The organism is Halococcus sediminicola, from assembly GCF_000755245.1.
In the GTDB taxonomy this organism is placed as follows: Archaea; Halobacteriota; Halobacteria; order Halobacteriales; family Halococcaceae; genus Halococcus; species Halococcus sediminicola.
The window spans coordinates 1-56,649 of sequence record NZ_BBMP01000007.1; the positions used below are offsets into that span (position 1 = coordinate 1).

The window sequence follows — 56,649 nt, forward strand, 5'->3', positions numbered from 1 at the left end:
ATCCAACTCCTCGACTTCATTGCCTCAAACCAGTACCGAACAATCCCGACGCCGTGTGTCGTTTTCAATAGAGCAGTTTGATGTCCTTCTGTATGAGATGGCTATTCATCTGCGTTCAGAGCCACATGTTCAAGCAGGCACCGCTATGAGTAGGTGTGATGCCATCGCTGGACGTCGTCACGGTCGGTAGTGCCCTCGTCGACTATGTCTACACGCTTTCAAACTTGCCGGAACCTGACGGCGGAGCGTTCGTCCGCGAATCCACCACAACTGTCGGTGGCGTTGCAGCGAACGTCAGCTCCGGACTCGCCGCACTCGACCGTGACGTCGGGACCGTCGCACGTCTCGGGAAGGATGCCGGCAAGGACATCAAAACCACGTTGCGAACGCGTGGTCTGGACGTCACCCGGGTTCGCTCCGGTCCGGAGGAGTCCTCGTATACGTTGATCTTGCGAGGTCCTGGTGGAGAGAGGATGGTCGTCGCTGGCGGACAGAGCGTGCCACAACTCCGACTCGATGCTACTGATAGGAACTATCTTGCTAACGCGAACGTTGTTTTCAGCAGTGCTTATGCCTCCGACGCGGTCGTCGCCGAGCTCGTGGCGGCGCGTGAACGTGGCGAGATTTCGAAATTCGTGTTCGATCTTGCCGGCCCTCTCTCGGAACTCGATGGACGCGGCACCACACCGGAAACGATCGATCGAGTCCTCTCGGTGGCTGACCTATTCGTGGTCGGTGAAGTGGCTGCTCGTTCGTATTTCGGTGGAGGTGTCGAGGATGCCATCGCCGCTCTCAGACGACATCCCATCCCGTGTGCAGCCGTCACTCGCGGAAACGAGGGAGCAGTTCTCCTCGCAGGTGATACAGCAATCGACGTTCCAGCAATTTCGGTCCCAGTTGAGGACACGACGGGCGCGGGCGATGCATTCACCGCGGGGCTCACTCACGCATGGATACTTGGCACGGCTTCACCAGCGGACGCAGGACGGTTCGCTGCTGGCGTCGCTGCGCTCAACTGTACTGCCGAGGGTGCTTGTGGCCGTCTTCCGTCCGAACCTAACGTTCGAGCGCTTCTTGACGAACGCTAGGGGACGGACGCGACGAGGCGCTCGACCGCTGCTTCGTCGACGGGAGCGGTCGTTTCGGCGTCGCGTTTCAGCGTCGTGCCAACGATCGCGCCATCGGCGACGGAAAGTAGGTCGGGTGCCGTTTCTGGAGTGATCCCGCTTCCGATCAGAACAGGGACGTCGAACCCGTGGTCGTCACGGCACTCGACCACTCGGTCGAGAACGGTCGTATCGACGGCTGCACCGGTTCCCGTCCCGCTGACGACGACGCCATCGGCACCGCCACGTTCGATGAGGTCGCCGAAGGTTTCTTCGAGAGTGCGTTCAGCCAGCGTAGCGGAGTGTTTCACGTCGATGTCGGCGATAACGGCAACGTCGGCGTCGAGTTGCTCGCGCAACCGCAGCGTCTCGTGAGCCATTCCCTCGATAATCCCCTGATCGGTGAGACGAGCACCTGTGTGTACGTTCACGCGGACGAACGCGCCACCTGTCGCAGCGGCGATACCGAGCGCGCTTTGCACGTCGTTTCTGAGAATGTTCACGCCGAACGGAATTGACACCTGATCGCGGAGCGTTTCGGTGAGTGCGGCGATATCAGCGACGACGTGTCGCGGCACACGGTCTGGATAGAATGGTGTGTCTCCGAAGTTTTCGAGCATGATGCCGTCGACGCCGCCTTCTTCGAGTGCGGTAGCATCTTGAGAGAGGCGATCACGGATCGCGTTTCGATCCCCACCGTAATCGGGTGCGCCTGGAAGTGGGGGCAAGTGAACCATTCCAATAATCGGTGTTTCGGTACTGAAGACGTCCATGTGCACACCATGCCCGGCTAGTGGTTTAATCCTACAGATACTGTTGTGCTGCCCAGAGCAATGATCTGGTGCATTTCAATCGATATTTGATTGTCGTTTATGCATAGTACAGATCGAAGGCAGTCGGGTGAAGGTGTATTCGTAATTGGAGAGCAAAGGACAAGTAAAGTCGCCAGATGATTATAAATTGACAAACATAATAAACGCCATATCGGTGAAGAAGAAACGGTTCGTGATTTGAGATCAGCCAGAATGTGAAACTGAGGGAATATCAGAATCTATAATCACGAAAACGTCTCAAAATCGACTATCTTATCACGACTCGTTATTATAGAGGCGGTATAGGAACGATTCGTTATGACCAATGAGATTCTGATAACCGGCGGTGATGGATCCGTGGGAGAGGTACTCGCGGATCAGCTCACAAGTGACTCGGTCACAGTCGTGTTCCTCGATGAGCATGAGCGTGCGGTTGAACGTGCAGCAGAGGCGGGTGCTGACGCCCGAATGAGCGATCCGAGCGAGGCGGCCATACTCGACCGTGAGGATATCGAAGAGATGGGTACTGCTATCGTTGCCTCGCAGAAGGACAGCCACAACTTGCTGGTCGCACAACTTCTCCGGCTCCGACGGATCGAGCGCGTTATCGCACTCGTGAATGATCCCCGGAATGTCGAGGCGTTCGCTGCAGCCGGCATTGAACCGGTATCCGCCTCAGCCGCCCTAGCTGGTGCACTCAACCGACAGCGCCGTGTCGTCAAATATACCGAGCGCTCATCAGGGCAAGAGGCAACAAATGCGGCAAAGCGACGCCAGGAGCGCGAGGAATTGACCGACGGTCCGGAACGCGAACGGGTCCGTTTGGACGGAGCGGGGGGTGACACGTAGTGCCCAAGGAACTCGAACGCGACCTCGGGCTGGTTTCGGTTTTGGCCATTAGCATCGGCGCGATGATTGGGAGTGGTATCTTCATCCTGCCCGCGGTCGCCGTCGGGTACGCGGGACCAGCGGTCGTGCTCGCCTACATCCTTGCCGGATTAGTCGTTCTCCCGGCGGCACTCTCGAAATCCGAAATGGCGACGGCAATGCCCGAGTCGGGCGGCACCTACGTCTTTATCGAGCGCGGCATGGGACCGCTCTTAGGAACGGTCGCTGGTATCGGCACATGGTTTTCACTGTCATTTAAAGGGGGATTGGCGCTGGTGGGTGGAGTGCCGTACCTCCTCTATCTGTTTGACGTCTCTTCGGCGATTACAACGCCGCTAGCCCTCTCCCTCGCCGTAATTCTCGTTCTCGTCAATCTGCTTGGGGCCAAGCAGACAGGGCGCGTACAAGTCGTCATCGTTGCTATCATGCTCGCTGCGCTTGGTTGGTTTGCAGTTGGTGGGGTTCCATCGGTGCAGGCGGCAAACTACGCGGGCTTTTTCGAGGGTGGTGTCGGCGGGATTCTCGCGGCCACTGGACTCGTGTTCGTTTCGTATGCGGGCGTGACGAAGGTGGCCAGCGTCGCTGAGGAGATCGAAAACCCCAGTCGGAACATTCCCCTCGGCATTCTCGGCTCACTCGGGTTCACCACGGCGCTGTATGCGCTCATCGTGGTCGTCATGCTCGGCGTCACCGACACGTCGGCGATTGCCGCCTCCGAGGCACCGATGGCGGTCGCCGCAGAGGCTGCTCTTGGTTCGGCAGGCGTTCTCGTGGTAGTGATGGCGGCACTGCTCGCGCTGGTGAGTACTGCCAACGCGGGCATCCTTTCATCCTCGCGGTATCCGTTTGCGATGAGCCGGGATGGTCTCGTTCCCGAATCGCTCGGGGAGATCAGTGAGCGTTTCAACACGCCGAGCACGTCGATCACGCTCACTGGCGTTGTGTTGCTCGTTCTCATCGCGTTCGTCCCGCTCGAAAGCATCGCTAAACTGGCGAGTGCGTTCCAGATTCTCGTGTTCATCCTCATCAACGTCGCCGTGGTCGCGTTCCGTCGCGGAGCGATGGAATACGAGCCGACATTCGAGTCGCCGCTGTACCCGTGGATGCAGGGGTTCGGTGTCATCGGTGGGCTCGTCTTGCTCACTCAGATGGGGACTATTCCGCTTGTCGGGGCTGTCCTCATTACAGCCGGCAGCGTCGCGTGGTATTTCTGGTACGCCCGCGGTCGTGTTGAGCGCGAGGGAGCAGCTATGGATGCGGTTCGCCGCAAGGTCGGTAGACAGGCTATCGAGCGCACCCGCGACGCTGTCGCCCCAACCGAGGGATATGAGGCGCTCGTGGCGGTTCCAGAAGATATGGACCCTTCACACGAAGGAATGCTCGTGGACGTCGCGGCGGACCTCGCAGCACCCCAGTATGGTGCGGTATCGGTCATACGGTTCGACGAGGTAGCTGACCAAGTGCCGCTTGAAGCTGCCGCTGAGCAATCTTCCACTGATATCGAATTCGAAGAGCGAGCCGACACTCTTGCGATCGACCTCGATATTCCGGTGCATGTCGGCGAGGTCGTGAGTCACGACACTCGCCACGCGCTGGCGAATTACGTCGAAGAGTGCGATGTGGACATGCTCGTGATGGAACAGCAGCCGTCGCGGCTCCGCGAGCGAGTGTTCGATTCGGATATCGAGTGGGTCCTCACTCACACCGACTGTGACGCTGTCATCGTCAATAACAGCGAGACGAAACGCGAGAAAATTGAGACTGTGGCCGTGCTGACCGATCAGGGGCCCTATGATCCCGCGAAGATCGCCGTCGCCGACGCAGTGGCGGCGGCCCACGACGCGGCGATTACATTAGAGTATACACGCGATAAGTCCGTCTCCGAGGAACAGCGCCGGACCCTTGCTGATTACCATGAGGAGGTCGCGGCGCTCTGTTCGGTTCCGATCAGAACGGCGCTCGTCCGCTCGGATGGTGGTGTGAGCGGTGTTGAGAATGACGATACCGATATTCTGGTCGTCGGTACTGATGGACAGTCACTCGCCGAGAGTGCCGACTGTCCCGTGCTCGTCGTGCGACCACGTGAGGAGACCTCACCTAGACGACTCGAACGGGCACTCGAACGCTGGCTGCTGTAGAGCGAACGGTAAATGCCTTTCCGAACGCAATTCTCGTATTAGAGTATGCCATCAAACGAACTTGACGAACTGGACCGGTATGTCATCTATCGATTGCAGAAAGATATTCGGGGGACGTCAGCGGCTACCATCGCCAATGACTACGGTGTTTCGCCGAGTACAGTCCGCAAACGCATCAGCCGTCTCGAAGACGAAGGTATCATTCGTGGATCCCATCTCGATATCGATTACGAGCAAGCGGGATACCAGCTGTTCACCATCATTTTCTGCACTGCTCCGATTCCCGAACGCGAACAGCTCGCCCAAGAGGCATTAACGGTCCCTGGTGTGGTATCTGTTCGGGAGCTAATGACCGGCGAAGAAAATATCCATGTTGTTGCGGTCGGACGTGATGGAGACGATCTTAGCCGTATTGGTCGTGATCTTGCGGCACTCGGTCTTGAGATAGTGGAAGAAGAACTCGTTCACAACGAGTATTCTTGTCCACTCCATTGGTTCGACAAGCAGAGCGATTGAGCCATAGGGATTAGCAGAAAGTGTTGATACTTTCGCGAAGCGTACGAGCAGTATGATGGAGCGGATGTGAATGCAGTAAGTCCTCTCGCCGATAGTAGAGACAGCCGACGAAGACCTCTGTCCCCGAGCCGGGGATGAGGATCTGAAGAGAGAATGGTATTCAGTGACGACTTCAGATTTATTGACCGCCTCCTTAACGAAGGGTAAAACAGCCTGAATCGATCACACTACGAGTGAGTATTCATTGTTCAACTCTGTGTCCGATCAGTATTCAAACGGAGAGGAACACTCTAATCCGAGTACACGCATGAATGCCGATGGATGGGTAAACGTATTCACAGTATCGATAGTTTGCGCGCTATTGCCGTATTCTTCGTTGTCATTGCCCATGTCCAGCCTTTTGCTGGATTCTGATCACACGGGAACTACATCTATTTCGTCTTAGATCCGATCGGACAGTTCGATGTGCCTTTCTTTTTCGTGACCTCAGGATATTTCCTCAAATCCAAACTGGATTCCGGTAGTGCTGGATCGACGATTCGAAGCTCCTTTCAGAAATTGAGTTCGCTGTATCTGTTCGGGATTGGTCTCTACATCTTATCAGTAGCGCTCACGACCGGTATTGCACTCCTCTCAGGGCGAAAGCCGGCGGCGAGCCTTAGCGGCTTGTTCAGGAACCTCTCTCCAGTTGGAGTGGTGTACTATGGTGATGCAATTGCATCTCCGTTTTGGTTTCTCACAGCGTTGTTCTTTGCTATCTGTTTGGTCTCGTTGTTCGTTGCCCTTGGGAAGACTCGCTATCTGCTTCCGGTGGCTGCAACGGCACACGTCGTCGGTTTGCTCGGTCAGAACTATCCAATGATCGTTGAACTCTCGATTCCGACTCGTGATGCGCTCTTTTTCGGGTTTTTCTACGTTGCTCTCGGTTTCTGGATCAGATCAACCCAGTGGACACCAAGTACGAATCGTCGTCGAATGTACCTTGGAGTCGTTATTGTCGCAACGATTGGACAGGTTTCTGAACAGTATGCCGTCAACTACCTCTTTCGGGGTCTCACGATTAGTCAGGAAACATATACTACCGAATACACGATCGCAACGGTCATTCTCGTTTTTGCCTTGTTTGCGTACGCTCTGTCAAATCCTGATTGGGGAAGAGGGACGATTGCTCCGCGATTGGGAACGCTCGCTGTCGGGGTCTATCTAGTCCATTTCCCAGTGTTTCAGATTCTGAAGGCATTGAACGGACTTTTGGTGACCATGAGCGGATTCAATCTGATGTCGACCGGTGTGTGGCAGGTTCTTGTAACACCAGTTGTCTATGTTCTTTCGTTGGTCGTGTATGTTTTTGTGGGGAAAATAGGGCGAGATCGGCGGTAGCCACGTTCCGCGACTTGATCGCATCCGCGCTCGGCGTCAGGATACTCCATAAGGTGCGCCCGCGCAATCTAGTGCTGTGGTTACTGTGTCCACATAGTTTTCAGACTCTTTCTGGAAGCATATTGAATATACTCACGAAGCCGTCTCAGCTGGGGAAACATCGAATCGCTTCTCGAATTGCTGGACTGCTTCATCGGTTCCTACAATCACGAGCCGTTCATCACCCGTAAACTCCTGGTGAGGATCAATAGTGCTGGAAAACCCGGAAGCGTCGGTGACAGCGATTACCCGACAGCCAGTCGTCTCATAGATCTCCGATTCGGCAAGTGTCGATCCAACAAATGGATCCGCAGAAACACGGATAAGACGGATCTGACTCGCCGGTGCGAGCACGTCCTCGCCGCGAAGTTCTTTCGCGATCATCCTCACACTTACCCGAGGAATCGAGAGGACGTAGTCGGCTCCGGCACTCAATGCTTTGCCCGTTGCATCCGTATCGCTCACCCGAACCAGTATCTCGATATCCGAATTCAAGGATCGTGCGACGACTGTGGTCAGCAACGATGCCGAGTCATCGGGGAGTCCAACGATAATCGCACCTGCGCTTTCGATACCAGCTTTGTGCAGTATCTCTTTTGACCCCGCATCGCCGATGACATCGACCGACTCACGGTCTTCGATGTCAATCGTCACGCTGTCGATTCCCGAGTCGGTGATGATCGACTGTGCAGCTTCACCGCCTTCACCCAAACCGGCGACAACAACCCGCTCGTGTTGACGGAGCGACCGTGCGGGTCTGGTAAAATCGCTCACTTCCTCTAGGGCACTGTGCCCGCCTGCTACCAACAGAACCGTATTCGGACGGATGATCGCATCGGGAGACGGTGGTAACTGTAATTCTCCGTCGATCCACGCGCCGACAATGTTCGCCCCCGTCCGTTCTCTGATGTTCGAGTTCCGGATCCGTCTTCCATCCAACTGACTCCCCGGATGAACTGTTATCTCAGTCACCTCGATGTCGCCTCCTAGGTCGATTGTGTCCGTCAGTTGGGAACTGAACGAAGAGACTGCCTTTTCGGCGAGTCTGTGACCCAACACTTTGCGTGGCGAAAGAACAGTATCTGCACCTGCCTCTAATAGCACGTCACGCACATCGTTGTCGTCAGTGAGGACGATTGTCTCAATGTCCGTGCTGAGGGACCGTACCGTAAGGATCGTATTGACGTTTGCATCGCCTGCATCAGCGACGACCGTCCGTGCAGTACTGATACTGGCCCGTTCGAATGCTTCCGCATCTTGTGGAGAGCCATGGATGGCCGAATACCCCTCGTCGGAGAGGTTTCTAGCATTTTCTTCGGAAGACGAGATCAGTACGTACTCAACGTCTAGCTCTCGGAGCTCATCGAGAAGCACGGCGGAGTCGCGACGATATTCACAGATAATAACGTGATCTTCTTTGGGCGTGAGTCGATCATCAAGGTTGACATCAGATTCGCTGAATAGTGGTATGATGATGAGACGAAGGGTGAAGAAACCGATTGCAATACCCGAGATTTGGGCCAATATTACGAATAGGTACATCAAAGGATGGCTCCACAGGTCTGAGTCCTGACCGTAGCCGGTTGTCGTCATCGTCTGAACAATGTATTCAAACGATGCGAAAATCGACTGATTTACGCCTTCTAGCCGTGCCAGCGCAAGATTATACACGACTGTATACACGAGGACTAAGACCCCAAGTCCGGCGAGATAGTAGGCAACGCGCCGATTTCTCCGAGAGAATTCGATTTTTGATACCGTCCAGGGGAAGGAGACCATTATGGGCTGGTATCGATTTGCAGGTATCCCGAAAAAAGGTTTGTACTCGTCGTTCTCGGCAGTACTGAATATCTAGAGAGTCACTGGCGATTGTTTAGAAGAGTGTCAATACGATTTGTTTGCCAATATTGTTTGTTTCTGTATATATTTTGCTGATCAGCTTCTTCGAAAACGTTGGTCATCTGGTCAGCGAACTCGCCGGCTTCGATATGCGAGTAGTGCTCGCGAACGACTTCCTCGGCCTCGACCCGGCTTGAGCGCGCGAGACACTCGACTAATCAGAACGAACAGAGCGTGAAGCTGCCTTCTTCACCCGGCAGACCATCGTCGCCTTCATAACGCATTACCAAACCGACGGCGGGCATCAAGTGCTCCATCACGGCGTCGATAGTGGACTGAAGCCGGTCAGCGGGAGCAGGCCTCTTGCTGTCTGTGTTGCTCCAATCCACGGACTCATGACATCCCAAATCAAACTCTTATCGAAGAGACAATGGATATGACCACCAGTAGTGAGAGCATTCGTGGGAATTGATGCGAAGGAGAAGATATCTGCGAACACTCGGCGGATTTCCGTTGGTTGCTGCCGGGGCTGCGGGATGTCTCTCCGGTGGCATGAACGGACCTGCAGAACGAGCGCTCACAGCCCAGGAAATTGGTGAAATGTGGACATATTCTGAAGGAGGATCGCCGACGATTGCCGAAAGTGGTACCATTGTTGCGAATTATCACGCCAGCGATCCGTATCCACAGTCGGTCCAGCTCCGCCTGTGGCCCTGTGAGGGTGAAACACTCGAAGCGCTCGGTGGGACTTGTTCGTTAGGGAATCTTCCAACACAAAAGCGGGCCAACGAGAGTGTCGAGACGATGAATCACTCTCTTGGTGAAACTGCTTTCCTGTGGTGGACGGACGTCGCTACCGATATCGAGGTCGTCACCGCAAACCACGTCTTCCGTCTCACGCACACGCCAACCGGCGAGGCGAACACTAATTCCCTCCAGGAGATACCGTCCCGCGACGCTCGAATCGAGACAGTCACCAATATCGCCCGACGACAATCGGAAAAACTCGCCCGTGTCACCTCAGCTATCACGCCAAAACGCACGTAACAGGTCTTGCTGCGGTCAGCAGCAAGACTGAGACCGGGACCGCCCGCTCGGCGAGTGGCAACACCATCGCGTTGGTGGCGTTCCGCCGCCGACTGCGAGAGGTTCGATGCTCCCGGTGCCGAACCGTCCTCCTCAGCAGTTGCTCGGTACTGATTTCTCCACCCAATTCATGTCTCAGAGGTAGTCAACTGGCGAGCCTTGTGAGGTACTGAGTATGTCTTCGGTCAGCCTACCCAAGAGCGTGGTCTAAACTTAGAGCACGGTCAGGGTCGCTGAGGGCTACTTGGTCAGCGATGCCCTGGCGTTCTGTGATTTCTTCGACTGTGTCGCGGAGTTTCCTATCGGCAGTTATCAGTGTGACAGTATCGTTCTGGGAGAGTTCACAGACGAGCGCGGGGATATACTGATCAGCTTTGACCTCATGCTCCGGTAACGAATCGTCAGCAATACGCCGTCGTGCTTCGTCAATCACGTCACTATACGCTTCGAATTTTGGTTGACGAAGCACGAGATACCCCTCGTCGATGAGCTCTTGGATTGTCTGAGCTGCGTTTCGATGATTTTGGGGAGCGTTGTCGGCATCAAGAACGTCGTCGACGAGTTCTTGTTTGACCGACCGAGGGAGGACGAGTTTCGTTCCCGCTTCGACGGCGGTGTAAACGCGTTCGGGAAACGCTCGTCCGTGCATGATGATGGCGTTCGCATCGAGGACGACAACACTCATCGGTCGAAGAGATCGAGCTCGGCAGCAAGGCGAAGGAAATCAGCATGTACCATATCGAGGGTAGCGCTGGCTTCGCGGTAGGTAAGATCGCCAGTCTCGACGCGCTCCCAAATCTCGACAATCTCTTCGATGACTCCATCGTCGTATTCAGCAAGCATGTAGTCGATCGTTTCGGATTCGGCTGTGACAGCCATGGAGATCGCTTCCAACGAAAGATGAATATCGAAATCAACAGGTGAGTAGACCGCGGGCTTGCCCTGCTCTCGGTGGAGCAATCCTGCTGTGGCGAGATCGCGGCAGTATTCGTGTGCAGTCGTGTGAGGAAAGCCGAATTCGTCTTTGAGATCGGTCACGGAGAACGGCCCGTGTTCGGCAGCATAGCCGAGAATTTCGAGTTTGCGGTCGTTGGCCAACTGTTCGACGACGGTGTGAAGCCGTTTCCGGGAGAGGGGAGTGTCACCAGTAGCGCTCATACGGTTTTCACGTATATACTTATTCTCTGAATGAGGTAAGGCTTTCGTCAGTAGGCAAGCGTTTCGAGGGAGTTGAGCATGGTCGTTTCTCGACCTCGGCGAGAGGAGGACACTGGCACTATGCACCTGGCTCTGTCAGTAATCGCCGATATCGTTAGCTTTGGGTGGTAGTCGTCGAGTACGCTGTCGGGGTGTACTGCATTTTGGTTTCGGCTAAGAGAGGATATGTTTTGGCCGGATAATATCTCTGCTCGACAGACTGTGTTCGTGTTCATTAATGAACTCGTGGTTAGAGAGCTAAGCACGAATAAATGGGTAGTCGCATACCAATCATACACGATTTCACACATTCGATGAAGAAGTCACCACGCTTTTTTAAGTGCTGGGAAGGCGTGTAGGAGAACGGGATTCTAACCGAACTGGCCGCAGTTACTCTCATTGTCCCACATTGAAACAGTCAAGTATTGATTTATGACATCGTCGGCAGCAGATCTCCCGATCTATAAGTAGATCTTGGCGGATTTCAGCACTATGATGTCATGTTATCGCCTCTCGCAATTGTAAGTGAGGTGAAAAAGCCATAATAGGCAATCACACCTGCCAACATGCACAGATAGTATGCCCATTGTGGGCCATCGAGTACGTTGAACAAAATTGAAACCATCGTCACCCAACTGCAGGCGAACACTAGATCGATGAGCATGTCAGATTTGTGTTCGTCAATGTGTTCTTGGAGATTCATTGATAGTATCTCGAAGTACGTCTCTTACACAGTCCACGGCTTGTAAAGGCGCGCGATCTGCTGCAATTGCTCGTATTACCCTTCCTGTTCTCTTGAGTTTCGAATGGTACGGTTCCTCCTCTGTGTCTATGTGACACAAGCTGTACTTGTGATGCGCCGAGCAGCAATTGATGGTTAACGGTGGTTGGTAGTGACGCTCTTGATGAGGGAGCAACTCCTAGCACTGTCGAAGGACTGATCGGCGCTAAGGTAGACGATCTTCCGAATGAGTATCGGCTCTGTAAGTTCGATATGACTCTTAGCTGCCGACTTTTCAGGTGAAGGGAGACATCAGTCGTTAGTTGATGTGAGAATCTCACTGTTTCTCACCACCGTCTGTAGCAACCTCTTCCGCACTCTCCATTCGGCTCATTGGCTCAGGACTGTGACATTGGCGAACCATACGTTTGACTTTTTGTGGCGGATCGTCGGTGACTAGTGAGATCGCGATGATGACGGTCATCACGACCGGTACGCCGATCAGTGCCGTCGATGTCGCGGGCAGCACCGCGTTGAGTGCTGGCAGGAGAGATCCCTCACCACCGATAACCTCCGAAGCATAGTCGTTGATGATGGTTACGATAGAGATTGCCAGCCCAACAAGCATCCCAGCGAGAGCGCCCTCCCGAGTGGTGCGCTCCCACCAGAGACCGAGGAAGAACACAGGAAACATCACAACACCAGCGATAGCGAACGCCACAGCGACGAGGGAGGCGATAACACCAACGTCGGCAATTGCTGTCGCCGCTACCAAAATCCCGAGTCCGAGTATCGTCAACCGGCCCACGATGAGCTGCTCGCGTTCGGATGCCTCGGGTTTGTAGAGGTTCGTGTAGATGTCGTGTGCGGCAGCCGAAGACCCGGAAATGAACAGCCCTGAAACCGTCGCTAACGCCGCTGCGACTGCCCCGGCAGCGACGAGACCGACGAGCCATTCTGGAAGGTTGGCGAGTTGTGCCGTGAGAACGACCACGACATCACCCTGAGCCGATGTGAAGGGGAACGACAGTGCTTCACTCTGGTCAAACAGCAACGTACCGAACGCGGCGTACGTGGCGGTGCCCCAGTACAGCAAACAGATGAAAAACAGTCCCCAGACGCAGGACCACCGAGCCGTCCGCTCGTTGTCGACTGTGTAGAAGCGGACCAGCACGTGTGGCAGCCCGCAAGTACCAACGATCAGGGTGAAACACAGTGCCACCCACTCGTAGTAACCGGCGTTGGCGAAGGGGGCTGTGAATTCGCGAGCGATCTCCTCTGCGACAAGTGTCGCTTCATTGCCGAATTCGAGGTATGGGAGTACGGTTGAATAGCCTTGTGTCCAGCCGACTGCGTATAGTCCACCAAGGAATGCGATGATGAGGATAACGTACTGCAGCGCCATGTTCTTGGTTGTACCCAACATCCCTGAGAGAGCAACGTAGCCGATAGTGACGCCCATGAGAAGGATCACTCCCTGTGTGTAGCTCGTACCGAAGAGATACATCGACATCAGGCCCATGCCGCGTCCCTGACTGACAGCATACACATATGCGATGAACAGCGTTGTCACTGCCGCAATGGCGCGGCCAGTGTCGGAATAAAACCGATCTGCAACGAAATCCGGCGCTGTGTACTTACCGAACCGACGGAACTGCGAGGCGAGGAAGATGAGGAGGATGAAATAACCTGCTGTCCAGCCGACGAGATACGCTAGGCCGAAGTAGCCAAGTGTGGCAATGGTTGCTGCGACGCCGAGATATGACGCTGCCGACATCCAGTTGGCACCGATTGCCATTCCGTTCTCAATGTTCCCGATCGACCGACCAGCGACCCAGAGGTTGTCAGTATCGGCCACGCGGAAGAAAAAGCCGATTGCAAGGAAAGCTACCAACATTCCTATGGTTGTGAGCGCCGGAATGAGTTTGAAGCCGATGTCGAGCCCTTCAGGCACGATTTGTAACAGGACATCCGTACTCATGCGTTCTCACCGCCATCAGTTGCTGTCGCCGAGTCGGACTCCGTTCTCGTCTTTCCGTGCTCGATTCCGTATTTCTCATCGAGCTTGTCGCGTCGGTAGGCATACACCGCCGACAGGACGAGCGCGCCGAATGGCGCGGCGATACCCGTCAGGAGAATATGTAACTGGAAACCAAGGACAATTGTCTCGGTCATCAGGTCAGGAAAGACGAGTGCAGCCGTCACCGGTCCAAAAACGGCGACCGTCCAAGCGAGAAACGTCACCCAGATCAATCTCAGATGGTCTTGCATGAACGCAGTATCTGGTTTGAAGATATTCACCTCTGCATCGAGGTAATTAGTGGAATGACGGCTCGTCGTCATTCTGCCATCTGTTTCCGTTGTTCCCGAATCGTTCGGCGTCTGTGTGCGGTCGTCAGTCATTGTATTACCATTGTTGCTGTGTTTGTTTGTGTTTCCAGCCACCGCTGTACGGGGTCACTCATCTGGCGTCGTGACTTCGAAACCGACATTACGAATCGGCTCCCCCGACTTGCCGCTGGATCTCGTTGACGATCTCTGGGTTGCGGAGCGTGTTCGTACTGCCCACCTTCTCCCTGTTGGCGATATCCTCCAATAATCGGCGCATAATCTTTCCTGAACGGGTCTTCGGGAGTTCAGGGGTGAAGACAACTTCTTCAGGACGCGCAATGGGGCCAATTCCATCTTCCACACCGGCGATGATTGCATCCTGCATCTCATTATCGCCCGCGTAGCCATCCTCGGTGATGACGTAGGCGTAGACGGTCTCGCCTTTCACCTCATGGTCACCGCCAACGACTGCGGCCTCGGCAACACCCTCAACGCCGACGATGGTGCTCTCTATTTCCATCGTCCCGAGGCGATGACCGGAGACGTTGACAACGTCGTCCACCCGCCCGAGGATAGTGAGGTAGCCGTCGTCATCGATTTTCGCGCCATCTTCTGGGAAATAGACCCAGTCGTCGGAATCGCCGGAGTCGGTATCGGAGTACTCCGCCCAATATTCCTCGATGAAACGCTCGTCGTTTTGATACAGCGTTCGCAACATGCCGGGCCACGGCCTCTGGATGGTGAGATGGCCTGCTCGTCCAGCTGCAATTTCTTCGCCCTCGGTATCGACGATTTGGCTATCGACGCCCGGCAACGGCGGCCCGGCGGAGCCGGGCTTCATGTTGTCGACGCCCGGTAATGTTGTCACCATCATTCCGCCGGTTTCGGTCTGCCACCACGTATCGACGACCGGACACGATTCGTCGCCAATATGTCTGTAGTACCACTTCCACGCTCGCGGGTTGATCGGTTCTCCGACGGTGCCGAGTAACCGGAGACTCGATAAGTCGTGGCGAGCAGGGTACTCCTTGCCCCACTTCATGAACGACCGGATCGCCGTTGGTGCGGTGTAGAGCTGAGTGACGTCGTATTCGTCGACGATTTCCCACAGCCGGTCTTTCTCGGGATAATCTGGCGTTCCCTCATACATGACAGTGGTCGTGCCGAGCGCGAGCGGCCCGTAGACGATGTAGGAGTGGCCGGTAATCCAGCCGATATCGGCCGAACACCAGTAGGTGTCCTCGGGCTTGATGTCAAGAACAGCGTGAGTCGTCCACGCAACCCACGAGAGATAGCCACCAGTGGTGTGTTTGACGCCTTTCGGCTCGCCAGTCGTCCCCGAGGTGTACATCAGGAACAACATGTCTTCGGCGTCGCGGGCGACCGGTTCGACCTCGCTTTCGGCATGGTCCGCGATTAGGGTGTCGTAGTCGTGATCCGCCCCCCGCATCGAGTGGTCGTACTCGTCGCCGAGACGATCGACGACGATGCTCGTCACATCATGATCGATCTGGGCGATCCCCTCGTCGGCTTTCGGCTTGTGTTCGAGGGTCTCACCCCGTCGATAGTAGCCGTCGCAGGTCACCAGCATCTGAGAATCGGCGCTGTTCATCCGGGTCGCCAGAGCATTGGCTGAAAATCCGGCGAAAACGACCGAATGGGGGGCACCAAGGCGGGCGCACGCGAGCATGGCAATCGGTAGCTCCGGCACCATTGGCATGTAGAGGGTGACGATATCGCCCGCTTCGACACCGTGCTCGCGGAGGGCCGCCGCGAACTCGCTGACCTCGCGATGAAGGTCACGGTAGGTGTATGTGCGGGTTTCGCCAATCTCACCGACCCACTCGATGGCGGTCTCGTCGCCGCGCTCGTCGAGATGACAGTCGAGGCAGTTCTCCGATGCGTTGAGCTCGCCACCGGTGAACCACTCGTAAAAGGGCGGGTTCGAGTCATCGAGGACCTGTTCGTACTCCGTGGACCAATCGAGAAGGGCCGCGGCGTTTTCCCAGCACGCTGGCCAGTTGTCCGCGAACTCGTCGTAGATCGACGGATCGGACACGTTTGCCTGTTCGACGAACGATCCCGGTGGCTCGAACTCCTCTTGCTCGGCCAGCCGGGCTTCCAGTTCGACATCTTGCTCCGACATGGGCGAGTTTCTCTCCCGATGGATCTATCATAAATAAGCCTGCTAATTATTCCAACAGGCTTGTTTTCACCCCATATCCCGGCAATTCGATGGTTTCGGGGCCGCTATCGCATTTTTGATCATCGAAGCAAGTGTTGTCATTTCTCACGTATACTGTTCCCGCGGACCGAGACGGCACTAAACAGTTAGGTAGAATACGTCTGCCCTACGGATTGCACTACCTGATCTCGTCAAAGAACGACTGGAGTAGCTTCTTCTGGGCAATACGAAGGTGATGGTGGAGGGTCGGCGACGAGACGTTCAGCGAGTCGGCCAGTTCCTCAGCCGTGGAGTCACGCGGCCACTCAAAGTAACCTCCAAAGTAGGCTGATCGCAGCGCCGCCGTCTGTCGTTCGGTGAGTTCGTCGGCCAGTGTCTCCCGAAACTGAACATCAGTCGTGGTCTCAGGTTCGGTTTCCCGTTTCGCCGTCAGGTGGGCAGTCGGAAACGCGTCGGTCACGGTTTCAACAATGCTTCGAATGTTTGCGTCGGTCGAGACCTCCCCGACCAGCTGTCCACCGTGTGAATTGACTTCGTAGGATTGAATCTGGCCACCAGCGGTTGCGAGCACCTGGATTGGGGAATTCCGGAGCGTGAGTTCGAGCAGAACTCCCGTATTGTCATCGCCGACAAATCGGATGTCCTCTACGCTATCGGTAATGGCCGCACGTTCGAAGACTGCGTCCGGCGTGACCGCTCGGGCAGTAACATAACAGAGCACCCCCTCGTCGGCAGGGACAATACCAACGAGTTCGAATTCACAGTCGAGTGCGGCCGCAGTTTCGGGCAGGAAGGGTGTCTCGTGTCCGATATCGAAGGTCAATTCGGTCGCTGTATTAGCCAGCAGCAGCTGTTGATGTTCGATCACGGCGAGCGCGTGGCCGACCTGTGCACCGAGCACGCCGAGCAAGTCACGTTCAATAGCGTTGGCGTCCCCTCGGAGCGTTCTGATCCCAACCAGACCGCGGGTTGTCTCACCAACGAGCGGAACGACGAGTAGCGTAGTGTCCCCGACATCCGTGGCTTGGACCATCTTCTTCTCGGTTACGGCGGCAATGAGATCGGTCTGATCGGCAAGCGTTTGCTCAATATTGTCGATCGCCACGCCGGTATGTGCCTGAATCGTGAAGTCGTCGTTGATCCTCTCCACGATCCATGCGAAGCGATACCCATCCGTATCGGCCAGTTGGCCACAAACCATCTCGTAGATATCCTCTGTACTATCGGCGACCGCGAGTGCCTCCCCTACATCAGCGGCAACCTGCACTGTTCGCCGGAGCCAGCCGGGCAGACCCTCGGCTGTCATTGTCCTCTCCTCCGAGAGGGCCGCTACGAGCTCCTCTCGATCCGGGGATGGAAGATATGGTTCCAGCGCAGCCACCCGATCGTAGGCGGTCACTGCAAGGACGATCCGTGTATCAACACCGTCGTGTAGCAGTTGGTAGGCGTGGGCGGCCCGAAGGTCCCGACTCGATATTTCCCGAAATCGGCTGTCACCGGTCGCGTCAGCGGCTCGCGTGCCATTCTCGCGAACCAACATCTGGACACGACGCTCCGAGATATTTACGAGTGTGTCGGTGCCGTTGACCGACTGGGTGTACTTCTGAACCGCATGAGCCACTGCTGCCGGAACGAACGCCTCGCGATCTCCGACGTCCAGCAACCGGGCGGTGCCGACCTGTTGGATATCATTGGGATTGACGGCGACCACTTCACTCGGTTGTAGTCCGACTTCTCCACATAGTCGGACAATGAGGTCGCCGCGGTGGGTCTGGGTTGCCCGACGGAGGCGCTCGTAACCACCTGCACACAAAAACTGGGCTATCCCGTCCATCCTATTTCGGTTCTATTCAGAGCAACGAAATAGATGCTGCGGTCGCTACGCCAGATTATTGGTGTTGCTGTCGTAGTGTTCACTCAAACATCCAGAATCGTTTCGGAACTGTCTACTTGTCCGAAACTCTATCCCCGTCCGAATCCAGTTCGCCGACGACTTCGGGGTTGCGCAGCGCGCTGATATCGCCGTAGTCCTCATCGTTGGCAACCGATTCCAATAACCGACGCATGATCTTCCCCGAGCGTGTCTTCGGAAGTTCAGGCGTGAAGATGACTCGCTCGGGACTGGCTACTGGCCCGATCGTCTTCTCAACGGCGGCGATCACCGCCTCATGGAGTGCATCATCGCCAGCGTGCTGTGCCACCGGGCTGACGTAGGCATATATTGACGTCTCCCGTGTCGAGTGATCGACGCCGACGACCGCCGCCTCGGCGACATCCTCGACACTGACGACGACACTTTCGATTTCCGCGACCCCGATTCGCTGATTGGCAATGGTAATGGCATCGTCCGTCCGACCAAGGACGCGGATATAGCCGTCACCGTCGACAATTGCCTCGTCGCCCGCCAGATAACACCATTCGTCGCCTGCAGCGGCGCTAGCCCCCCAATCAGTCGCTTCCGCAAGCTCCCGGGGCATCCCCGGCCATGGCGTCCGAACTGCGAGCACACCCGTCTCGCCGGCTGGCAGTTCATTGCCAGCTGGACCAACGACGGTGGCGTCGATCCCCGGCAACGGCGGCCCGGCGGAGCCGGGTTTCATCCTGTCGACACCGGGCAGCGTCGAGACGAGGATGGCTCCCGTCTCGGTCTGCCACCACGTATCAACGATTGGGCATGATTCGTCACCTACGTGTTCGTAGTACCACCCCCACGCGCGCGGATCGATGGGTTTTCCGACAGTGCCGAGTAGTCGGAGACTCGAGAGGTCATGGCGAGCAGGGTACTCCTGGCCCCACTTCATGAACGATCGAATCACAGTCGGTGCAGTGTAGAGCACATCGACAGCGTTGTGTTCGATGATCGAGAAAATCCGATCTTTCTGAAGATGATCGGCGGTTCCCTCATAGAGCATGGTTGTCGTGCCAAGCGCGAGCGGCCCGTAGACGATATAGGAGTGGCCAGTAATCCAGCCGATATCGGTCGAACACCAGTATGTGTCCGTAGGATCGATATCAAGCACGTTACGCGCGGTCCACGCAACGTGAGCAAGATAGCCACCGGTGGTGTGCGCGACGGATTTCGGCTCCCCAGTTGTCCCGGAGGTGTAGATCAAAAATAAAGTCTCCATTGAGTCGCGGGCGACCGGTTCGACCTCACACCCGGCGTTGGCAGCAAGCAGCTGATTGTAATCGTACTGGTTGGTTCCGAGTTGGGTGTCACCGAGTCGCTCGACGACAACAGTGGCCTCGAGGTCATGATCGATGGTCAATCGAGCGTTGTCCGCACGGCGCTTCTGGTTGACCGCGTCACCGCGTCGGTAGTATCCGTCACAAGTTACAAGGAAGCTCGAATCGGCACGCTCCATTCGCGTCGCCAGTGCATCAGCGGAAAAGCCCGCAGAAACGACGTTATGCGGTGCACCGAGGCGTGCACAGGCAAGCATTCCCACAACCAGTTCGGGGACCACCGGCAGATAGAGAGTGACGACGTCGTCCGCCTCGACACCGCGCTCGCGGAGGGCCGCCGCGAACTCGTTGACCTCGCGATGAAGGTCGAGGTAGGTATAGGTGCGCGTCTCGCCAAGCTGTCCCTCCCACCGGATCGCAAGGTGATTTTTCCGTTCATCGAGATGGCGGTCGAGACACTCGTGACTAGCGTTGAGCTTTCCACCATCAAACCATTTGAACGGTGGTGTCTCGTCGTCAAGAACTGCCTCATACGATTTGAACCAATCGAGAAGGTCGCCGGCGGCGTCCCACGCATCGGGCCACTCGTTGCTGAAGCACTCACGAGGATCACTTGTGAGGGTAGCCTGTTTGCGGAACGCAGGTGGCGGGTCAATCGCGTCGTCGACGTCCATTGATCCGATTGTCGGGCGACCCATGACTAAAGTTATGGGTCTTCCCCATTAACGCGTCCGACACCGTACTGTTCCGGGTGAGTGGTTGATACTTAGCGCACTGTCTAGTTGAGAGCCTCCTCATCGCACGTGACCCCTGGCCATTCGCACAGTCGCTGCACAGCGGCCTGGTCGTTCAGTAGATCCTGCGTAGCGAGCAGTCTGACTTCAGCCACCTCACAAGAGCTCTCATCAAGCATTGCACGAGTCGCATCCCGCGAAATCGCGTGGTATTCGCCAGTCAATTCACTGCGATCGAGATAGTACTCGGATTCGTCCGGTGGTCCCTCAACAGTCATATCCATCGGCTCGATCTCACTAGACTGGAGCCCCATCAGCCCATCAACCAACATCTCTTTCAGATTCTCCTCTCCGATGGCGTCTACCGTAGTCTGGAGCGCCTCAAGGTCCTCTCGTGTTTCATCGGGAGGCTCATCATTGTCTGTCATCAGTTGAACAATCTTGGAGGTGTTATTCAGAGGTGATCCCGCTTTCGTCAGCGAACTTCACCACGGAGACAGGGCAATCTTTGGTTTCGATGGTACATACACCAACGGAGTTAATTCGTTGGGGTCCATACCAACGGTAGGGGATGACTGATGATGGGACACCAGAAGTGGCATACGAGAAGCGGAAGGTGGTACAGCCGGGAACGCTTGTCCGATACAAGTTTATCTATCCGGCAAACGCTGAGCGATACCCACCCGGAGTGTGCTATGCGCTCCACTACGGTGTCACCGACCCGGCCCACCCGTCCTCCGAAGTTGAGTGGCCGGTCGGTCCCGAACAGGGTACGATGCTCCGCTACGACAACGACCACGGAGATGGAACGCATCATCGGCATGTCGACGGCGACCTCGATCCCGACTACGAGTTTCCCGGCTCGTTGGCGGCGATCTACGAGCGATTCTTCGAGGAAACAGGAATTGAGCCGTTCGGACCATCGCCAGAGGAGTACGACATATGACTGAGAACGACACCGATGACGAACACATGACCGAGAGCGAGGAGCACGCTGGAACGTACCCAGATTCCGTCACTGAGGAGTGGGCACGAACACTGCGTGTGACCGTCGAGTCCGACGAGCGGAGTGATGAAACTGAAACCTCACATCCAACCATCTCGTTTCCCGATGTGGATACCGTGACTGGAGTGTTCACTGATTCCACGCTCGCGCTCCTGCGCGCGCTCAATATGCATAAGCCAGCGAGTATTCGCGAGGCGGCACGGTTGGTGGATCGAGACAAGAAGAACGTCTATGACCAGCTCCGAAGACTAGCTGCCTACGGCGTTGTCGAGTTCGTCGAAGATGGAAACGCGAAGCGGCCGGTAGTTCCCTATGACGAGATTATGTTTGACTTTGCGGTGTCGCTTAGTTCCTCCGACAGGGAGAGCGCCGACGACCCTGCTATAGCTTGATTTTGTTTTCTAGTTTCCTGATTCCATAGATGTGGGCTACGTAGGCGACTACTCGGTGACTCCAGTCACAATATTTTGTGCCTCAGAGTAAATCAGGCGGTTATCACGGCCAGAAGACACTTGCTTTGGATGCGTTGTAGTGGCGAGTTGTAAGAGATTACTAAATATGAGTGAATTAGTCGAGCATGTCACAGATGATGCATTGCCCGATCGCCCGATAGAAACTGTCGAACTGCAAAATACTCGTCCAGGGAACGAGGCCGCTCTGGTTACCTTTGTAGACGGTGATTCGGTCTACGTAAAGACGGCAACCGATACCACCGAACGACTTACGCGTGAGATCGCAGCGACACAGTATGCAGAAGCTCACTGTTCGGTCGGAACGCCCTCAATCGTAGCCGCTAATTCAACTGCCGATCTTCCGTATCTCGTGACGGAGCCAATGCCCGGAACAGTTCTAAATGACCCGTGGATGGATGGGGCTGACCGGGAGCCGCTGGTCAGGCAAGTCGGACGTCAGATTGCCGAAGTCCATGACGCTGAATTTGACCAGCCAGGAATCATCACAGGAGGAGATGCTTCGGGGCTGAATTTGACAGATACCACATGGACGGAAACGCTTTGTAATACTATCGAATGGCGTGCTCAGGACTGGTTTGCCGACCGATTCAGTGATCTTCCGGGCCGACTTATCGACACGATTCAAGCGGTGAACCCGACGCTTGATGGAATCACACCGACGCTCATCCATGGCGACCCGAGCCGTATTAATGTCTATCTCGATCCAGATGGACTTCTCGACTGGGAGCGAGCACTCGTGGGTGACCCAGCGTTCGGATTAGTCGAGGCAACGTTCCACCACCTCGGGCAACCGGATGTCTCAGAAGACGAGCGGTCGGCCCTTCGGTCTGTACTCTATGACGGCTATCGGGAGCGTGCAGGTGCTCTTCCAACCGGACTCGAAGAAAAACGTGCCCTGTACCGGGCGATGGCGAATCTACTCATCCCCCAAGCGTTCAACGACTGGGCATCATCAGCTGAGTCACAGGATGAGCTCGCTGCTGAGGTTCGCGAAGATTTCGAGTCCCGGCTAGACCAGGCACGTAAAGTAGCATCATAGATCCACAAGCAGTTGGAGGACGAACACATACTGCTCGACTTCCCTGGTAGAATACTTTAGTCATCTACCAGACTGGTAGAAACTGGGGTAGCTTTAAATCGTAGACAGGGGTGGCAAAAAGCACCCCACCATGTCCGGGAAATCCCCCCCCCCTTCTTGCTCGCCAGCGACGACAGACCAGCAAGTACGCGACCGACCAACTCGGGATCGAACCCGCCTGATCGATGTGTATTCCGACAAGCGGACCGGGACCAATACCGACCGCGATGGATACGGCGAGATGATTGGCCGTCTTCGTCGGCGACGGTAGGCGCGTCTGGATTCTCCGCGTGTTCTTTGGCTAGTTTTCGATACTTTTTCGCGCGTTGTCGTAACCGCTCCATATCGCAAGAAGGCGTCCAATTCCCCTGAACTCAGCGATAGAATCGCCAGACGGAATCGGCGATCAACAGAGCATCAAAACACGACCTACGCGGTCGATCTGCGCGACCTCGTGGGCTATGAACTCAACGAGGAGCGACCGACCGAGAGCTACAGGCCAGCCTCGACGGGTTCGCCTGAAGCCGGTACCCAACGTTTTTGCTGACGGGCCAACGAACCGGGGGCGCATGATAGACGACGAACCAGAACCCACTGACAACGAGGCGACCGAGGAATCGGACGACAACGAGGAACAGTCCTTCCGCGAACAGCGCGACGAGGGGGGAGAGGGCGACGAGCAGAGCCGCGAGGAGCGCATGGAGGAGATGATGGGCGGTGGTGGTCTCGGTGGCATGGGGGGCGGTGACGGCAACCCGCTCGCCCAGATGATGGGCGGTGGCGGTCCCGGCGGCGGCATGGGCGGTCCGGGCGGGATGGGTGGCGGTCCGGGCGCAGGTCCCAGCGGTTCTGGCGAGGAGGCCGGCAACGAGGAAATGGTCCGCGAGGTCCGCCAGCTCCGCGATGAGGTCCACGACATCCGCCGAACGCTCGAACGCATCGCCGACGCGCTCGAAGACTGAGAGCGACCGCTTTTCGACGATGGATGGTACGAGCACAGTGGAGTCGAACCGATAGATGACCGACTGGTGAGCCGTCGGTGCCGGCAGCGGCGTGGCGCTCGCGGCGGCCGTCGTCGGACTCACGGTACCCGTCCCGGAAGTGCTGTGGCCGCTGGCGGGCGGCGCGCTGCTCGCCGTCGGGTTCGGCTGTGGGCACGCTGCCGGCCGCCGGTCGGCCGGTGGCTGGCGCTCGCGGACGCACACCGGTGCGCTCGCGGGCTTTCTGGGGCGTCGTGCTGGCGAGCGTCCTCTGGGCAAGCATGAGCAACGTGCTCCCGCGCGCCGATTACAGCGTGTTCTGGCTGGTGAACCGCACCATCGCCGCCACCCCGATCGGCATCGAGCGGTTCCCGTGGCTGTACACCGGCAACACGCCGCTCTGGCCGCTGCTGGTGCTGTTCGTCTGTTTGTTCGCCATCGAGGGCTACGTCGCCGGTGGTCTCACGAGCAGAAACTCCGTCACGGCGCGCGCTCGGTAATCGTCGAGCGGGCTACTCGGCGAACTCGTTGCCGAGTTCGATTCCCTCGTCGTCGAGACAGTCACCGACGAGTTTCGCGGGGTTGCCGACGACGGTGCAGTTCGGCGGCACGGATTCGAGCACGACCGAGCCGGCCCCGACGCTCGCGCCCTCGCCAATGGTGATCGGGCCCAAGAGGGTGGCGTTCGCCCCGACCGTCGCGCCGTCCTCAAGTGTCGGGTGGCGCTTCTCGTCTTCGAGCGTGTCGCCGCCCAGCGTCACGCCCTGATATAACATTACGTCGTCGCCGATGGCCGTGGTCTCGCCGACGACGACGCCCGCACCGTGGTCGATGAAACAGCGCCGGCCGATATCGGCCCCGGGATGGATTTCGACGCCGGTCAGGAATCGGGTGAGATGCGAGAGGGTTCTGGCGAACAGTTCGAGACCACGGTTCCAGCAGGCGTGGCTGAGCCGGTGTGCCCAGAGGGCGTGGACGCCCGGATAGGCGAGCACGACTTCGAGCGCGCTCTTGGCGGCCGGGTCCTTCGCCAGCGCCGTTTCGATGTCCTCTCTGAGGCGCTCGACTATCGATGGCATGGGTGAGACACTCAGGGTTCGGCGACCATAAACGGCGCGTCCGAGGCCGATTCGACCGACGACGAACTGCGATTCGGTCACGGAACCTCACTCTTGGCGACCGCCGTCGGTCTCGATATCCCGCGGCGACTGCTCGAAGAGCCACTCGAACCACTGGAGCTTGAAATCGTGCTGTTCGCTCTCGTCGAGCGAACTGTTCTGGGTATGACCGTAGTTCAACAGCGCGACGAGGATCACCCCGCCGACGGTGTTGCCGATGGTGATGGGCAGGGTCACGCCGAACAACGCGGTGAGGAGACCGACACTGCCCTGAAAGACGAGGTAGAACACCTCACACGTCGCAATGATGCAGTGAAAGAGGCCGTTCGCCGGGACGAGCGCCATGATGAAGATCACGAGCAGGACGCGGGCGACGGACTCCCGGACGGCGTGGGTGAGCCAGACCATGCCCGCGACGAGCCACCCCGCGATGATGCCCTTGAAAAAGAGCCCGAACCACGAGGTCTCGACCGCGTGCGCGCCGATGTCGGTCGCGGCGCGGGCCGCACTCGCCCCGAAAATCGGTGTCTCAGCCAGCAAGAACGCGCCGAACACCGCCCCGAGGAGGTTCGCCGCGAGCACGATACCCCAGACGCGAAAGAGCAGCGGGACGCTGGCGATGCGGGTCAACACGAGCGTCACCGGGGTAAGCGTGTTCTCGGTGAACAGCTGGTAGCCGCCGATGACGATGAAGACGAAGCCAATGGGATAGAGCAGGTAGCTCAACGCCTCGCCCGCCGCGCCGGGAATCGTGGCCACCACCGTCGCGCGCGTGAGAAACGACAGGGTAATCGACAAGCCCGCGGCGAGTCCACTCAAGAACAGCTGGCGGTCGCTACAGCTGAACTCGTAGGAGGCTGTTGCGACGACGCGCTCGAAAACCTCGTCGCCCGAAAAACGGTCACGAATCGCCTCGCCCGCCGCTGGCGCGCCGCTGCGCGAGCGGTCGAGGAACTCCCGGATGCGACGCCGACGGGCGCGCTCGTCCCGGTCTGTATCCGACCCCCCGATGGCCGGCGACTCGGAACTCATCAGGCCGATTTCCGGGAGCGCGTCGCGGCTCTCTGTCCGTGCATCTCTATCGACGGCTGTGCGGCTCGAAAGGTAAATCAATCGGTGACAACAGTCTCCCGGAGTGGGTCGTTCGCAGTCGGCCCGTCGCGGGGCGGAACAGTAAAGAAACGTCCACCGGATGAACAACTATGGACTTCAGTCTCTCGGCCGAGCAAAAACAGATCAAGGAGATGGTCGCGGAGTTCACCGACGAGGAGATCAAACCCCGCGCCGCCGACATCGACCACGACGACGAATTCCCGCACGACCTCGTGCGCGAGATGGGCGACCTCGGATTGATGGGGATGCCCTTCCCCGAGGAGTACGGGGGCGCGGGACTCGATTATCACTCCTACGCCATCGGACTCGAACATATCGCGCGCGGCTCCGGTGGACTCGGAACCATCGTCGCCGCCCACATCAGCCTCGCGGGCAACATGCTCTACGAGTTCGGGAGCCACGAGCAAAAGGAGGAGTACCTGACGCCGCTCGCCGAGGGAACGGACGTCGGCGCGTTCGCACTTTCCGAGGCCGGCGCGGGTAGCGACGTGCCCGCGATGGAAACCACCGCCGAAAAAGACGGTGACGAGTACGTCATCGACGGCGGCAAGCTCTGGATCTCCAACGGTTCGGTGGCTGATACAGTAACCCTGTTCGCCAAAACCGATCCCGATGCCGGCAACAAAGGGATTTCCTCCTTTATCGTCCGGCCCGACGAGGACGACGGCTTCCACGTCGAGGGTACCGAGGACAAACTCGGCGACAAAGGCTGTCCGACCGCCGAACTTCGGTTTTCGGAGATGCGCATCCCCGAGGAGCGACGGCTCGGCGAGGAAGGGCGCGGGTTCGTCCACGCGCTCAAAACCCTGAACGGTGGACGCATCACCATCGCCGCCCGTGGAGTGGGTATCGCACAGGCAGCCCTCGACGAGGCGCTGCGCTACTCCCAGGACCGCGAGCAGTTCGACCAGCCCATTGCCGACTTCCAGACCATCCAGCACAAACTCGCCGACATGGACACCAAACTGCAGGCGGCGCGCCTGCTGATGCACCAAGCTGCCGATTTGAAGATTCGTGGTGAGGAGTTCAGAAAGGAGTCCGCACAGGCGAAACTCTACGCCAGCGAGATCTCCCGAGAAGTCGCCAACGAGGGCATCCAGATTCACGGCGGCTACGGCTACACGAAGGATTTCCCCGCAGAGCGTTTCTATCGGGACGCCAAACTCAACGAGATCTACGAGGGAACGAGCGAAGTCCTGCGCAACACCATCGCGCAGAACTTGCTGGATTAGCGTTTCTGTCTCAGACAACTCCTCTGACCAGTAGCACAGTTCCGACGCCAACGCCGAGTGACAGCAACAGACTCCCCGTTTTGTGCGCGACGGCGACGGTTGCGCCGGCGGCGACCCACTCGGGGACGCCGCCATCCGCGAGCGCGGGCGCGACGAACGCGACGACGACCGCACCCGGCAACACGTCCAAGCCGGCCTCGGCGCGCGCCGAGAGGTCGACGCGGCCGACCAGCCAGAGACCGCCGGCCTTGGTGGCGTAGGTGACGAGCGCCATCCCGAGGATGACCGCGACGACGCCGGGGTCGAGCGCGAGCACGTCACTCATACTCCACCATCCGCACGCCGGCTCCCGCGAGCGCGCCGACGATGACGTACCACTCGCCGGGGAGGGCGAGGTTGGCGACGAGCGCGACGCCGGCGGCCGCGAGCCACGGTCGAATCGACGCACGGCCCTCCCAGAGACCGACCGCGAGCGTGAGGAACAGGGCCGTGAGCACGAAATCCAGTCCGTACTGTTCGGGTGCGCCGAGCAGGTCGCCGGCGGTCACGCCGAGAACAGTCGAAAGGACCCATAGCAGCCAGAGCACGAGTCCGCTGCCGAGCAGGAACGCGCCCTGTTTGCTGCCCGAGCGGAGATTTGCGATGGTGAGCGCCCAGTTCTCGTCAGCGGTGAAGAAGACGCTTCCATACGCTGCCCGCGGCGAGAGGTGGCGAAACCACGGCCGGAGCGCCGCGCCCATCAGCAGATAGCGGAGGTTGACGATCCCGACCGTGGCGATGACGGTCGCTGCCGGGATCGAATCGGCCCAGAGTTCGACCCCGATGAGCTGGGCAGCCCCCGCGAGCACGGTCGCGCTCATCAGCGCGGCCTCAGCGACGCTCAGCCCGGCCCGACCCGCGATGACGCCGAAGACGACGCCGTAGCCCGCGACGCCGACCGCGACCGGAAATCCAGTAATAAACCCCTCACGGACGCCCGCGAGCGTGAACGTTACCGCCTCGCCGTCGGGGTCGGGGTCTGCCTCCGTCGGCGGCTCGACCGCCGACTCCGCTTCAGCCACTGCTCTCACTCCGACTTGCGCACATCACCGACACCGACGGCACTCGCGTGCATAATGGTTCTGAGATACTTGTGGGCGCTCGGGTTAGAAGCCGTGAACGCGACCCGGCGTGTTTTTGCGCTGGCTCGCTCAATCTTCGGCCATGACCGACGACAGCGCCGAGGCGAACGGCGTTACGGCTCGTTACACCGAGACCGACACCGAGCGCGTGCTCGCGTTCGGGGCGGATGGGAGCACTGCTGCCATCGCACAGAACCGGGACGGGTACGCGATGCTCAAAGTCAGGCCCACAGTCGAGGGCGACGAACTCGAACGATATTATGGATTCGAGATGGCGCTCGACCACGCCGCCGAACTGTTGGGGACTTCCCCGCACGACCTCCCCGTCCCCGAATCGGCCGCCGATATGGGGATGTGACTCACAGCGCGGTGAAGAGCAGATACGGAATCGCGAAGAGGACGACGGTCATCGCCACCAGAATCACGCCGTAGCCGGCGACCGTACCGGCGATCGTCAGCCACGCGGGGTGGTCGTACTCGGAAAGTGCGCTCATGGTCGAACCAGTCCGGGCGGGGACTTAAACCTGCTCAGGCGGTGATGTCGCCGATGCGTTTCGGCTCTCCCGAGAGGTTCGGGTTTGGCTCGACGATCTGGAGGACCTCGTGGTCGGTGACGTCGGGATACGATTTGTCGGTGGCCTCCTCGATGAGCGCACGTTCGAGGCGGAACTCCGTGCCCTCGTAGACGACGTCGACGCCCTGCTCGTCGAAGGATAGTGCGGTCATACCCCGAATCCGGCCGACACGGATAAAAGCCGCTCGCGTTCGCCGCGGGAGGCGGGATTTATTAGCGACGGCCCCGGACCGACGATGTGTCGTTTCGCTCGGACCCGCTCGCCGAACTCGTCGTTCCAGACGGGACGACGGTCGAAGAGCACGCCATCGTGACCGATTCGGATGTGATAATCGGCACACAGAGCACGATCGCGCTCGGCGTGCGCGGGCGGAACGTCGTCGCCGGTGAGCAGGTGACCTTCGAGGGCGATATCGAGGCCAACTCCGATTGCCGGCTCGATATGTGGTGTACGGTCGACGGCAACGTCCTCGTCGGCGAGAACGCCTACATCGGCGAGCGCGTCGAGATCGACGGCCAACTCGTCGTTGCTGGCGACCTCGACATCGGCGACGACGTCGAGATTTCGGAGGGGTTCGACGCCAACGGCTGGATCGTCATCCGTAACCCCGTGCCGACGCTGATGTTTCTCTTTACGTATCTCACCCACCTCCTCCACCTGGGCGAGGAGGAGATGGCCGAGGACGTGCTCTCGGAGGTGTTCGAGGGCCACGACGACCAGCCAGTGGTGATTCCGAAAAACGCCACCGTCGGCGATGACGCGTGGCGCGTCTCGACGCCCGCTCGCGTCGGCGAGGGCTGTCGGCTCCACGGCAACCTCCGTGCCGAGTCCATCGCCGTGGGCGAAGACAGCGAACTGTTCGGCAGCCTCCGGGCGCGCGAGTCCATCACCGTCGAGCGGGGTACAACCATCCACGGCGACGTGACGACCCGCGGCGGGTCGGTCGAGATCGCCGCGGAGGCCCACGTCCGCGGTGACATCGCGTGCGAGCAGCTTCGCCTCCACGAGGGTGCGGTCGTCGAGGGAGCGATGCGGGCCCGCGGCGAGATGACCATCGTCCAGGAGCGCGGTCGCCCGTCCGAGCGCTCGGGAGAGAGCGACCGCGACGTCAGTAAACCGACCGGCGAGCCGGTCGACGGTGCGAACGGCGACGAGCCGGCGCAACCGGCCGGCGAGCGGGCGGAATCGGACGAATCGAAAGGCAGTTTCACCTCGCTCGAGTAAGTGAAGTATGCTCTCGCTCGCGCTCGCCGGCAAGCCGAACGCCGGCAAATCTACCTTTTTCGCCGCCGCGACGATGACCGACGTCGACGTCGCGGGCTATCCGTTCACGACGATCGACCCGAATCGTGGAGTGTCCCACGTGCGCACCGACTGTCCCTGTCTCGCGCGCGACGAGCGCTGTGGCGACGAAAACTGTCACGACGGCAAACGATACGTCCCGATCGAACTGCTCGACGTCGCGGGGCTGGTGCCGGGCGCACACGAAGGGCGCGGACTGGGCAATCAGTTCCTCGACGAACTCACGAGCGCCGACGTCATCCTGAACGTCGTCGATGCCTCCGGCGGAACCAATGCGGAGGGCGAACCCATCGAAATCGGTGCCCACGACCCCGCCGAGGACGTGGACTTCGTCACCGAGGAGATCGAGCGCTGGCTCGCGGGCATCGTCGCACGCAACTGGGAATCGATCGAGCGCCAGTCGCGCTCGCCGGGCTTCGACATCGACGAGTCGCTCGCCGAGATGCTCACGGGCGTCGGCGCGAGCGAGGCGGCGATCGCCGCGACGCTGCGCGAAATCGACTATCCCGCCGCCCCGCGCGAGTGGACCGACGACCACCGGCGCGCACTGGCTCGCGACATCCGCGCGCGCACCAAGCCGTTGGTGATCGTGGCGAACAAGGCTGACGTCGCGCCCGACGGCAACGTCGAGCACCTCGAAGAACTGGCCGAGACGATTCCGGCGAGCGCCGAGGGCGAGCGCGCGCTGCGCCGCGGCGTCGAGGGCGGGGCCATCGACTACGACCCTGGCGACGCCGATTTCGCCATTGCTGGTGACCTCACGGACGCACAGCGCGCACGGCTCGACGAACTGCGGGAACTCATGGTGACTTACGGGGGGACGGGCGTTCAGCGCGCGCTCGATACCGCCGTCTACGACCTGCTCGACCACATTACTGTCTACCCCGTCCAGAACGAGACGAAGTGGACCGACGGACAGGGCAACGTCCTGCCCGACGCCTTCTTGCTGCCGAGCGGCTCGACGCCGCTCGATCTGGCCTACGCCGTCCACTCGGACATCGGCGAGGGGTACCTGCACGCCGTGGACGCACGCTCGAACCGGCGCATCGGCGACGACCACGAGTTAGAAGAGGGTGACGTGGTGAAGATCGTGAGTACGGCGAACTGAGGCGTCTCGGACGGCTGGCAAGGTCGATGGTGAGTTTCAGTTCATCACTTCGGCGGTATCGATGCCGATGACGATGCCCGCCTCGATGTCTTTCCGAGGTTCGTCGGCCGCCGCGAGCAACCGCTCGGCCTGCTCGGTGTGTGCCCGCTGTACGGCCCGTGCGAGTCGATTCTCGAAGTCGTGTTCGTCACGAAGCCGTTCCCACGCCGCCGTATCGACGAGATACGCACGGACGCCATCGACGCTGACGTACTCGTATTCCTCGTACGTCGAGTGCTCGCCGATCAGCGCGGCGTCGAGCACCACGAGCGCGTCCACGAGGTCCTCGCGCGGCACGGTCTCGCCGGTCGCAACGTCGTCGATGACGTCGGTCTCGATGGGTGTTTCCGCCGCTTCGTCGGTGCCGCCGTCAGTCGCCAGTCGTTCAGTATGGGTCGTTGAGTCGTGCTGGTCGTCGATCATGCACGGGTGGTTCGTGTGGCGGGCGTTTCGGCGTTGTGGTCTTCACAAGAGGTGGCTAGCCGTCCGCCGAATCACGATAGTGGGTGAAAGAGCACGGCCAGAAAGAGCAGTCCGAGGAACACGTAGGAGCCGCGCATGAGCAACTTGGTCGCACGCCGGGGCTCGAACCGTCGGGTGACGAGCGCGACAGCCCCGAAGGCGACGGCGGCCAGCGCGGTGCTCGGCGGGAACAGTCCGAGAAATGCGCCGGCGAGCGTCCCGACGAGCGCCAGCGCGATGAGCAGGTGGGCGCTCCGGCGGGCACGTTCCTGTCCAAGCGCCACCGCGACGGTGCGCTTGCGAATCGAGCGGTCGTAGTCGTAGTCCTTCGCGTCGTCGATGACCTTGATGCCCGAGAGGAGAACGAGAAACACGGCTGCGAAGGCGAGCGCCGGGGCGGACATGGCGGTGGTCTGGGCGTAGTAGCCGCCGAGGATGGCGAGGGCGATGCCCAGCGGATAGCCGAGCGTCGCACCGATGGGATGCATGTCGAGTTGCGGTGCATGAAAGTAGGCGACCAGCCACGTCGGGAGTGTGACGAGTGCCGCGCCCGACCCGACGGCGAGCCAGAGCCAGCCAGTACAGAGCACGAAACCCACAGTAGAGAGAATCAGACCGAGCCGACAGCCAGCCATCGTGAGCGGGTGGTCGTCGTCCTCGCTGCGAACGTAGAAATCCACGTAGCCGTCCTTGACGTGCGCAGTGTAGACCGCGAAGAACATCGCCAGCATGTGGACGAACGCCACTCGCGGCACGAGCGCCGGCGCGAGCACCGCGCCGAACCACGAGGCCGCCAGCGGCGGGAGCATGAACACCGGATGCACCTGCGAGGCGAGCGCGGCGAGGTCGCCCCGAACCCCCTGCTCGTGACGTGCGATGGCCATGCCCCTCGGTAGAAGCGTCACTCACATAGGTGTGTGGTCGCTGCGTGGTTGCCAATCCGATCTCTCGATTTCGGTTCGTTTCGCCGTATCTTCCATTCACAGCCGCGCCGAGCGGTGTCCGCGATACCGGAAAGACGATTACCGGACCGCGCTCGCGGCGTCGTCCATGATCTCGATAGCGTCTTTCAACTCCTCGATGCCAGTCGCATACGAGATGCGCGCGTAGCCCGCGCCGCCCTCGCCGAAAGCCTCGCCGGGGACGACGACCACGCCGCGGTCGAGACACTCGTCGACCCACCCATCTGGAACGTCGGGCATCGCGTAGAAGGCTCCTTCTGGAGTCGGGGTGTCGAGACTCGCGTCGGCGAGCCCGTCGAGCAGGACGTCACGGCGCTGCTCGAAGGCCTCGACCATCTCCCGTACTGGGTCCTGTGGGCCGGAGAGGGCGGCCGCGGCGGCGTACTGGGCGGGCGCGCTCGTGCAGGCCTGCACGTACTGATGGATTCTGAGCATGCGGTCGGTACGGCGTTCCGAGGCTGTGACCCAGCCGAGCCGCCAGCCGGTCATCGAGTAGGCCTTCGAGCAGGCGTTGACGACCACGACGTTGTCCGTCTCTGCGAATTTCATGGGCGAATGGTGCTCGCCGTCGAAGACGATGTGCTCGTAGACCTCGTCCGAGATGCAGAGCACGTCGTGTTCGTCGGCGATACGGGCGAACTCTTCCATGTCCTCCTTGCTCTGGACGGCTCCAGTGGGATTGGCGGGGCTGTTGACCACGAATGCAGCGGTGTCGTCGGTGATGGCTTCCTCGACCGCCGCGGGACTCATCGTGAGGTCCTCGCGGAGTTCGATCGGTTTGGGTTCGCCGCCCGCGAGGTGAGTCAGTGCGGCGTAGGAGACGAAGCCGGGGTCGGGGATGACGACCTCCTCGTCCCTTCCCACGTGAGCCTCGATGGCGAGGTGGAGCGCCTCGCTGCCGCCGGCGGTGGCGATGACCTCGTCCGGGCCGACCGCGAGGTCGTTGTCGCGGGCGTGTTTGTCGCCGATTGCCTCTCGGAGGTCGGGGATACCGGCGTTCGAGGTGTAGCCGTCGGTCTCGCCGCTCTCGATGGCATCGATGGCGGCCTGCCGGGCGTGGTCTGGCGTCGGGAAGTCGGGCTGGCCGAGGCCGAGGTTGATGGCGTCGCCGCCGGCCGCCTCGAACACTTCACGGATACCGCTGATGGCGACCGATTCGACACGGTTCGAGAAGTTCGTCATATCCCTACCGGCGGCCCGGGATGCGATAACTGTTCATGTTCTGGCTACGAGTCGGTCTCCTCGCGCAGCGTGTCGACGTGCGATTCGAGCGTCGCCAGCGCCGCGTCGGGGTCCGTGTAACCGTTCTCGTAATCCTTGAAGACCGCGTCCGCCCGGGTGAGAAACGCCTCGACGGCGGTTTCGGTGTCTGTCATGTCGACACCAACGCCCGCTGACGGTTATACTCGGTGGCTCGCCGTGCGCCCGCCAGCCCCGGTGGCGGCTGCAGTGCGGTCGCGGCGGTAGCGGTGCTGTGGCGGTGCGGTCGGCGGTTCCTGGCGGATGAAGGGCGAGCGCGACCGGATGGAGCGCGAGGGCTTCGGTGGAGGCGGTACTGTGCGGGTTCGGGGTGCGGTCGCGTCCGCGCGAACGGGGTGAGCGCGGTTCACCGTGAACGAGGCCGAAGGCCGAGTGAACGGAGGTTTTTGATGAACCTTTTTGCAAGGGGGTGAGCGAGCGCAGCGAGTGAGGCCCCGCAGTAAAAAGGTTCAGGTGAAGCTACCGAGCCCGGTCTGGGTCTGGCCGGATTTGACCTCATTCCACGAGATGTCGAGCGCTTCGAGCACGCGCGCGATGGGACCTTTGAGCGTCTTGTCGAGCATCTTCGGCCAGTCGACGGCGAACTCGTCGGGAATCTGGTCGGCGTACTCGAAGCAGATGACGCCCTTGCCGTCGCTCACGTCGCGCTTGAACGCCCGGTAGAGGTCGTCTTCGGAGATGTCCGGCCGTTCGGACTCGATGCGCTGGAAGAAGCGGTCGTCCACGCGGTCGAGATAGAGGCGTTTTGGCTTACTCCCGCGCTGGAAGTTCGTTCCCAGCAGGAGATTTGCGTACTTCGCGCCGCGGACCTGTGCGGTGTCGGTGTCGTAGTTGCCGAGGCGCTTGCCGATGCCGCCGGGTACACCGACCTGTTCGATGTCCACCTCGCCGTCCTCGAACTGTTCGATGACGCCACGGACGTAGCTCTTGACCTCGTCCAGGTCCACACCGTGGACGATGCGGTCGATCACCTCGTGCTGGACGCGCTTGGTGATGGACGCGATATCAGAGCGCTTGTACTCGAAGCCCGTGATATCGACGTCGTCGACGTCTTTTCCCTCCTTCCAGACGATGTGACCCGCGTAGCGTTTCTTCTTGCCCGCTTGGAAGAATCGGCGGTAGAGCTTCTCGAATTCGATCTCGAAGCGGTGTTCGTCGGCTCCCAACTGCTCGCTGGCGAAGGCGTCGTAGGAGTCGTTGATGTGTGATTCGATGGTGCCGGCCTGTTCGATGGCCGACTGTTTGGTGACGTCGCCGCCGAGTTCGAGCATGATGCTGTCGGTGTCACCGTACGCGACCTGATAGTCGAGTTCGTTCGCGGCGCGCTCGGTGTGCTCGATGACCTCCCGACCGGTCGCGGTCACGGCCGCGCCCATCTCGCGGTCGTAGAGCCGGAAGCGCTCCCAGCCGAGCACCCCGTACAGCGAGTTCATGATGACCTTGACGGCGGCCTGCTGGCGGTCGAAACGCTCGTAGGCCCCGCTGCCCGGACTGTGGTCGGCCCGCCGGGCCTTCTTCTCGTCGCGTTCGGCGAGCAGTTCGTCGACCATCTCCCGGATGATGCCATCGGGATTTTTCCGGAAGTGCGTGCCGTTCGGTGCGTGATACGTTTCGCTGTCGTAGCGCTCGGGGTCGACTTTCGTCTCCGGACTCGCATTGGTGGTCACCATGCACATCGGGTACAGACTCTTGAGGTCGAGCACCGCCACCATCTCGCGCACCCCCGTAATGGGGTCGAACACCGCCCCGCCCTCGTAGTCCTCGGCCTCCTGCTGGCCCTTCGACGGGAGCGCGAACTTTCCATGCGCCTCGTGGAGGACGTACATGTCGACCGTGTCGCCCGGCGTCGTGGCGTCTTCGAGTTTGCACCCCACGAACGAAGCGACCTCCTGCCAGAACGGAATCACGTCCTGCTGGCGGTCGATCTCGACACAGAGCTCCACGTCTCTGAGATTGTATTCGAGCAGCCGTTCGGGGTTTTCCTCCCAGAGGTCGCCGATCGACCCCGCATACCGCTCCTTGCCGACACCGAGTTCGACCTCGCCGACGGCGTCGAGCCGATACGAATCGAGTTCCGAGAACTGCGTGCGCTGGTAGGCGTACAGCAGGTCGAACACCACGCGGCCCTTGATGTTTGGACCCTGCCAGTCCGAGCGCCAGACCTCGTTCACCCGTGAGAGGCGGTCGGGATCGAGGTCGAAACCCTCGCAGTCCGCGCCGCCGAGTTCCTCTAATCTGTCGATGAGGTAGGGTGCGTCGAAGTCGGCGAAGTTCCACCCGGTGAGCACGTCGGGGTCGGTCGTCTCGATGTAGTCGAGGAACCCGTCGAGCATCGCCTCCTCGCTCTCGTAGCGGTTGACGGTGGCGTCGATCTCCGTCTCGATGCCCTCGTATCCGTCGAGTTCGTCCGGACCGATGCCCTCGCTCACCTCGTAGAGCCAGACGGCGTACTCGTCGGTGCGCGAGTCGTGACTCGACAGACAGATGATCGTCTCCTCGCCGTCCTCGGGGAAGCCAGAGCGGTCGTCGACCTCGATGTCGAAGGTACAGACCCGTGCGTCGGACTCCATCCCGACTGGCTCGACCTCCTCGTGGGGCACGACGAGCGCGTCGTCGCTCGCGCGGCGTTTCGGCACGCGGACGCCGCTACCGATGTCCTTGTCGATGAGAAAGCGGTTCGGAAAGAGGATGTCCGCCTCGTAGTGGTCGAAGCGCTCCCGGATCTGGCCGACGTCCCGCGGGGTCTGGCCGAAAATCTTGGTGAGTTCCTCGCCTCGAATGCTCTCGTAGGCGTCGCCGTTTTCGTTCACCTCTTCCGAGCCAGTGATGCGCTCGTGGTCGAATTCACCCGTGAGATTCGCGGTCGGCGCGTAGAAGTAAGGTCGAAAGCCGTGGACGCGAACGTGTTCGACGTCGCCTCCCTCGGTGCGCCCGAAGACGTGGATGATCGGTGTTTCGTCTTTTCCCGTGCCCTCGACGGTATAATCGACCTGTGTGACGGCCATCTCAACGGTGCCGTCGGCGTCGGGGTAGCGCCGCGCGCTCGGGTCGACGAGTTCGGCCTCGCCGCCCCCGTCGCCGGCGACCGTCCGCGCCGCCGCTGCCGCCCCGTCCGCGTCCTCCGCACTCCCGCCGGCGCGGCCCGCAAGCGTCGCCTGCTCGGTGGACTCCGTCCCGGTCATGACCCTCCTTCACCGCCGCCGGTAAAAACACCGGCGGTCCGGCGCACGGCGAACCGAAACACGGTTGTTCGGCGCACGACATTGGAACGATGCCGTGCTCGATGACCTCCCGGACGGCTCGACCGACCAGTACGAACCCGACGAGCCGGACCCCGAAGCCGAGTACACGCCCGACATCCCGTCGGTCTCGATACCCGACACCTCGGATGCCGACGTGCCGCCCGAACTGGCACGGGTCTTCTGGAATGTCGTCCTCGCGGCCAATATCGGCCTGTTCGCGGTGGCGCTCGGTCTCATGGTCGGCGTCTTTCAGGGCCAGTGGCGACTCGGCGGCGGTGCAATCGCGCTCGGGGCCGTGGCGCTACTGCTGGGGTACCGGCGCTACCGGCGCTATCAGAACCGCTAACCGCGTGGGCAGCGTAGGGGAGGTATGCAGACCGTCCGTGACGAGAGCGGCGAGCGCTATCTCCTCGTGAACCATTCGGAAGCGTCGAGTCGCGTGCGTGACCCCACGACCGGCGAGGAGCACACCGTCGCCACCGACTCACTCGAAGCCACGGATGAGTCGGCGCTCGATACGGCCGCGCGCGGGATTTCGGAGCCGGTGCGGCGACTGGTGAGTGCCGTCCCCGATGAGCAGGCGCTCGGATTGCTCCGTGAGATCGATGCGCGCGGGTCGGTCGCGGTTCGTGACCTCCTCGCGTACGACCTCTGTGAGAGCGACCTGCACGGTCTCTGCGGGGAGTTCCGGGCGGCAGGACTGCTCGAACCGTGCGAGGTGGCCGGCGAACGCGGCTATCGAGTGACGCCCGACGCGAGCGCGGCGCTCGCGCGACTGCGCGACGACTGAATCGATTATCCGCGCGCCGCTTTTCGTCCGTTCAGTCCGAACAGCGCCATCGAGAGACCGGAACTCAGGAGGTTGATGCCGAAGAGGAGACCGACCGCCCACGCGGCGGTGCTCGGAAAGCCGACGAAGAGCAACATGCCGACGGCGAGCCCGAGCAGACCACTCACGACGACCCACGGCCAGTTCGAGCGCGGGCGCAGCCCGATACCCATGACGATTTCGAGGAGGCCGTTCAGCACGAACGTGACTGCCAGCACGAGCGTGAGCGTCGCCAGCCCGAACACCGGATTCACCAGCAGCGCGATACCGCCGACGATGTACAGCAGCGCCAACAGCGCCTGTGCGAGCGCGCCCGTCCAGCCGCGTGCCGAGAGGACGTGAATCCCGTGTGTGATGCCGCCGACGACGAGCAGCGCCCCGAGAAACGCCGAGAGCGCGAGACCCGTCACCAGCGGGAAGACGACGGCGAGAACCCCGAGCAGCGAGACGACCACGCCGACGCCGACGAGGTAGCGCCACGAGTTCGCGAGCGGTGTCGTCTCTCCTGTATCGGTCGTGATCGACATTTGTACACCCATAGATGTCACGCAACCATACATAAAGGCTTGGGCCGGCCGGTCAGTTTAGTAGTGCCCGCGAGATGGTCCAGTATGAAACTCGATCGGGGTGTGCTCGTCGCGGCCATCGTGGTTTTCGGGGCGCTCTCGTTGCTGGTGGCCCTCCCGCTCGCCCAGTACGTCCTGCTCGCACTGTTGCTCGGCTACGTGCTCCACCCGGTTCAAAAGCGCCTCGCCCCGCGGGTCGGACCACGGATTTCGGCGGGTGCGCTCATCACCGCGACGGCGCTCGTGATACTGATCCCGCTCGGCGCGGTGATAACCGTCGCCACACAACAGGCGCTTGAGGTGTATCGGGCCACCCGTGCCGGCCGTCTCGGCATCGAGACCGTCGAACGCTTCCTCCGCGAGCAACTCGGCGTCGCGATCGACGTCAGTCGGGTGGTGAGTGGGGTCAACCCGAACGAACTGGTCGGCGTGGTCGAACGCGGCGGCGGAACGGCGCTGTTCGGGAGTCTGATGAACGTCTTCGGCGGGCTCTCGAACGCCGTGCTCGGTCTCACAGTATTGGTCTTTCTCACCTACTACCTCCTCACCGACGGTACGGCCTCGCTACGCTGGCTGCGCGGCGTCACCCCGCTGTCCGCGGACGTCTGGGAGGAGTTGGTCGAACGCGTCGACCAGCTCGTGTGGGCCGTGATCGTGGGGAACGTCGCGGTAGCGGTCGTACAGGGCGTGCTCACCGGCATCGGATTGGTCCTGATCGGCTTCCCGAGCGCCGTCTTCTGGACGGTCGTCACGGTGGTACTCGGACTGTTGCCGCTCATCGGCGCGTCCATCGTCTGGGTGCCGGCGGCGGCCTATCTGTTGCTCGTCGGTCGCCCCGTCGCCGCCGTATTGTTGTTCGCCTACGGGGCTTCCATCGTGAGCCTCTCGGACAACTACCTTCGGCCGGTCATCGGCGGGCGCGAGGCGGGTCTCAATCCCGGCCTGTTCGTCCTCGGCATCTCCGGCGGGCTGTTCGTCTTCGGCTTTCTGGGTGTCTTCTTCGGCCCGGTCGTGCTGGGCACGCTCAAGGTGTTCGTCGAACTGTTCGCCCGCGAGCGCCCGCCGGCCCACGATGCGAGCGACGATCGACCCGCTTCGGCCGTCGACACGTCGGCTGGCGAGCGAGCGCGTCGCGCCAGTTGACTGCCATCGGGTGAGAATCCCGGTACCGCGGACATCGGTCGCAACCAATACATGAACAGTCATGGCCCACCTCTTTGTCGGATACCGCTCTGGTCCGAAGCGGGAGCACGGTGTGGGGAGGGGACGGATAGTTCATGGGTCCCTCCACGCCGCGTGTCCTCTGGCATCACCACGCGCTCCGTGCTCCCGACAGCCGCCACGCTGGGGTTGTCGGCTCCGTCTCCCGCCTTCGACGACCAAAGAGTCAAGAGCGGACCCCATGAACGATCGATATGAATGCCGACAGCAGCCACGACGTCATCGTCGTCGGCGTCGGCGGTATGGGCAGCGCGACCACCTACCACCTCGCCCGTCGCGGACTCGACGTTCTGGGACTGGAGCGCTACGACATCCCGCACACGATGGGGTCTTCCCACGGCATCACGCGCATCATTCGGCGGGCGTACTACGAGCATCCGTCCTACATCCCGCTGGTCGAACGTGCCTACGACCTCTGGGACGACCTCGCGGCGCTGTCGAACAGACCGGTCATCCACCGCACCGGCTCCATCGACGCCGGCCCGCCCGACGACCCGGTGTTCGAGGGGTCGCTGCGCTCGTGTGAAGAACACGATATCCCCCACGAGGTACTCAGGGGCGAGGAACTCGGCGAGCGTTTTCCCGGCTACCGACTCCCCGAGGACTACCGCGCGCTCTATCAGGACGACGGCGGGTTCGTCGTGCCCGAACAGGCCATCATCGCCCACACGCAGGCCGCACAGGCCGAGGGAGCCGAGATACACGCCCGCACGCGGGTCGATGGCTGGACGGAGACATCGAGTGGCGGCGTGCGCGTCGAGACTGCTCGTGGAACCTACGAAGCCGACAGACTGGTGCTGGCGGCCGGCGCGTGGAACCAGGAACTCGCCGACGCCCTGGAGGGGGTTGCGGTGCCCGAACGGCAGGTGCTCGCGTGGCTCCAGCCCGAAAGCCCCGACCTGTTCGAACCCGCGAACTTCCCCGTCTGGAACCTCTCGGTGCCCGAAGGACGGTTCTACGGGCTTCCCGTCTACGACGTGCCCGGCATGAAACTCGGCCGGTATCACCACCGCGACGAGCAGGTCGATCCCGACGACTGGCACCGCGACCCCGACGCCGAGGACGAACGCCTCCTCCGGGAGTTCGCCGAGCGCTACTTCCCCGAGGGAGCCGGCCCGACGATGGGTCTCGCCACCTGCATGTTCACCAACTCACCGGACGAACACTTCATCCTCGATACGCTGCCCGACCATCCACAGGTGGCCGTCGGGGCCGGCTTCTCGGGCCACGGTTTCAAGTTCGCCAGCGTCGTCGGCGAGGTGCTCGCCGACCTCGTTACTGGCGGTACCGACCACCCGATCGGGATGTTTCGGCTGGACCGCTTCGAGTGAGTCAGGCGACGTTCGTCTCCTCTCGCAGCCCACCCTCCTCGAAGCGGTCGCGGCCCAGAACACCGATATCGACGAGCGATGGCTCGCCGTCGTGAACGATCTCGGCGACGAGCTGCCCGGTCGCGGGCGCGTGCTGGAAACCATGCCCCGAGAAGCCGGCGGCGACGACCAGCCCCGGCAGCACCTCCTCGATGATGGGATGGTGGTCGGGCGTCACGGCGTACAGCCCCGCCCAGCCGCGTTTGACCGTCGTCTCCGGCCCGAAGTGGTCGGTCCAGCCGCTCGCGTTTTCGAGTGCTGTCGTCGCCCAGTCGAAGTCCATCGTCTTGTCGTAGCCGCCGGGGTCCTGCGTCGGATCGGCGTCGCCGAAGTGGCCGCCGACGATCGCCTGTCCCTCGCGTTCGGGCCGAAAGTACAGCCCCGTATCGAGGTCGATCGTGAGGGGTGCGTCCTCCGGGACCGGGATTTCGGGGTTGGCGACGAGGATCTGGCGGCGCTTTGGCTCGATCGGGAGGGAGACGCCCGCCATCGCGCTCAACTCGCCGGCCCACGCGCCGGCGGCATCGACCACCGCATCAGCCTCGATGCGCTCGTCGGGCGTCTCGACGCCACGCACAGTCCCACTGTCGACGAGGACGTCCTCGACGGGCGTCTTCGTCAGCACGGTCACGCCGTCGCCGAGCGCCTGCGAGTACCCCTGCGCCGCGAGGTTCGGGTCGGCGAAGCCGTCGAGCGGCGAGTAGGTCGCGGCGACGAACTTCTCGGGGTGGATGCCCGGTGCGTACGCGGTCGCCTCGCTCGGGTCGAGATACTCGCTTCGACCACCGCGCTCGTTCTGGAGGGCGACGTTCTCCTCGAACCCCGCGGCCGTGTCCGCCTCGCGCGCGAGGAAGAGGTAGCCGGTCTTCCGGTGGGCGATGTCGACGCCGAAGCGCTCCTCGAACTCGTTCCAGACGTCGAGGCTCGCCAGCGAGAGGTCGACGTTCACGCGCGTCGCAAACTGCGTCCGGATGCCGCCGGCCGAGCGCTGCGTGCTCTCGCCGCCGATGCTCCCACTCTCGCACAGCGTCACCTCGATGTCGCGCTCGGCGAGGGCGTGCGCACACGACAGTCCGACGATGCCGCCGCCGACCACCACTACGTGCATGGCGACTCCTCACACCACGGTGGCAAAACCTTTTGCTCGCCGTCGGCCCGGTTCGCGTTCACTCCGAGAGCGTCCGTAGCTCCTCGATCTCCGCATCCGACCAGTCGTAGAACGGCTCGTCGATGTCGCGCAGCGTCTCGACGCAGTCGTCGTACCGCTCGCGCGCGTCGGGGGCGTACTCGTCGTCGGGATGGGTTCGAATCCACTCGCGGAGTTCGGCGAGCGCCCCCGGCGAGTAGGTGTCGATCTTCCCCTGCTCGGTCAACAGTTCGAGTTTGCGGTCCTCGTCGCGCAGCGTGCGAAACAGCGCCCACATGGCCGGCACCCAGAGGACACCGATCGACCCGACCATGACGACCCACGCGGCCGTACTGAGCGCCATCTCAGTCACCCCCCGCATCGACGCCGGGTCTCCCGCGCCGGCGCACGGTGCGCATAACGAGTACCGCGCCGACGAGCAACACGGCCATGAGGACGACGCCACCCACCGTTTGCATCGTCGAGGCGGCGATGTTCGTCACGAGGTAGTAGGCCATGATGAACACCATGACCACCGGGACGACGTACTTGATGACGGGGTCCCACCACGACCCGATGTGGACGTCGGCGTTGCGGTTGAGTTCGATGACACGCAGGCGCTCGGGGCCGACCTTCCAGCCGACGGTGCCGATTATCAACAGCGTCGCCAGCGGCAGTCCCCAGTTGCCGAACATGAAGTCCATCGTCCCCAGGAAACTCGCCGAGTAGGCGCTCGGGATGCCGAGCAACCAGATGACGGTGCAGACGGCGAGCACGGTTTGCGTGCGATCGAGTCGCGTCTCCTCGGCGACTGTCGTCACGGCGACCTCGATGATGACGAGCGCGGTCGAGAAAGCCGCGAAGAAGAAGCCGACGAAGAAGAGGATCGCCCAGATCGAGCCGCCGGCCATCTGCGGGAAGACGCTGACCAGCGAGATGAACGTCAGTTCGGCACCGGCGGTCGGTTCGAGACCGAACGCGAAGACGACGGGAAAGACCGTGAAGATGGCCAGGAGACCGATGCTCGTGTTGCCGATGGCCGTGAAGATGCCCGCGCCGAGCGGGATGTCGTCGTTCTTTCTGAGGTAGCTCCCGAAGGTGAGCGCGATGCCCCAGCCGAGACCGGTCGAGAACAGTGCCTGTCCGAGCGCGGCGATCCACGTCTGGCCGCGCACGAGGTACTCCCAGTCGGGCGTGAGCGCGAAGGCGAGGCCCTCGGTCGCGCCGGGCAGCGTCAGCCCGCGGACGGCGACCACGATCAGGGTGATCACGAGCAGCGGAATCATCCACTTGACGACGCGCTCGATGCCGCGGCGAATCCCGAACAGGAGCACCCCCGCGACGAGCGCGACGGCGAGCGTGTGCGTCCCGATGGTCAGTAGCGGGGAGGCGGTGAAGGCGTTCCAGAAGGGCACCGACTCGAAGCCGGATTGAGAGAAGGTGAGCAAAAAGGAGTGGATGGTGTAGTAGATGACCTGTCCCACGATCGGCATGTAGTACGATGCCAACGCGATCGTCGTGAGGACGACGACGAGTCCGAACCCTTCGGACCACCCACGACCGTAGGTCTTCTTGAACGCGCCGATGACGCCCCGTTTGGTGTACGAACCGAGCGCACTCTCGGCCATCAGTCCCGGAACCGCGATGACGAACAGCAGGACGATATACGCCAACAGAAAGGCCCCGCCACCGTTTTGACCCGTAGTATACGGCATCCGCCAGATGTTGCCCGACCCGACCATCCCGCCGAGCATCGCCATCAGGAACCCGAACCGGGTGCCCCACTCCTCACGGACGGTTTTCGCTCCGGATTCGCTTGCCATACTGTATCACGACACACATCACAGTAGCTCGTAATAAATCCACCGGCGGGGACGAACCGCCCGACGGCGCCCTGACGACCGTGTCGTGTGACCCGACGACTCAGAGCAGCCCTTCGGCACGGAGATACTCGCGGGCGACCGTCTGCGGGTTGCGGTTCTTCAATGTTACCTCGCCGTTGAGGCGCATTATCGTGTCGGTGCTGTCGATGGTCGGTCCGATGGCGTTCAGCGGCGCGCGCATCGACGGGTTTTCGGCCATCGTCTCGCCGTTGATCAGCGGTGCGGGGTTGTACGGCGGGAAGAAGCGCTCGTCGTCGGCGATGGTCTCTAGCCCGTACCGGCCGATGTTGGGGTTGGTGCTGTAGCCGACGCCGACTTCGGCCCCGCTGGTGGCGATGATCTGGTAGGTGAGCGACGGCCCGACGCTGCGGAGGTTCAGCGCACCGAGCGAATCGGCGAAGCCGTAGTGGTTCGCCAGTCCCGGCCAGCCGTCGGGTCGCGTACGGAACTCCGGTCCCATCACGGTCGTGAAACCCGTGTTGCCCTCGTTGACGTACTCGGCGAAATCGGTCATCGTCTTTACACCCGTCTTCTTCGCCCATTCGGGCGTGGTGATGAGGATGTAGGTGTTGTTGTACGGGGCACGATTCAGATAGACGAGGTCGTGTTGGCGCTGCATCTTGCGCTTGACGGCACGGTAGAGCTTCTCGGGATTGCTGATGACGCGGTCCTTGACCGGAGGAAGGGTCGTCCACGCGCCCCCGGTGTACATCCAGTAGAGACCGACTTCGCCGTCCGTGGTCGCCCGGAAGTTCATCGGCGTGCCGCCGAGCGCCGTCTCGTCTACTACTGTGAGGTCGGTGTTCGCCCGCAGCGATTCGAGCGCCATGTAGCTGAGTAGGATGCTCTCGGGATAACGCGCCGAACTCACTTGCACCGTCCCGGACCGGGTGGCCCCGAAGACGCTTGCACAGCCCGCCGTTGCTCCCATGCCGGCGACCGCGACCGCCGCGCCACCGGCCCGCAACAGTTCACGCCGCGTCCTCATCGACGCCACCCTCGCCCTGTCGCTCTTCGTTCGATCGATGCTCGCACCTGCCCGTCGACCGCCACGACTGTCATGAATCCACACCCCGCTGTGCGAAGAGTATCGTCAACTGTGTATAACGTATCACCTTGCAAGCGAAAGCAGATGTGGGACCTCGGAACGGCGGATCGTGAACTAGCGACCGAGCGCCGCGGGTCCGCGTGCCGGATAGCCGACGATGGTGTCGACACCGACCGACCGCAGTTCGCCGATGCGCTCGTCGATGTCCTCGTCCTCTCCCACGAGCGCGAACCGTTCGATGGCCGAAAGCAGCACCGACCGGGGTGCGCCGCTCACTCCGGCATCGGTTCGCATGCCGTCCGGGGCGGTCCGCACTCCCTCCGGACGTGCATCGTCGAGGGCGGCGGCAACCGAACCGCGGCGGGCGACGTAGGCCCCGAGCGCGTCGAGGAGTGCGTCCTCGTCGGCGCTGCGCACCACGGGGGCGTAGACGGCGAGGGTACCCTCAAAGCCCGCCGCGCGGAGCGCGCGCACCTCGCGGACGGTCGTCGGCGCGAGCAGTTCGAACTGAGTGCCGCCGGCCGCCAGCGCGATCCGTCCGACGCCCTCGGTGCCGACCCACGCCGCCGGTGCGCGCTCGCGGGCCGCACCGATGCGTGGGGCGATGGCGCGCGCCCGCTCCGTGTCGGTGAGATAGGCGGGATTGCCCGCGACGAGCACCCGGCCGACGCTTTCGGGAAGCGCCCGTGAGAGGTGGTCGTCGCCGAGCGGGTCGAACCCGTCGGCCCGGACCGGCGTCGTGACGAACAGGTCCGTCTCGCGGGCGACGTCGGCGAGCACCTCGGGGCCGGGGACGTGCTCGCGGCCCTCGTAGTCGACGATGACGCGCTCGGCGCCAGCGAGATCGACCGATGCGACGTCGAGTTCGGTCGGTTTGAGTGCGACGCCGTCGAACCCGCTCACGAACGTCGAGAGATCACTCACGAGCGTTCACCACCAGAGACCGAAAGCAGTTCGATACGACTATCGCGGAACACGATCCATCGTCTGTGCGACCATATCTTTCATGCGGGCATCGGCGACAAAACCCCGTCGATTCGTGTTCTCGACGAACCGGGGCGCTCGTCGAACGCGACGGCTCGGCGAACACCGCTCTTTCTTGACCTGCCCGTCGGTGGGGGCCTGCGACGGTATTCGTCACACCGCAAGAGCTACCACCGCGCCGCGAGGCGTTCGCGTATGTCCGTTCGCGCGCGTGACATCATGACGAGCGAGGTCGAGACCGTCGCTCCCGACGAGGAGATCAGCACCGTGCTGACGCGGCTCTCGCGGGCCGATTTCAACGGTTTTCCCGTCGTCGACGACGGCCGCCTCGTCGGCATCGTCACACAGGGCGACCTCGTGAAACTCTTCCAGCCGAGCGACCGCACACTCTGGATCCCGATCGGCCTGCCACCGTTCATCGAGCCGATCGACTACGCTTTCGACTTCTCGTGGGACGATCTCGACGTCAACCTCGATCTGGCGAAACATGCCGGCAAGCCGATCAGCAGCGTGATGACCGAAGACGTCGTCACCGTCGGGCCGGACGCCGGCGTGGACGAGGTACTCTCGGTGCTGGCCGACGAAGAGCGCAACATCAATCGCGTGCCGGTGATCGACGGCGAGGATCTCGTCGGCATCATCACCCGCGAGGACCTCCTGCGGACGCTCGATCGCGAGCGCGAGTAGTCCGCCCGGGCGCTCGTGGTTTTATATCACGGCCCACCCACGGTCGAATATGGCACGCGAACTCACGCGCCGCGCGCTCGTCGGGGCGATCCTGGCGGGCGGCGGCGCGGTCGGTGCGCTCTCGCCGGTGCGTGGCTATCTCGAACGGTTCGCGCCGCTCACGGGGTCGGCCTGGGACTCGACCGAACGCGAGAGGGAGACCGTCGAGAGCCCGCACGGGAGCGCCACGGTGCGCTACGACGACTACGGAACACCCCACATCGACGCCGAGAACGAGGATGCGCTCTACTTCGCGGTCGGCTACGCGCAGGCACGCGATCGCGCCTTCCAGATGGACCTCCAGCGCCGTCAGATGCGCGGGCGGCTCTCGGAGGTCGTCGGCGACGCGACACTCGATTCGGATGTCTTCCACACGAAGATGGATTTCGACGGCGCGGCACGGGCGAACGTCGCGCTGCTCGACGAGACGAAGGCGGGAGCACTCGGCGAGACCTACGCCGGGGGTGTCAACGCGGTGCTGACCGACGATCCCTCGGCGATCGAGTTCTCGCTGCTCGAGTACGAGCCGGAGCCCTGGAAACCGGTCGATACGATGCTGTTACAAAAACAGATCGCCTGGACGCTCACAGGGAGCTTTCGAACCCTCCGAAAGGCGCTCGTCGCCGACCGGTTGGGCAGCGGGGCGGCGCGTGAACTCTACCCCGACCGTTTCGATCACGACTCGCCGATCATCCGCCGGCAGCGCGCAGCGGAGTCGTCGAACGGATCGGTGTCGGGGAAGCACGCCGTCGATCCAGAGTTCGTCGACTGGCTGAGCAGCTACGAATCCCCGGCGGGGATCGGTTCGAACAGCTGGGTCGTCTCGGGCGAGCAGACCAAAAACGGCCTGCCGATCGTGGCGAACGACCCGCATCTGAGCCTGATGGCCCCACCGGTCTGGTACGAGATGAACCTTCGGACCGACGACGTGAGCGTGCGCGGCGTGACCTTTCCGGGGGTTCCGTTCGTCGTCATCGGCGAGAACGACGCCGGCGTGTGGGGCTTTACCAACACCGGCGCGGACGTGATCGATTTCTATCGGTACGACACTCGTGATGGCCAGTACCGATATAAAAACGAGTGGCGCGACTTCGACACCGAGCAGCGCGAACTCCCCGTCAACGACGGTGAGAACCGGATGGTGACGGTGAAAAAGACCGTTCACGGGCCGGTCATCGAGCGTGAAGGCAGTCGCGTCGGCGTCGCCTGGACGGGACTGTCGGCCGAACGCACGCCACAGGCGATCTACGAGTACAGCCACAGCGACGGGCTTGACGATGTGCTCGACGCCACGAAAAAGTTCGACACGCCGACACAGAACCTCGTCTATGCCGACCGCGACGGCAACACGCTCTACGCCGTCACTGGCCGGATCCCGATCCGTACTGTGGACGGGGAAGAGGTCTCCGGAGCGCGGATCTTCGATGGCTCCGCGGGTGAGGGCGAGTGGGAGGGGTTCACCCCCTACGGGCGCTCCTCCTGGAAGGGGTTCATCTCGTTCGAGGAGAAGCCCGGCGTCGTCAACCCCGACTACATCGGGACGGCGAACCAGCGCGTCGTCGATGATCCGGCACACTACATCGCCGAGGCGTACTCCGATCCCTACCGTGGCATCCGGATCTACGATCTGCTCGATCGGCGAGCGAAATCCGACGAACCGATCGACCGTGCGTTCGTGAAGCGCATGCAGCGCGACACGCTCGATCTTCGGGCACGAGCGCTCGTTCCGCCGCTCGTCGCGGCCGCACGCGATGCGGACGACACCGACGAACTGGAGCGCTACGTCAACGCGCTCGATTCCTGGAACCACCGGATGGAGCGCGATTCGTTCGCGGCGCTCGTGTTCGTCCGCTGGTTCGAGCAGTACCGCGAGGCGACGTTCGGCCCGGAGTTCCGCGCTGCTGGCCTGGACGAACCGTATTTCCCGGCCGACTGGGTGCTCCAGCATCTCGATCGGGAGAGCCGATGGTTCGGCGCGGGTTCGCGGGCAACGGTGATGGTCGAGGCTCTGCAGGAAGCTGTCGCGACGATCCAGGACAACGGCGAGGAGCGATACGGCGACTACAACACGACCGGCGCGATGGACCACCCGCTGGGCCTCGGCTTCCTCGGCTATCCTGCCGAACCGACCGACGGCTCGCGCGCGACGGTGAACAACTACGCCGTCGAGAACCCCACCGGCAGCAGCTGGCGGATGGTCGTGCCGATGGCCGGCAACTCCCGAGCGATCCTTCCCGGCGGGAACTCGGGGGACTACTTCTCGCCGCACTACGACGACCAGCTCCAAATGTGGGCCGACGGCGAGTACAAGTCCATGTCACGGCAGCTCCGCGGAACCCCGACCTACACCTTCGAGCGAGGGAACGAATGAGCGCCACGAACCGCGTGCGGGCGGCGGTCACCGACGAGCGCGTTCGGTGGCTGGCGATGGTCGCGGCCATCGTGATCGGCCTCGCCGCGAGCGCGCTCCACTGGACCGGCCTGTTCCTGGGTGGCGTGCTCTGCGGGGCGGTGGCCGCCGATCGTCGGCGGGCGCTGCTCGCCGGGTTCGGCTTCGGCGTGCTCGTCTGGATCGTCTTCGCGCTCTCGCTGACCGCGAGCGGCGATCTCGGTGCCTATCTGGCGATGGGGCAGATCACCGCCGTGAGCGCCGTCATCCCGATCGCGACGGCGACCCTCGGAGCGCTTTCACGCTGGCTCGTGTAGCGATCCAGGGTCCTTCTCGACGAATCAGACACGCTCGACGAACCACGAGCGGTCGCCGATCCGTCGATCGGCATCGACTCGCAAAAATCAGATCGCGTCGGCGAGCGCCAGCAGTCGCTCCTCCAGGACGGCCGGCGAGGGCGCGAACAGTCGACAGATCGCTTCCCTGCCGATCGCACCGCGATCGAACACCGCCTCGGGGACCATCTCCCGGTCGTTCATCGCCTGCTCGACCGCCCACGCCGGCGACCCTTCTTCGGATTCGGTGGTCGGGTCACCCTCGGATCGGGTTCGGTCGACTTCGACGGCATCGAACCGTTCGGTGACGGCTTCGGCCACCGCGTCGTCCAGGCGGACGGTCGCGGCCGCGACGACCGAGTGATCGTATTCGCGAGCGGCGAGCAACGACCGGGCGACGTGATCCGATGTACCGAATCGGGGGCAGCCCACGGCCGCCACGCCGTCGGCGGTCCGGTGGAGTCGGCCATCGACTGCGGTCACGTCGTCGGTGTCCATCGCATACGGCGTGGCGACGGCGACGTTCAGTCCGATTTCGGGAACGAGCGCGTCGACCCCGTTTCGTTCGAGCGTTTCGACCAGAGCACGCACGTTGCCGAGTGTATCGGCGCGGGCGGCGTCGTCGTACAGTCCGGCGAGGTGGTTGACCGGCCCGTCGCCGCTGCCGACGTCGAGCCCGTAGCGCACGGCGCGGTCGATGAACCGCTCGGCGTGCTCGACGGCCGCCGGCATCGCCGCCCCGCCAGCGAGCTCGGCGGCGATCGAGGCCGAGATCGTACAGCCGCTGCCGTGAGTGTCGTCGGTGTCTCGGCGCGCCTTGCAGAACGTGTGGGTCTCGCCGTCGGTGGCGAGTACGTCGACGAGTTCGTCCTCGTTGAGGTGGCCGCCGGTCACGAGCACCGCATCGGGACCGTTGGCAGCGATCTCCGCGGTGGCCGCGCGCATGTCCTCTTCGTCCTCGATCTCCATGCCGGTGAGCACTGCCGCCTCCGGCAGATTGGGCGTCACGAGCGTCGCCTGCGGGAGCAAGCGCTCTCTGAGCACGGTCTCGGCCTCCGCGGCGAGCAGGCGATCGCCGCTCTGGGCGACCATCACGGGATCGACGACGAGCGGGAATTCCTGGTCCTTCACGCTATCGGCGACCGTCTCGATGATGGCCGCCGAACTGAGCATGCCCGTCTTCGCCGCGTTGACGGCGAAATCGTCCGTGACGGCACCGATCTGCGCCGCGATGACGTCTGTCGAGACGTCTTCGATCGCCTCGACGCCGCGCGTGTTCTGGGCGGTGACGCTCGTTAGGGCGCTCGTCCCGAAGACACCGTGTGCCTCGATCGTCTTCAGGTCGGCCTGGATGCCGGCCCCGCCACCGCTGTCCGACCCCGCAACCGTCAACGCGACGTCACGCCCGGTCATGGGTTCACCTCGGCTCCCGCCGCCGAGTCCGTTTCGGCCCGCGTTCCTCGAACGAGCATCACCAAGAGAAAGACGAAGACGACGGCGACCGCCGCCAGACTGCCCCAGACGAGCACTACGAACGTGAATCCGAGCGCGAGCGCACTCGCGACCACTCAGACGACCTCCTGGCGGCGTTCGTGCGGCCAGGCTTCTTCGGTGTAGGCCATCTTCCAGAAGGCGTGTTCGAGCTGCGTACAGCGCCGGAAGGCGGTCGCCATCTCGTCACGGAGCGACGGATGGCGTTCGGCACAGCGATCGACCAGTTCGGTCATCCACGCCACCGACTCGCGGAACTCGTCGCTGGTGTACTTTGCGATGAACGGCGTGTAGCGGTGCTCGCCGTCGGAGCGCTCGGCCATGTGCTCGGCGATGTCGAGGTAGCCCCGTCCGCAGGGGTAGATCGCGGCCGCACCGACGCCGAGCGGGCGTTCGCGGGCGGTTCGCAGCAGGTAGTTCGTGTAGGCGACGCAGGTGGGGACCTTCTCGACGCCCGCCAGGTCCTGGGGCGTGAGGCCGTAGTCGGCGGCGAACTCCCGGTGGAGGTCCATCTCCTCGTCGACGATGTCGCCGGCGACCGCAAAGCAGTGGGCCATCGTCTCCTCCTGGCGCGCTTTCGTCCCGAGCACGGCGAACGTGCGCGCGTAATCGTGGAGATACCGATAATCCTGTTCGAGCCACGTCCGGAACGCGGCTTCGTCGAGGGTGCCGTCGGCCAGTTCGGTGACGAACGGATGGCTCTTCTGGGCGGTCCACAGTTCCGATTCGGTCTCGACGAGGTGGTCGCTGAAGCGCATCGGGAAATCGAAGCCACCCGTCGGTAATATAACTGACGAATATCGGTCAGTTTTCGAACGGTGAGGTGGTGGTGTAGAACCATCGACGCGGGGAACGTACCGATAGCAGTACTGCACAGGATGTCCACGGCGGGCGAACGGTTGTGGATACGAGCACGAACGTTTGCGGATGGAAAGACAGAACAGGACCATCCGCCGACCGACGGGCATGGGGAAACCTTCGCCGACGGAACTGGACCGATACGTGTTCTCGCGGACGGGAGCGCCGAACGAGGACCTCCTGGTCGGTCCCCGTGCGGCCGAAGACGCCGCCGCCATCCGAACGGCGGCGGGCACGCTAGTCGTCAGCACCGACCCCGTCTCGCTGGCCACGGAGTCCATCGGCCGGATCGGCGTTGCGGTCGCTTCCAACGACGTCGCCGCGTCGGGAGCCGTGCCCGAATATCTCGTCTCCACGGTCCTGCTTCCCTCGCGGGATACCGATCTGCTCGACACCATCACGAACCAGTTGGACGAAGCCTGCGCCCGTCTCGGGATGGCGATCGTCGGCGGCCACACCGAATCGGTCGCCGGTCTCGATCGCCCGTTGCTGTCGCTGACGTGCATGGGCTACGCCGACCGGTTCGTCTCGACCGCCACGGCGACGCCCGGCGACCGACTCCTCCTCACGAAGGCCGCCGGCATCGAGGCGACGGCGGTGCTGGCGTCCGATTTTCGGGCGGCAATCGACGCCGACGACGCGACCGTCGAGCGGGCCCGCTCGTTTTTCGACGAGTTGAGCGTGCTGGTCGACGCAACCGTCTGCGCGCCCGTCGCAACCGCGATGCACGACCCGACCGAAGGAGGGGTTCTCGGCGGGGCGGTCGAGATCGCCCGTGCCAGCCACGTCGACGTCGTTCTCGACGGCGATTCGATTCCAGTTCGTCCGGAGACGCGCGAACTCTGCGCCGCGATGGATCTCGACCCACTACGTGTTCTCGGTTCGGGCGCGCTGCTCGTGACCGTTCCGGCGGACGCTGCCGAAGACGCCCTCGACGCTCTTCACGAAGAAGACATCGAAGCGACCGATATCGGTTCCGTCGAGGAAGTCGCCGGCGACGACCCGGCGGTCGTTCGCGATGGTCGGCGTCACACCGACGCGATCCGCGACGGGATGTACGTCCTCTGGGAGTGAACGATCCCTCCGGTTGGCTGGCCGTCTTCTCGTGTTTCGACTCCATTCTCCACCGAGATTCGGTGAAGCAATATCGACCGTCGGTCGGGCACGTGTCGAATATCGTCGGCATAGTTAGATTCAAATTTTTCTTTCTGCCCCAAAAGAGATATGTGTTCGAAAACGCTGCGGACGAGTGAAATGAGTGGCGAACTGTACGAACCCGAGACCGTGTGGGAGTTCGGCATGGCCGACCGGGTGAAGTTCGGCATCGGAGCCAGCAGGGAACTCCCGTCGGCGATACACGAACACGGCGCGTCGTCGGTGTTGTTCGTGACCGACCGGGGTATCGAGGACGCGGGCATCATCGACCACCTCCTCGGCGTTCTCGATGGCCACGACATCGAAGCCGCCGTCCACGCGGCCGTCGAACCGGAGCCATCGGTGAACGTCTACGAGGAAGCAATGGGAGCCGTCGCGGACCACGATACGGACCTCGTGGTCGGTGTCGGCGGCGGGAGTTCGATGGATGTCGCCAAGACCGCCAGCGTCCTCGCCGACAGCGACGGCTCCGTGCTCGATTACGCCGCCTCGCCGGTCGGCGACGGGCGTTCGATGGCCGCATCGGGGCGGCCCTGTATCTGCCTTCCGACGACCTCCGGCACCGGCTCAGAGACGTCGCCGGTCGCCGTGGTTTCCGACCCGAGTGCGAACCGCAAGAGTGGGCTCTCCGACCGCCGGTTGCGCCCGGCGATGGCGCTCGTCGATCCGACGCTCATCACGTCGCTGCCGCCGGCCCCGACCGCCTTTTCGGGCATGGACGCTCTCGGCCACGCCATCGAGTCGTACTCGGCGATCCGCTTCGATGCGAAACCCCGCCCTTCGAATCCCGAGGAGCGCCCCGATTACAACGGCCGGTCCGTCCTCACCGACCAGCTGGCGCGGAAGGCGATCGAACTCGTTGGCGACAACCTCCGGCGGGCGGTCGACAACGGCAACGACCTCGACGCGCGCCGGAACATGGCGCTCGCGAGCCTGCTCGCCGGAATGGCCTTTACGAACTCCGGAACCACCGCCGCCCACGCGCTCGCGATGGCCACCGGCGCGGCGTTCGACGTCCCACACGGCGTCGCGGTGGCGATATTCCTGCCGGAGGTGATCCGGTTCAACACGCAGAGTTCCCCCGAACGGTTCGACGAAATCGTTCGGCTCCTCGGTGCCGAACGGACCGCGGCGGACGCGAGCGAGGCCGTTGGGAACCTGCGCCGCGACGTGGGCATCGCCGACGGTCTCGCCGAGTTCGGCGTGACCGACGATTACATCGACGAACTGGCTGAGCGGACGCTCGACATGGAGCGGTTGCTCTCCCGGAACGCTCGGCGCATGGCCCACGACGACGTTGAGCGAATCCTCCGACGGGCGCTCTGAGCGCCGCGAATCGGCGTTCCGGCCCCCATGTGACACACGATTCGCCAATCAACTGTCGCCACGATCGACGAGATGGCTGACGCTACGGGAAATCAACTCTCGACGCAAACGACCGCACTATATTCAATTGAGGGAATTTTGTTGTAGTTTCTTCCTATAGATTGCTGAAATTCAGAAGTTATAAGTCATTCCGTGGAGTGGGCCCAAACGGGTCGAACGCAATGTCACGACAGCAAGAACCACCCGAAGTCGAGAACGCACCGCTGCACGAAGGGGAGACGATGACGCCGAGCGAGGCGCTGCTCGAACAGTTCGTCGCCGAGGACGCCGACGTCATGTTCGGCATCGTCGGTTCGGCGTTCATGGACTTCCTCGACATCATGCCGCAGGCGGGCATCCGCTACCTGCCCGTTCGGCACGAACAGAACGCCGCCCACATGGCCGACGGTTACGCCGAAGCGCTCTGTGGCCGCGAACCCGGCATCTGTGTCGCACAGAACGGTCCCGGCGTCACCAACATGGTCACGGGCATCAAAGCCGCCCAGCTCAACCATTCCCCCGTAATCATGCTTTCACCGGCCGCCACCACGGGCTCGATCGGCACTGATGGATTTCAGGAGGCCGATACCATGTCGATCTTCGACGAGTGCGTCGACTGGCAGGGCCGTCTCGAAGACAACAGCCGCGTCGCCGAGTACGTTCGCACGGCCTACCGCGAGTCGCTGGCCGAGATGGGACCGACCCAGATCGACTTCGCGCGCGACCAGCTCTACGGCGAGATCGAGACCGACGTCCTTCAACCGAATCAGTACCGCCAAGAGAGCATCGGCGCGGCCGACGCCGACAAGGTGAGCGACGCCGCTGCAATGCTCTCCGAGGCCGACAACCCCGCCATCATCGCCGGGCTCGGCACGATCTACTCGGACGCCATCGACGAGGTCGCCGACCTCGCCGAGCGGCTGAACGCCCCCGTGGCGAACTCCTACCTCCACAACGACAGCTTCCCCATCAGCCATCCGCTGGCGGTGGGTGCGCTCGGCTACGGCGGGTCGAAGGCCGCGATGGAGTCGCTCTCGGAGGCCGACTGCGTTATCGCCGTCGGCAGCCGCCTCAGCGGGTTCGGTCTCCTGCCCCAGTACGGCATGGACTGGTTCCCCGAGGACGCCGACGTCATCCAGATCGACGCCGACGCCTCCCAGATCGGCCGCACCACGCGCGTCGAGTTGGGCTTGGTCGGCGACGCCGCCGAGACCGTCCGCGGCGTCACCGACAAACTCGACGACACCGCGGGTGCGGACGACTCGCGTGTCGGGAAGATCCAGCAGGCCTACGCCGACTGGAAGGACGAACTCGAAGAGATGTCCCAGTCCGATCAGACGCCGATTCATCCCCGGCGCGCGCTCTGGGACGTCGCGCAGGCGCTGCCCGAGAACACGATGGTTTCGACGGACATCGGCAACACCTGCTCGATGGCCAACGCCTACCTCGAATTCGACAATCCGGGCAACTTCCTCGCCGCCGGTACCTACGGCAACTGCGGGTTCGCCTACCCCGCGGCCATCGGCGCGAAGGTCGCTCGGCCCGACGATCCTGCAGTGGCGCTCGTCGGCGACGGCGCGTGGGGCATGCAGTCGCTCAACGAGGTCATGACCGCCGTCCGCGAGGACATTCCGGCCGTGGCGGTCGTGTTCAACAACATGGAGTGGGGTGCCGAAAAGCAGAACCAGTACTGGTTCTACAACGACCGCTTCGTCGGCACCGACCTGCCCGAGAACCCCGACTTCGCCGAGATCGCCCGCGACATGGGCGCACACGGCACGCGCGTCGAGGACCCGGACAACGTCCAGTCGGCGATGACCGACGCGCTCCAGTCGGGCGAACCAGCCGTGGTCGAAATCATGACCGACGGGACGGAATTACTCGAACCGTTCCGCCGCGACGCGCTCGACGACCCCGAGCGCGTTCTCGAAAAGTACCGCCAGCCCGGCGACGCCAACTACGAGGGCTGAGCCGCCGGCGGTCATCCGTCACCCGTTTATCACACCCCAGACACCGATGAGCCTCATCCCCAAACTCCGCGAGCAAGCCCGGACGGCGACGCCGCCCATTGTAC

The 56,649-nt window shown here is 61.9% G+C and carries 57 protein-coding genes (1 of these 57 only partly in view); 26 read left to right on the top strand and 31 right to left on the bottom strand.

The genetic code is table 11. From position 1 onward, the window contains the following. Nucleotides 1-158 precede the first annotated feature (158 nt). Nucleotides 159-1,088 (top strand): carbohydrate kinase family protein, encoded by a 930-nt coding sequence (locus ACP97_RS04245; protein WP_049996603.1) that lies wholly within the window; start codon nucleotides 159-161, stop codon nucleotides 1,086-1,088. Here the strand turns inward: ACP97_RS04245 and ACP97_RS04250 are convergent. Continuing rightward, entirely contained in the window at nucleotides 1,085-1,879 is a 795-nt protein-coding gene (locus ACP97_RS04250; RefSeq protein WP_049996604.1) for a BtpA/SgcQ family protein, read from the bottom strand. The two genes, ACP97_RS04245 and ACP97_RS04250, sit on opposite strands and share 4 nt — an antisense overlap. Nucleotides 1,880-2,236: 357 nt before the next feature. On the opposite strand from ACP97_RS04250, the gene ACP97_RS04255 reads away from it, so the two are divergent. The 4 genes from ACP97_RS04255 to ACP97_RS04270 all read left to right on the top strand — a co-directional run bounded on the left by ACP97_RS04255 (nucleotide 2,237) and on the right by ACP97_RS04270 (nucleotide 6,840). Further along, entirely contained in the window at nucleotides 2,237-2,767 is a 531-nt protein-coding gene (locus ACP97_RS04255) for an NAD-binding protein (protein WP_049996605.1), read from the top strand. Beyond that, entirely contained in the window at nucleotides 2,767-4,944 is a 2,178-nt protein-coding gene (locus ACP97_RS04260) for an amino acid permease (protein WP_049996606.1), read from the top strand. The genes ACP97_RS04255 and ACP97_RS04260 overlap by 1 nt, the downstream gene beginning before the upstream one ends. Before the next feature lie 45 nt (nucleotides 4,945-4,989). After that, complete coding sequence (locus ACP97_RS04265) at nucleotides 4,990-5,460, top strand: Lrp/AsnC family transcriptional regulator (RefSeq protein ID WP_049996607.1); 471 nt, start codon at nucleotides 4,990-4,992, stop codon at nucleotides 5,458-5,460. Between the two features lie 465 nt (nucleotides 5,461-5,925). Then, a complete protein-coding gene (locus ACP97_RS04270; protein WP_237561088.1) occupies nucleotides 5,926-6,840 on the top strand; it encodes an acyltransferase family protein in 915 nt (304 codons plus the stop codon). 132 nt (nucleotides 6,841-6,972) lie between these two features. Here the strand turns inward: ACP97_RS04270 and ACP97_RS04275 are convergent, their stop codons facing one another. Further along, nucleotides 6,973-8,658: an NAD-binding protein gene (locus ACP97_RS04275; RefSeq protein WP_049996608.1), complete on the bottom strand. Its 1,686-nt coding sequence runs from the start codon at nucleotides 8,656-8,658 to the stop codon at nucleotides 6,973-6,975. Between the two features lie 864 nt (nucleotides 8,659-9,522). On the opposite strand from ACP97_RS04275, the gene ACP97_RS20725 reads away from it, so the two are divergent. After that, nucleotides 9,523-9,765: a hypothetical protein gene (locus ACP97_RS20725; RefSeq protein WP_237561090.1), complete on the top strand. Its 243-nt coding sequence runs from the start codon at nucleotides 9,523-9,525 to the stop codon at nucleotides 9,763-9,765. Nucleotides 9,766-9,994: 229 nt separating this feature from the next. Here ACP97_RS20725 and ACP97_RS04285 read toward each other — a convergent pair whose 3' ends face one another. The 9 genes from ACP97_RS04285 to ACP97_RS04325 form a co-directional block, all read right to left on the bottom strand. Continuing rightward, nucleotides 9,995-10,489, bottom strand: a complete 495-nt coding sequence (locus ACP97_RS04285; RefSeq protein ID WP_049996610.1) for a hypothetical protein — start codon at nucleotides 10,487-10,489, stop codon at nucleotides 9,995-9,997. Continuing rightward, nucleotides 10,486-10,902 (bottom strand): helix-turn-helix domain-containing protein, encoded by a 417-nt coding sequence (locus ACP97_RS04290; RefSeq protein WP_237561091.1) that lies wholly within the window; start codon nucleotides 10,900-10,902, stop codon nucleotides 10,486-10,488. The genes ACP97_RS04285 and ACP97_RS04290 overlap by 4 nt, the downstream gene beginning before the upstream one ends. A 589-nt stretch (nucleotides 10,903-11,491) precedes the next feature. Next, nucleotides 11,492-11,704 (bottom strand): hypothetical protein, encoded by a 213-nt coding sequence (locus tag ACP97_RS21230; RefSeq protein ID WP_049996612.1) that lies wholly within the window; start codon nucleotides 11,702-11,704, stop codon nucleotides 11,492-11,494. A gap of 355 nt (nucleotides 11,705-12,059) precedes the next feature. Next, nucleotides 12,060-13,703: a sodium:solute symporter family transporter gene (locus ACP97_RS04300; protein WP_049996613.1), complete on the bottom strand. Its 1,644-nt coding sequence runs from the start codon at nucleotides 13,701-13,703 to the stop codon at nucleotides 12,060-12,062. Then, nucleotides 13,700-14,125, bottom strand: coding sequence for a DUF4212 domain-containing protein (locus ACP97_RS04305; protein ID WP_049996614.1), 426 nt, complete (start codon nucleotides 14,123-14,125; stop codon nucleotides 13,700-13,702). Before ACP97_RS04305 ends, ACP97_RS04300 begins: the two co-directional genes overlap by 4 nt. An 88-nt stretch (nucleotides 14,126-14,213) precedes the next feature. Continuing rightward, nucleotides 14,214-16,199: an acetate--CoA ligase gene (gene acs, locus ACP97_RS04310; protein ID WP_049996615.1), complete on the bottom strand. Its 1,986-nt coding sequence runs from the start codon at nucleotides 16,197-16,199 to the stop codon at nucleotides 14,214-14,216. A gap of 217 nt (nucleotides 16,200-16,416) precedes the next feature. Next, a complete protein-coding gene (locus ACP97_RS04315; RefSeq protein ID WP_049996616.1) occupies nucleotides 16,417-18,072 on the bottom strand; it encodes a bacterio-opsin activator domain-containing protein in 1,656 nt (551 codons plus the stop codon). 112 nt (nucleotides 18,073-18,184) lie between these two features. Next, nucleotides 18,185-20,098, bottom strand: coding sequence for an acetate--CoA ligase (locus tag ACP97_RS04320; protein ID WP_079977549.1), 1,914 nt, complete (start codon nucleotides 20,096-20,098; stop codon nucleotides 18,185-18,187). A 104-nt stretch (nucleotides 20,099-20,202) separates the two neighbouring features. After that, complete coding sequence (locus ACP97_RS04325; RefSeq protein ID WP_049996618.1) at nucleotides 20,203-20,586, bottom strand: hypothetical protein; 384 nt, start codon at nucleotides 20,584-20,586, stop codon at nucleotides 20,203-20,205. Nucleotides 20,587-20,729: 143 nt separating this feature from the next. Here ACP97_RS04325 and ACP97_RS04330 point away from each other — a divergent pair, with 143 nt between their 5' ends. The 5 genes from ACP97_RS04330 (at nucleotide 20,730) to ACP97_RS04350 (ending at nucleotide 24,195) form a co-directional block, all read left to right on the top strand. Continuing rightward, the gene (locus ACP97_RS04330; protein ID WP_049996619.1) at nucleotides 20,730-21,104 is read left to right on the top strand and encodes a toxin-antitoxin system TumE family protein; all 375 of its coding nucleotides are present in this window, start codon (nucleotides 20,730-20,732) and stop codon (nucleotides 21,102-21,104) included. Continuing rightward, complete coding sequence (locus ACP97_RS04335) at nucleotides 21,101-21,556, top strand: HVO_A0114 family putative DNA-binding protein (RefSeq protein ID WP_049996620.1); 456 nt, start codon at nucleotides 21,101-21,103, stop codon at nucleotides 21,554-21,556. Before ACP97_RS04330 ends, ACP97_RS04335 begins: the two co-directional genes overlap by 4 nt. Nucleotides 21,557-21,722: 166 nt before the next feature. Further along, entirely contained in the window at nucleotides 21,723-22,676 is a 954-nt protein-coding gene (locus ACP97_RS04340) for a phosphotransferase family protein (protein WP_079977550.1), read from the top strand. Nucleotides 22,677-23,284: 608 nt separating this feature from the next. Then, entirely contained in the window at nucleotides 23,285-23,677 is a 393-nt protein-coding gene (locus ACP97_RS04345; protein ID WP_049996622.1) for a hypothetical protein, read from the top strand. A 77-nt stretch (nucleotides 23,678-23,754) separates the two neighbouring features. Further along, complete coding sequence (locus tag ACP97_RS04350; RefSeq protein ID WP_237561092.1) at nucleotides 23,755-24,195, top strand: hypothetical protein; 441 nt, start codon at nucleotides 23,755-23,757, stop codon at nucleotides 24,193-24,195. 12 nt (nucleotides 24,196-24,207) lie between these two features. On the opposite strand, the gene cysE is transcribed toward ACP97_RS04350, so the two are convergent. Both cysE and ACP97_RS04360 read right to left on the bottom strand, forming a co-directional pair. Next, nucleotides 24,208-24,774: a serine O-acetyltransferase gene (cysE, locus tag ACP97_RS04355; RefSeq protein ID WP_049996964.1), complete on the bottom strand. Its 567-nt coding sequence runs from the start codon at nucleotides 24,772-24,774 to the stop codon at nucleotides 24,208-24,210. Nucleotides 24,775-24,861: 87 nt separating this feature from the next. Continuing rightward, on the bottom strand, nucleotides 24,862-25,845 hold the full coding sequence (locus ACP97_RS04360) for a formate/nitrite transporter family protein (protein WP_154019948.1): 984 nt from the start codon (nucleotides 25,843-25,845) through the stop codon (nucleotides 24,862-24,864). 170 nt (nucleotides 25,846-26,015) lie between these two features. On the opposite strand from ACP97_RS04360, the gene ACP97_RS04365 reads away from it, so the two are divergent. After that, nucleotides 26,016-27,158, top strand: a complete 1,143-nt coding sequence (locus ACP97_RS04365) for an acyl-CoA dehydrogenase (RefSeq protein WP_049996624.1) — start codon at nucleotides 26,016-26,018, stop codon at nucleotides 27,156-27,158. A 10-nt stretch (nucleotides 27,159-27,168) separates the two neighbouring features. On the opposite strand, the gene ACP97_RS04370 is transcribed toward ACP97_RS04365, so the two are convergent. Then, the gene (locus ACP97_RS04370) at nucleotides 27,169-27,483 is read right to left on the bottom strand and encodes an AzlD family protein (RefSeq protein ID WP_049996625.1); all 315 of its coding nucleotides are present in this window, start codon (nucleotides 27,481-27,483) and stop codon (nucleotides 27,169-27,171) included. Then, nucleotides 27,476-28,219, bottom strand: a complete 744-nt coding sequence (locus tag ACP97_RS04375) for an AzlC family ABC transporter permease (protein WP_049996626.1) — start codon at nucleotides 28,217-28,219, stop codon at nucleotides 27,476-27,478. Before ACP97_RS04375 ends, ACP97_RS04370 begins: the two co-directional genes overlap by 8 nt. 142 nt (nucleotides 28,220-28,361) lie before the next feature. Here ACP97_RS04375 and ACP97_RS04380 point away from each other — a divergent pair, with 142 nt between their 5' ends. After that, nucleotides 28,362-28,637 (top strand): DUF7111 family protein, encoded by a 276-nt coding sequence (locus ACP97_RS04380; RefSeq protein WP_049996627.1) that lies wholly within the window; start codon nucleotides 28,362-28,364, stop codon nucleotides 28,635-28,637. A gap of 1 nt (nucleotide 28,638) precedes the next feature. Here the strand turns inward: ACP97_RS04380 and ACP97_RS20995 are convergent, their stop codons facing one another. Beyond that, nucleotides 28,639-28,773, bottom strand: coding sequence for a hypothetical protein (locus ACP97_RS20995; protein WP_272913433.1), 135 nt, complete (start codon nucleotides 28,771-28,773; stop codon nucleotides 28,639-28,641). Between the two features lie 34 nt (nucleotides 28,774-28,807). Then, a complete protein-coding gene (locus ACP97_RS04385) occupies nucleotides 28,808-29,005 on the bottom strand; it encodes a DUF5800 family protein (RefSeq protein ID WP_049996628.1) in 198 nt (65 codons plus the stop codon). 86 nt (nucleotides 29,006-29,091) lie between these two features. Here ACP97_RS04385 and ACP97_RS04390 point away from each other — a divergent pair, with 86 nt between their 5' ends. Further along, on the top strand, nucleotides 29,092-30,078 hold the full coding sequence (locus ACP97_RS04390) for a polymer-forming cytoskeletal protein (RefSeq protein WP_049996629.1): 987 nt from the start codon (nucleotides 29,092-29,094) through the stop codon (nucleotides 30,076-30,078). A 7-nt stretch (nucleotides 30,079-30,085) separates the two neighbouring features. Next, nucleotides 30,086-31,264 (top strand): redox-regulated ATPase YchF, encoded by a 1,179-nt coding sequence (locus ACP97_RS04395; RefSeq protein ID WP_049996630.1) that lies wholly within the window; start codon nucleotides 30,086-30,088, stop codon nucleotides 31,262-31,264. A 36-nt stretch (nucleotides 31,265-31,300) separates the two neighbouring features. Here the strand turns inward: ACP97_RS04395 and ACP97_RS04400 are convergent, their stop codons facing one another. From ACP97_RS04400 to ACP97_RS04415, 5 genes are all read right to left on the bottom strand, one after another. Next, nucleotides 31,301-31,726: a hypothetical protein gene (locus tag ACP97_RS04400; protein WP_049996631.1), complete on the bottom strand. Its 426-nt coding sequence runs from the start codon at nucleotides 31,724-31,726 to the stop codon at nucleotides 31,301-31,303. Nucleotides 31,727-31,797: 71 nt separating this feature from the next. Next, nucleotides 31,798-32,649 (bottom strand): UbiA family prenyltransferase, encoded by an 852-nt coding sequence (locus ACP97_RS04405; RefSeq protein WP_049996632.1) that lies wholly within the window; start codon nucleotides 32,647-32,649, stop codon nucleotides 31,798-31,800. Nucleotides 32,650-32,787: 138 nt separating this feature from the next. After that, a complete protein-coding gene (locus ACP97_RS04410) occupies nucleotides 32,788-33,909 on the bottom strand; it encodes a pyridoxal phosphate-dependent aminotransferase (protein ID WP_049996633.1) in 1,122 nt (373 codons plus the stop codon). Between the two features lie 44 nt (nucleotides 33,910-33,953). Then, a complete protein-coding gene (locus tag ACP97_RS20320) occupies nucleotides 33,954-34,103 on the bottom strand; it encodes a hypothetical protein (RefSeq protein ID WP_202593558.1) in 150 nt (49 codons plus the stop codon). Between the two features lie 333 nt (nucleotides 34,104-34,436). Beyond that, a complete protein-coding gene (locus ACP97_RS04415) occupies nucleotides 34,437-37,169 on the bottom strand; it encodes a DNA-directed DNA polymerase (protein WP_049996634.1) in 2,733 nt (910 codons plus the stop codon). 94 nt (nucleotides 37,170-37,263) lie between these two features. On the opposite strand from ACP97_RS04415, the gene ACP97_RS04420 reads away from it, so the two are divergent. Next, on the top strand, nucleotides 37,264-37,575 hold the full coding sequence (locus ACP97_RS04420; protein ID WP_049996635.1) for a DUF7322 domain-containing protein: 312 nt from the start codon (nucleotides 37,264-37,266) through the stop codon (nucleotides 37,573-37,575). A 24-nt stretch (nucleotides 37,576-37,599) separates the two neighbouring features. Beyond that, complete coding sequence (locus tag ACP97_RS04425) at nucleotides 37,600-38,019, top strand: DUF7346 family protein (protein WP_049996636.1); 420 nt, start codon at nucleotides 37,600-37,602, stop codon at nucleotides 38,017-38,019. Between the two features lie 5 nt (nucleotides 38,020-38,024). Here ACP97_RS04425 and ACP97_RS04430 read toward each other — a convergent pair whose 3' ends face one another. Then, a complete protein-coding gene (locus ACP97_RS04430) occupies nucleotides 38,025-38,585 on the bottom strand; it encodes an HdeD family acid-resistance protein (RefSeq protein WP_049996637.1) in 561 nt (186 codons plus the stop codon). Between the two features lie 84 nt (nucleotides 38,586-38,669). Here ACP97_RS04430 and ACP97_RS04435 point away from each other — a divergent pair, with 84 nt between their 5' ends. After that, nucleotides 38,670-39,767 carry an AI-2E family transporter gene (locus tag ACP97_RS04435; protein ID WP_049996638.1) on the top strand — a complete coding sequence of 366 codons (1,098 nt, stop codon included), beginning with the start codon at nucleotides 38,670-38,672 and terminating at the stop codon, nucleotides 39,765-39,767. A gap of 272 nt (nucleotides 39,768-40,039) precedes the next feature. Next, on the top strand, nucleotides 40,040-41,176 hold the full coding sequence (gene solA / locus ACP97_RS04440) for an N-methyl-L-tryptophan oxidase (protein ID WP_049996639.1): 1,137 nt from the start codon (nucleotides 40,040-40,042) through the stop codon (nucleotides 41,174-41,176). Nucleotide 41,177: 1 nt separating this feature from the next. Here the strand turns inward: solA and ACP97_RS04445 are convergent, their stop codons facing one another. From ACP97_RS04445 to ACP97_RS04465, 5 genes are all read right to left on the bottom strand, one after another. After that, nucleotides 41,178-42,323 carry an NAD(P)/FAD-dependent oxidoreductase gene (locus ACP97_RS04445; RefSeq protein ID WP_049996640.1) on the bottom strand — a complete coding sequence of 382 codons (1,146 nt, stop codon included), beginning with the start codon at nucleotides 42,321-42,323 and terminating at the stop codon, nucleotides 41,178-41,180. Between the two features lie 58 nt (nucleotides 42,324-42,381). Beyond that, nucleotides 42,382-42,705: a hypothetical protein gene (locus tag ACP97_RS04450; RefSeq protein ID WP_049996641.1), complete on the bottom strand. Its 324-nt coding sequence runs from the start codon at nucleotides 42,703-42,705 to the stop codon at nucleotides 42,382-42,384. Nucleotide 42,706: 1 nt separating this feature from the next. Further along, entirely contained in the window at nucleotides 42,707-44,164 is a 1,458-nt protein-coding gene (locus ACP97_RS04455; protein WP_049996642.1) for a sodium-dependent transporter, read from the bottom strand. A gap of 100 nt (nucleotides 44,165-44,264) precedes the next feature. Further along, nucleotides 44,265-45,212, bottom strand: coding sequence for a glycine betaine ABC transporter substrate-binding protein (locus ACP97_RS04460; RefSeq protein WP_049996643.1), 948 nt, complete (start codon nucleotides 45,210-45,212; stop codon nucleotides 44,265-44,267). Nucleotides 45,213-45,386: 174 nt separating this feature from the next. Beyond that, the gene (locus ACP97_RS04465) at nucleotides 45,387-46,196 is read right to left on the bottom strand and encodes a DUF7388 family protein (RefSeq protein ID WP_049996644.1); all 810 of its coding nucleotides are present in this window, start codon (nucleotides 46,194-46,196) and stop codon (nucleotides 45,387-45,389) included. Nucleotides 46,197-46,451: 255 nt separating this feature from the next. On the opposite strand from ACP97_RS04465, the gene ACP97_RS04470 reads away from it, so the two are divergent. Genes ACP97_RS04470 through ACP97_RS04480 form a run of 3 tightly spaced genes read left to right on the top strand, consistent with a single transcriptional unit; the run spans nucleotide 46,452 to nucleotide 49,688 of the window. Continuing rightward, on the top strand, nucleotides 46,452-46,943 hold the full coding sequence (locus ACP97_RS04470; RefSeq protein WP_049996645.1) for a CBS domain-containing protein: 492 nt from the start codon (nucleotides 46,452-46,454) through the stop codon (nucleotides 46,941-46,943). 49 nt (nucleotides 46,944-46,992) lie between these two features. Then, complete coding sequence (locus ACP97_RS04475) at nucleotides 46,993-49,353, top strand: penicillin acylase family protein (protein ID WP_049996646.1); 2,361 nt, start codon at nucleotides 46,993-46,995, stop codon at nucleotides 49,351-49,353. Continuing rightward, nucleotides 49,350-49,688: a hypothetical protein gene (locus ACP97_RS04480; protein ID WP_049996647.1), complete on the top strand. Its 339-nt coding sequence runs from the start codon at nucleotides 49,350-49,352 to the stop codon at nucleotides 49,686-49,688. Before ACP97_RS04475 ends, ACP97_RS04480 begins: the two co-directional genes overlap by 4 nt. 87 nt (nucleotides 49,689-49,775) lie before the next feature. On the opposite strand, the gene thiD is transcribed toward ACP97_RS04480, so the two are convergent. The 3 genes from thiD to tenA are packed head-to-tail and all read right to left on the bottom strand — an operon-like array spanning nucleotide 49,776 to nucleotide 51,955. Continuing rightward, nucleotides 49,776-51,119, bottom strand: a complete 1,344-nt coding sequence (thiD, locus tag ACP97_RS04485) for a bifunctional hydroxymethylpyrimidine kinase/phosphomethylpyrimidine kinase (protein ID WP_049996648.1) — start codon at nucleotides 51,117-51,119, stop codon at nucleotides 49,776-49,778. Then, the gene (locus ACP97_RS19780) at nucleotides 51,116-51,274 is read right to left on the bottom strand and encodes a hypothetical protein (RefSeq protein ID WP_154019951.1); all 159 of its coding nucleotides are present in this window, start codon (nucleotides 51,272-51,274) and stop codon (nucleotides 51,116-51,118) included. The genes thiD and ACP97_RS19780 overlap by 4 nt, the downstream gene beginning before the upstream one ends. Next, nucleotides 51,275-51,955 (bottom strand): thiaminase II, encoded by a 681-nt coding sequence (gene tenA / locus ACP97_RS04490; protein ID WP_049996649.1) that lies wholly within the window; start codon nucleotides 51,953-51,955, stop codon nucleotides 51,275-51,277. It lies immediately after the preceding gene. Between the two features lie 208 nt (nucleotides 51,956-52,163). Here tenA and ACP97_RS04495 point away from each other — a divergent pair, with 208 nt between their 5' ends. From ACP97_RS04495 to ACP97_RS04510, 4 genes are all read left to right on the top strand, one after another. Continuing rightward, a complete protein-coding gene (locus ACP97_RS04495) occupies nucleotides 52,164-53,129 on the top strand; it encodes an AIR synthase-related protein (RefSeq protein ID WP_049996965.1) in 966 nt (321 codons plus the stop codon). Between the two features lie 180 nt (nucleotides 53,130-53,309). Continuing rightward, the gene (locus tag ACP97_RS04500; protein ID WP_202593559.1) at nucleotides 53,310-54,536 is read left to right on the top strand and encodes a hydroxyacid-oxoacid transhydrogenase; all 1,227 of its coding nucleotides are present in this window, start codon (nucleotides 53,310-53,312) and stop codon (nucleotides 54,534-54,536) included. A gap of 221 nt (nucleotides 54,537-54,757) precedes the next feature. Next, nucleotides 54,758-56,545 (top strand): sulfoacetaldehyde acetyltransferase, encoded by a 1,788-nt coding sequence (gene xsc, locus ACP97_RS04505; protein WP_049996650.1) that lies wholly within the window; start codon nucleotides 54,758-54,760, stop codon nucleotides 56,543-56,545. A 46-nt stretch (nucleotides 56,546-56,591) separates the two neighbouring features. Continuing rightward, nucleotides 56,592-56,649, top strand: partial view of a phosphate acyltransferase gene (locus ACP97_RS04510; protein ID WP_049996651.1) — the start only. It continues 1,013 nt past the right edge of the window; the window shows 58 of its 1,071 coding nt (coding positions 1-58); it begins with the start codon at nucleotides 56,592-56,594; its stop codon lies beyond the right edge, outside the window.

Coding starts and splice junctions, on each gene's coding strand:
- ACP97_RS04245 (WP_049996603.1), top strand. CDS start 159: ATGCCATCGCTGGACGTCGTCACGGTCGGTAGTGCCCTCGTCGACTAT.
- ACP97_RS04250 (WP_049996604.1), bottom strand. CDS start 1,879: ATGGACGTCTTCAGTACCGAAACACCGATTATTGGAATGGTTCACTTG.
- ACP97_RS04255 (WP_049996605.1), top strand. CDS start 2,237: ATGACCAATGAGATTCTGATAACCGGCGGTGATGGATCCGTGGGAGAG.
- ACP97_RS04265 (WP_049996607.1), top strand. CDS start 4,990: ATGCCATCAAACGAACTTGACGAACTGGACCGGTATGTCATCTATCGA.
- ACP97_RS04275 (WP_049996608.1), bottom strand. CDS start 8,658: ATGGTCTCCTTCCCCTGGACGGTATCAAAAATCGAATTCTCTCGGAGA.
- ACP97_RS20725 (WP_237561090.1), top strand. CDS start 9,523: ATGAATCACTCTCTTGGTGAAACTGCTTTCCTGTGGTGGACGGACGTC.
- ACP97_RS04285 (WP_049996610.1), bottom strand. CDS start 10,489: ATGAGTGTTGTCGTCCTCGATGCGAACGCCATCATCATGCACGGACGA.
- ACP97_RS21230 (WP_049996612.1), bottom strand. CDS start 11,704: ATGAATCTCCAAGAACACATTGACGAACACAAATCTGACATGCTCATC.
- ACP97_RS04300 (WP_049996613.1), bottom strand. CDS start 13,703: ATGAGTACGGATGTCCTGTTACAAATCGTGCCTGAAGGGCTCGACATC.
- ACP97_RS04305 (WP_049996614.1), bottom strand. CDS start 14,125: ATGACTGACGACCGCACACAGACGCCGAACGATTCGGGAACAACGGAA.
- acs (WP_049996615.1), bottom strand. CDS start 16,199: ATGTCGGAGCAAGATGTCGAACTGGAAGCCCGGCTGGCCGAGCAAGAG.
- ACP97_RS04315 (WP_049996616.1), bottom strand. CDS start 18,072: ATGGACGGGATAGCCCAGTTTTTGTGTGCAGGTGGTTACGAGCGCCTC.
- ACP97_RS04320 (WP_079977549.1), bottom strand. CDS start 20,098: ATGGACGTCGACGACGCGATTGACCCGCCACCTGCGTTCCGCAAACAG.
- ACP97_RS04325 (WP_049996618.1), bottom strand. CDS start 20,586: ATGACAGACAATGATGAGCCTCCCGATGAAACACGAGAGGACCTTGAG.
- ACP97_RS04330 (WP_049996619.1), top strand. CDS start 20,730: ATGACTGATGATGGGACACCAGAAGTGGCATACGAGAAGCGGAAGGTG.
- ACP97_RS04335 (WP_049996620.1), top strand. CDS start 21,101: ATGACTGAGAACGACACCGATGACGAACACATGACCGAGAGCGAGGAG.
- ACP97_RS04340 (WP_079977550.1), top strand. CDS start 21,723: ATGAGTGAATTAGTCGAGCATGTCACAGATGATGCATTGCCCGATCGC.
- ACP97_RS04345 (WP_049996622.1), top strand. CDS start 23,285: ATGATAGACGACGAACCAGAACCCACTGACAACGAGGCGACCGAGGAA.
- cysE (WP_049996964.1), bottom strand. CDS start 24,774: ATGCCATCGATAGTCGAGCGCCTCAGAGAGGACATCGAAACGGCGCTG.
- ACP97_RS04360 (WP_154019948.1), bottom strand. CDS start 25,845: ATGAGTTCCGAGTCGCCGGCCATCGGGGGGTCGGATACAGACCGGGAC.
- ACP97_RS04365 (WP_049996624.1), top strand. CDS start 26,016: ATGGACTTCAGTCTCTCGGCCGAGCAAAAACAGATCAAGGAGATGGTC.
- ACP97_RS04370 (WP_049996625.1), bottom strand. CDS start 27,483: ATGAGTGACGTGCTCGCGCTCGACCCCGGCGTCGTCGCGGTCATCCTC.
- ACP97_RS04380 (WP_049996627.1), top strand. CDS start 28,362: ATGACCGACGACAGCGCCGAGGCGAACGGCGTTACGGCTCGTTACACC.
- ACP97_RS20995 (WP_272913433.1), bottom strand. CDS start 28,773: ATGAGCGCACTTTCCGAGTACGACCACCCCGCGTGGCTGACGATCGCC.
- ACP97_RS04385 (WP_049996628.1), bottom strand. CDS start 29,005: ATGACCGCACTATCCTTCGACGAGCAGGGCGTCGACGTCGTCTACGAG.
- ACP97_RS04395 (WP_049996630.1), top strand. CDS start 30,086: ATGCTCTCGCTCGCGCTCGCCGGCAAGCCGAACGCCGGCAAATCTACC.
- ACP97_RS04400 (WP_049996631.1), bottom strand. CDS start 31,726: ATGATCGACGACCAGCACGACTCAACGACCCATACTGAACGACTGGCG.
- ACP97_RS04405 (WP_049996632.1), bottom strand. CDS start 32,649: ATGGCCATCGCACGTCACGAGCAGGGGGTTCGGGGCGACCTCGCCGCG.
- ACP97_RS04410 (WP_049996633.1), bottom strand. CDS start 33,909: ATGACGAACTTCTCGAACCGTGTCGAATCGGTCGCCATCAGCGGTATC.
- ACP97_RS20320 (WP_202593558.1), bottom strand. CDS start 34,103: ATGACAGACACCGAAACCGCCGTCGAGGCGTTTCTCACCCGGGCGGAC.
- ACP97_RS04415 (WP_049996634.1), bottom strand. CDS start 37,169: ATGACCGGGACGGAGTCCACCGAGCAGGCGACGCTTGCGGGCCGCGCC.
- ACP97_RS04425 (WP_049996636.1), top strand. CDS start 37,600: ATGCAGACCGTCCGTGACGAGAGCGGCGAGCGCTATCTCCTCGTGAAC.
- ACP97_RS04430 (WP_049996637.1), bottom strand. CDS start 38,585: ATGTCGATCACGACCGATACAGGAGAGACGACACCGCTCGCGAACTCG.
- ACP97_RS04435 (WP_049996638.1), top strand. CDS start 38,670: ATGAAACTCGATCGGGGTGTGCTCGTCGCGGCCATCGTGGTTTTCGGG.
- solA (WP_049996639.1), top strand. CDS start 40,040: ATGAATGCCGACAGCAGCCACGACGTCATCGTCGTCGGCGTCGGCGGT.
- ACP97_RS04445 (WP_049996640.1), bottom strand. CDS start 42,323: ATGCACGTAGTGGTGGTCGGCGGCGGCATCGTCGGACTGTCGTGTGCG.
- ACP97_RS04450 (WP_049996641.1), bottom strand. CDS start 42,705: ATGGCGCTCAGTACGGCCGCGTGGGTCGTCATGGTCGGGTCGATCGGT.
- ACP97_RS04455 (WP_049996642.1), bottom strand. CDS start 44,164: ATGGCAAGCGAATCCGGAGCGAAAACCGTCCGTGAGGAGTGGGGCACC.
- ACP97_RS04460 (WP_049996643.1), bottom strand. CDS start 45,212: ATGAGGACGCGGCGTGAACTGTTGCGGGCCGGTGGCGCGGCGGTCGCG.
- ACP97_RS04470 (WP_049996645.1), top strand. CDS start 46,452: ATGTCCGTTCGCGCGCGTGACATCATGACGAGCGAGGTCGAGACCGTC.
- ACP97_RS04475 (WP_049996646.1), top strand. CDS start 46,993: ATGGCACGCGAACTCACGCGCCGCGCGCTCGTCGGGGCGATCCTGGCG.
- ACP97_RS04480 (WP_049996647.1), top strand. CDS start 49,350: ATGAGCGCCACGAACCGCGTGCGGGCGGCGGTCACCGACGAGCGCGTT.
- thiD (WP_049996648.1), bottom strand. CDS start 51,119: ATGACCGGGCGTGACGTCGCGTTGACGGTTGCGGGGTCGGACAGCGGT.
- tenA (WP_049996649.1), bottom strand. CDS start 51,955: ATGCGCTTCAGCGACCACCTCGTCGAGACCGAATCGGAACTGTGGACC.
- ACP97_RS04495 (WP_049996965.1), top strand. CDS start 52,164: ATGGGGAAACCTTCGCCGACGGAACTGGACCGATACGTGTTCTCGCGG.
- ACP97_RS04500 (WP_202593559.1), top strand. CDS start 53,310: ATGAGTGGCGAACTGTACGAACCCGAGACCGTGTGGGAGTTCGGCATG.
- xsc (WP_049996650.1), top strand. CDS start 54,758: ATGTCACGACAGCAAGAACCACCCGAAGTCGAGAACGCACCGCTGCAC.